The sequence below is a fragment of the Yaniella soli genome (genome assembly GCF_054782375.1).
This window is the reverse complement of the sequence record NZ_BAAGSP010000003.1, coordinates 1-57379: the sequence shown is the minus strand read 5'-3', so window position 1 is coordinate 57379 and position 57379 is coordinate 1. Positions and strand designations below refer to the sequence as shown.

Annotated in this window: 58 protein-coding genes, 3 tRNA genes and 1 pseudogene (1 of these 62 cut by a window edge); 38 read left to right on the top strand and 24 right to left on the bottom strand. The window is 54.8% G+C overall.

What is annotated here, in order from left to right:
- A protein-coding gene (locus ACYVJT_RS02260) for an NCS2 family permease (protein ID WP_343958055.1) crosses the window boundary here: on the bottom strand, positions 1-104 show its 5' end (the start). It extends 1378 nt beyond the left edge of the window; the window shows 104 of its 1482 coding nt (coding positions 1-104); the start codon lies at positions 102-104; the stop codon falls past the left edge of the window.
- A 33-nt stretch (positions 105-137) separates the two neighbouring features.
- A complete protein-coding gene (locus ACYVJT_RS02255; protein ID WP_343958053.1) occupies positions 138-1115 on the bottom strand; it encodes a phosphatase PAP2 family protein in 978 nt (325 codons plus the stop codon).
- Positions 1116-1134: 19 nt separating this feature from the next.
- Here ACYVJT_RS02255 and ACYVJT_RS02250 point away from each other — a divergent pair, with 19 nt between their 5' ends.
- The 7 genes from ACYVJT_RS02250 to ACYVJT_RS02220 all read left to right on the top strand — a co-directional run bounded on the left by ACYVJT_RS02250 (position 1135) and on the right by ACYVJT_RS02220 (position 7863).
- Positions 1135-2145 carry an o-succinylbenzoate synthase gene (locus ACYVJT_RS02250; RefSeq protein ID WP_343958051.1) on the top strand — a complete coding sequence of 337 codons (1011 nt, stop codon included), beginning with the start codon at positions 1135-1137 and terminating at the stop codon, positions 2143-2145.
- Between the two features lie 10 nt (positions 2146-2155).
- A complete protein-coding gene (gene menD / locus ACYVJT_RS02245; protein ID WP_343958049.1) occupies positions 2156-3922 on the top strand; it encodes a 2-succinyl-5-enolpyruvyl-6-hydroxy-3-cyclohexene-1-carboxylic-acid synthase in 1767 nt (588 codons plus the stop codon).
- Between the two features lie 45 nt (positions 3923-3967).
- Complete coding sequence (locus ACYVJT_RS02240) at positions 3968-4837, top strand: SDR family oxidoreductase (protein WP_343958047.1); 870 nt, start codon at positions 3968-3970, stop codon at positions 4835-4837.
- A 62-nt stretch (positions 4838-4899) separates the two neighbouring features.
- On the top strand, positions 4900-5859 hold the full coding sequence (locus ACYVJT_RS02235; protein ID WP_343958045.1) for a hypothetical protein: 960 nt from the start codon (positions 4900-4902) through the stop codon (positions 5857-5859).
- A 177-nt stretch (positions 5860-6036) separates the two neighbouring features.
- Complete coding sequence (locus ACYVJT_RS02230; protein WP_343958043.1) at positions 6037-6399, top strand: GntR family transcriptional regulator; 363 nt, start codon at positions 6037-6039, stop codon at positions 6397-6399.
- Positions 6392-7081 carry an ABC transporter ATP-binding protein gene (locus tag ACYVJT_RS02225; protein WP_343958041.1) on the top strand — a complete coding sequence of 230 codons (690 nt, stop codon included), beginning with the start codon at positions 6392-6394 and terminating at the stop codon, positions 7079-7081. The genes ACYVJT_RS02230 and ACYVJT_RS02225 overlap by 8 nt, the downstream gene beginning before the upstream one ends.
- Complete coding sequence (locus ACYVJT_RS02220; RefSeq protein WP_343958039.1) at positions 7078-7863, top strand: hypothetical protein; 786 nt, start codon at positions 7078-7080, stop codon at positions 7861-7863. Before ACYVJT_RS02225 ends, ACYVJT_RS02220 begins: the two co-directional genes overlap by 4 nt.
- An 11-nt stretch (positions 7864-7874) precedes the next feature.
- On the opposite strand, the gene ACYVJT_RS02215 is transcribed toward ACYVJT_RS02220, so the two are convergent.
- Positions 7875-9158: an isochorismate synthase gene (locus ACYVJT_RS02215; protein ID WP_343958037.1), complete on the bottom strand. Its 1284-nt coding sequence runs from the start codon at positions 9156-9158 to the stop codon at positions 7875-7877.
- Between the two features lie 174 nt (positions 9159-9332).
- On the opposite strand from ACYVJT_RS02215, the gene ACYVJT_RS02210 reads away from it, so the two are divergent.
- Positions 9333-10379, top strand: coding sequence for a polyprenyl synthetase family protein (locus ACYVJT_RS02210; RefSeq protein WP_343958035.1), 1047 nt, complete (start codon positions 9333-9335; stop codon positions 10377-10379).
- On the opposite strand, the gene ACYVJT_RS02205 is transcribed toward ACYVJT_RS02210, so the two are convergent.
- Together ACYVJT_RS02205 and ACYVJT_RS02200 are read right to left on the bottom strand one after the other, a co-directional pair.
- Entirely contained in the window at positions 10376-10909 is a 534-nt protein-coding gene (locus ACYVJT_RS02205; protein WP_343958032.1) for an HIT family protein, read from the bottom strand. The genes ACYVJT_RS02210 and ACYVJT_RS02205 overlap by 4 nt on opposite strands.
- Positions 10902-11399 (bottom strand): hypothetical protein, encoded by a 498-nt coding sequence (locus ACYVJT_RS02200; RefSeq protein ID WP_343958030.1) that lies wholly within the window; start codon positions 11397-11399, stop codon positions 10902-10904. The genes ACYVJT_RS02205 and ACYVJT_RS02200 overlap by 8 nt, the downstream gene beginning before the upstream one ends.
- Positions 11400-11554: 155 nt before the next feature.
- On the opposite strand from ACYVJT_RS02200, the gene ACYVJT_RS02195 reads away from it, so the two are divergent.
- A complete protein-coding gene (locus ACYVJT_RS02195) occupies positions 11555-12964 on the top strand; it encodes an FAD-dependent oxidoreductase (RefSeq protein ID WP_343958284.1) in 1410 nt (469 codons plus the stop codon).
- Between the two features lie 15 nt (positions 12965-12979).
- Positions 12980-13849: a M48 family metalloprotease gene (locus ACYVJT_RS02190; RefSeq protein WP_343958027.1), complete on the top strand. Its 870-nt coding sequence runs from the start codon at positions 12980-12982 to the stop codon at positions 13847-13849.
- Here ACYVJT_RS02190 and ACYVJT_RS02185 read toward each other — a convergent pair.
- Positions 13846-14313: a hypothetical protein gene (locus ACYVJT_RS02185; RefSeq protein ID WP_343958025.1), complete on the bottom strand. Its 468-nt coding sequence runs from the start codon at positions 14311-14313 to the stop codon at positions 13846-13848. The genes ACYVJT_RS02190 and ACYVJT_RS02185 overlap by 4 nt on opposite strands.
- Before the next feature lie 18 nt (positions 14314-14331).
- The gene (locus ACYVJT_RS02180) at positions 14332-14820 is read right to left on the bottom strand and encodes a YajQ family cyclic di-GMP-binding protein (RefSeq protein ID WP_343958023.1); all 489 of its coding nucleotides are present in this window, start codon (positions 14818-14820) and stop codon (positions 14332-14334) included.
- 184 nt (positions 14821-15004) lie between these two features.
- On the opposite strand from ACYVJT_RS02180, the gene ACYVJT_RS02175 reads away from it, so the two are divergent.
- Positions 15005-15089: transfer RNA gene (locus tag ACYVJT_RS02175), tRNA-Tyr, on the top strand.
- A gap of 94 nt (positions 15090-15183) precedes the next feature.
- Here the strand turns inward: ACYVJT_RS02175 and ACYVJT_RS02170 are convergent.
- Positions 15184-15930: an IclR family transcriptional regulator gene (locus ACYVJT_RS02170; protein WP_343958021.1), complete on the bottom strand. Its 747-nt coding sequence runs from the start codon at positions 15928-15930 to the stop codon at positions 15184-15186.
- 137 nt (positions 15931-16067) lie between these two features.
- On the opposite strand from ACYVJT_RS02170, the gene ACYVJT_RS02165 reads away from it, so the two are divergent.
- Entirely contained in the window at positions 16068-18572 is a 2505-nt protein-coding gene (locus tag ACYVJT_RS02165; protein WP_343958282.1) for a GcvT family protein, read from the top strand.
- A gap of 9 nt (positions 18573-18581) precedes the next feature.
- On the opposite strand, the gene fmdA is transcribed toward ACYVJT_RS02165, so the two are convergent.
- Complete coding sequence (gene fmdA / locus ACYVJT_RS02160; RefSeq protein ID WP_343958019.1) at positions 18582-19844, bottom strand: formamidase; 1263 nt, start codon at positions 19842-19844, stop codon at positions 18582-18584.
- Between the two features lie 58 nt (positions 19845-19902).
- A complete protein-coding gene (locus ACYVJT_RS02155; protein WP_343958017.1) occupies positions 19903-20196 on the bottom strand; it encodes an FmdB family zinc ribbon protein in 294 nt (97 codons plus the stop codon).
- 237 nt (positions 20197-20433) lie between these two features.
- On the opposite strand from ACYVJT_RS02155, the gene ACYVJT_RS02150 reads away from it, so the two are divergent.
- From ACYVJT_RS02150 to ACYVJT_RS02135, 4 genes are all read left to right on the top strand, one after another.
- Positions 20434-20820, top strand: coding sequence for a DUF488 domain-containing protein (locus ACYVJT_RS02150; RefSeq protein ID WP_343958015.1), 387 nt, complete (start codon positions 20434-20436; stop codon positions 20818-20820).
- A 432-nt stretch (positions 20821-21252) separates the two neighbouring features.
- A complete protein-coding gene (locus ACYVJT_RS02145) occupies positions 21253-22047 on the top strand; it encodes a creatininase (RefSeq protein WP_343958013.1) in 795 nt (264 codons plus the stop codon).
- Between the two features lies 1 nt (position 22048).
- Positions 22049-23833, top strand: a complete 1785-nt coding sequence (locus ACYVJT_RS02140; protein WP_343958011.1) for a BCCT family transporter — start codon at positions 22049-22051, stop codon at positions 23831-23833.
- Between the two features lie 192 nt (positions 23834-24025).
- Positions 24026-25267: an aminopeptidase P family protein gene (locus tag ACYVJT_RS02135; RefSeq protein ID WP_343958009.1), complete on the top strand. Its 1242-nt coding sequence runs from the start codon at positions 24026-24028 to the stop codon at positions 25265-25267.
- 98 nt (positions 25268-25365) lie between these two features.
- Here ACYVJT_RS02135 and ACYVJT_RS02130 read toward each other — a convergent pair whose 3' ends face one another.
- From ACYVJT_RS02130 to ACYVJT_RS02095, 8 genes are all read right to left on the bottom strand, one after another.
- Positions 25366-26982 carry an ATP-binding cassette domain-containing protein gene (locus ACYVJT_RS02130; protein ID WP_343958007.1) on the bottom strand — a complete coding sequence of 539 codons (1617 nt, stop codon included), beginning with the start codon at positions 26980-26982 and terminating at the stop codon, positions 25366-25368.
- Positions 26979-27770: an ABC transporter permease gene (locus tag ACYVJT_RS02125; protein ID WP_343958005.1), complete on the bottom strand. Its 792-nt coding sequence runs from the start codon at positions 27768-27770 to the stop codon at positions 26979-26981. Before ACYVJT_RS02125 ends, ACYVJT_RS02130 begins: the two co-directional genes overlap by 4 nt.
- Positions 27767-28708 (bottom strand): ABC transporter permease, encoded by a 942-nt coding sequence (locus ACYVJT_RS02120; protein WP_343958003.1) that lies wholly within the window; start codon positions 28706-28708, stop codon positions 27767-27769. Before ACYVJT_RS02120 ends, ACYVJT_RS02125 begins: the two co-directional genes overlap by 4 nt.
- 7 nt (positions 28709-28715) lie before the next feature.
- A complete protein-coding gene (locus ACYVJT_RS02115; RefSeq protein ID WP_343958001.1) occupies positions 28716-30365 on the bottom strand; it encodes an ABC transporter substrate-binding protein in 1650 nt (549 codons plus the stop codon).
- Between the two features lie 91 nt (positions 30366-30456).
- Positions 30457-31206 carry a cytochrome P450 gene (locus ACYVJT_RS02110; RefSeq protein WP_343957999.1) on the bottom strand — a complete coding sequence of 250 codons (750 nt, stop codon included), beginning with the start codon at positions 31204-31206 and terminating at the stop codon, positions 30457-30459.
- 51 nt (positions 31207-31257) lie between these two features.
- Entirely contained in the window at positions 31258-31812 is a 555-nt protein-coding gene (locus ACYVJT_RS02105; RefSeq protein ID WP_343957997.1) for a cytochrome P450 family protein, read from the bottom strand.
- A 61-nt stretch (positions 31813-31873) separates the two neighbouring features.
- A complete protein-coding gene (locus ACYVJT_RS02100; protein ID WP_343957995.1) occupies positions 31874-32182 on the bottom strand; it encodes a transcriptional regulator in 309 nt (102 codons plus the stop codon).
- Positions 32179-32643, bottom strand: a complete 465-nt coding sequence (locus tag ACYVJT_RS02095) for a hypothetical protein (protein WP_343957993.1) — start codon at positions 32641-32643, stop codon at positions 32179-32181. Before ACYVJT_RS02095 ends, ACYVJT_RS02100 begins: the two co-directional genes overlap by 4 nt.
- A gap of 375 nt (positions 32644-33018) precedes the next feature.
- On the opposite strand from ACYVJT_RS02095, the gene ACYVJT_RS02090 reads away from it, so the two are divergent.
- From ACYVJT_RS02090 to ACYVJT_RS02080, 3 genes are all read left to right on the top strand, one after another.
- Complete coding sequence (locus ACYVJT_RS02090; RefSeq protein ID WP_343957991.1) at positions 33019-33369, top strand: hypothetical protein; 351 nt, start codon at positions 33019-33021, stop codon at positions 33367-33369.
- A gap of 122 nt (positions 33370-33491) precedes the next feature.
- On the top strand, positions 33492-33788 hold the full coding sequence (locus ACYVJT_RS02085) for a hypothetical protein (protein WP_343957989.1): 297 nt from the start codon (positions 33492-33494) through the stop codon (positions 33786-33788).
- A gap of 46 nt (positions 33789-33834) precedes the next feature.
- Positions 33835-34176 (top strand): SdpI family protein, encoded by a 342-nt coding sequence (locus ACYVJT_RS02080; RefSeq protein WP_343957987.1) that lies wholly within the window; start codon positions 33835-33837, stop codon positions 34174-34176.
- 40 nt (positions 34177-34216) lie between these two features.
- Here the strand turns inward: ACYVJT_RS02080 and ACYVJT_RS02075 are convergent, their stop codons facing one another.
- Positions 34217-35113, bottom strand: a complete 897-nt coding sequence (locus tag ACYVJT_RS02075; RefSeq protein ID WP_499418077.1) for a serine hydrolase — start codon at positions 35111-35113, stop codon at positions 34217-34219.
- Positions 35114-35128: 15 nt separating this feature from the next.
- The gene (locus ACYVJT_RS02070; protein WP_343957985.1) at positions 35129-35614 is read right to left on the bottom strand and encodes a Cpe/LpqF family protein; all 486 of its coding nucleotides are present in this window, start codon (positions 35612-35614) and stop codon (positions 35129-35131) included.
- Between the two features lie 393 nt (positions 35615-36007).
- Here ACYVJT_RS02070 and ACYVJT_RS02065 point away from each other — a divergent pair, with 393 nt between their 5' ends.
- Positions 36008-36484 carry an AAA family ATPase gene (locus ACYVJT_RS02065; protein WP_343957982.1) on the top strand — a complete coding sequence of 159 codons (477 nt, stop codon included), beginning with the start codon at positions 36008-36010 and terminating at the stop codon, positions 36482-36484.
- An 80-nt stretch (positions 36485-36564) separates the two neighbouring features.
- The gene (gene trxA, locus ACYVJT_RS02060) at positions 36565-36948 is read left to right on the top strand and encodes a thioredoxin (protein ID WP_343957980.1); all 384 of its coding nucleotides are present in this window, start codon (positions 36565-36567) and stop codon (positions 36946-36948) included.
- Here trxA and ACYVJT_RS02055 read toward each other — a convergent pair.
- A complete protein-coding gene (locus ACYVJT_RS02055; protein WP_343957978.1) occupies positions 36945-37928 on the bottom strand; it encodes a DNA-3-methyladenine glycosylase family protein in 984 nt (327 codons plus the stop codon). The genes trxA and ACYVJT_RS02055 overlap by 4 nt on opposite strands.
- Before the next feature lie 57 nt (positions 37929-37985).
- Between ACYVJT_RS02055 and ACYVJT_RS02050 the strand changes: the two genes are divergently transcribed.
- From ACYVJT_RS02050 to ACYVJT_RS02030, 5 genes are all read left to right on the top strand, one after another.
- Positions 37986-39509: a pyridoxal-phosphate dependent enzyme gene (locus ACYVJT_RS02050; RefSeq protein WP_343957976.1), complete on the top strand. Its 1524-nt coding sequence runs from the start codon at positions 37986-37988 to the stop codon at positions 39507-39509.
- Positions 39510-39528: 19 nt separating this feature from the next.
- Positions 39529-40707: a cystathionine gamma-synthase gene (locus tag ACYVJT_RS02045; RefSeq protein ID WP_343957974.1), complete on the top strand. Its 1179-nt coding sequence runs from the start codon at positions 39529-39531 to the stop codon at positions 40705-40707.
- A 177-nt stretch (positions 40708-40884) separates the two neighbouring features.
- A complete protein-coding gene (locus ACYVJT_RS02040; protein WP_425579873.1) occupies positions 40885-42684 on the top strand; it encodes a DEAD/DEAH box helicase in 1800 nt (599 codons plus the stop codon).
- An 82-nt stretch (positions 42685-42766) separates the two neighbouring features.
- Positions 42767-42838 (top strand) — tRNA-Thr (locus tag ACYVJT_RS02035).
- 63 nt (positions 42839-42901) lie between these two features.
- Positions 42902-42975: transfer RNA gene (locus tag ACYVJT_RS02030), tRNA-Met, on the top strand.
- A gap of 117 nt (positions 42976-43092) precedes the next feature.
- Here the strand turns inward: ACYVJT_RS02030 and ACYVJT_RS02025 are convergent.
- Complete coding sequence (locus tag ACYVJT_RS02025; protein ID WP_499418049.1) at positions 43093-43239, bottom strand: hypothetical protein; 147 nt, start codon at positions 43237-43239, stop codon at positions 43093-43095.
- A gap of 194 nt (positions 43240-43433) precedes the next feature.
- Here ACYVJT_RS02025 and ACYVJT_RS02020 point away from each other — a divergent pair, with 194 nt between their 5' ends.
- The 3 genes from ACYVJT_RS02020 to ACYVJT_RS02010 all read left to right on the top strand — a co-directional run bounded on the left by ACYVJT_RS02020 (position 43434) and on the right by ACYVJT_RS02010 (position 46149).
- Entirely contained in the window at positions 43434-43649 is a 216-nt protein-coding gene (locus ACYVJT_RS02020) for a hypothetical protein (protein WP_343959747.1), read from the top strand.
- A 260-nt stretch (positions 43650-43909) separates the two neighbouring features.
- Entirely contained in the window at positions 43910-45148 is a 1239-nt protein-coding gene (locus tag ACYVJT_RS02015) for a putative type IV secretion/conjugal transfer ATPase (RefSeq protein WP_343959745.1), read from the top strand.
- A 41-nt stretch (positions 45149-45189) separates the two neighbouring features.
- Entirely contained in the window at positions 45190-46149 is a 960-nt protein-coding gene (locus ACYVJT_RS02010; RefSeq protein WP_499418047.1) for a hypothetical protein, read from the top strand.
- 68 nt (positions 46150-46217) lie between these two features.
- On the opposite strand, the pseudogene ACYVJT_RS02005 reads toward ACYVJT_RS02010, so the two are convergent.
- Positions 46218-46671: pseudogene (locus tag ACYVJT_RS02005) on the bottom strand (transposase); the annotation flags it as partial.
- Positions 46672-47081: 410 nt separating this feature from the next.
- On the opposite strand from ACYVJT_RS02005, the gene ACYVJT_RS02000 reads away from it, so the two are divergent.
- From ACYVJT_RS02000 to ACYVJT_RS01960, 9 genes are all read left to right on the top strand, one after another.
- Positions 47082-48524: an aldehyde dehydrogenase family protein gene (locus ACYVJT_RS02000; protein ID WP_343959741.1), complete on the top strand. Its 1443-nt coding sequence runs from the start codon at positions 47082-47084 to the stop codon at positions 48522-48524.
- A gap of 49 nt (positions 48525-48573) precedes the next feature.
- On the top strand, positions 48574-49590 hold the full coding sequence (locus tag ACYVJT_RS01995; protein WP_343959739.1) for an ABC transporter substrate-binding protein: 1017 nt from the start codon (positions 48574-48576) through the stop codon (positions 49588-49590).
- 12 nt (positions 49591-49602) lie between these two features.
- The gene (locus ACYVJT_RS01990) at positions 49603-50415 is read left to right on the top strand and encodes an ABC transporter ATP-binding protein (protein ID WP_343959737.1); all 813 of its coding nucleotides are present in this window, start codon (positions 49603-49605) and stop codon (positions 50413-50415) included.
- On the top strand, positions 50412-51275 hold the full coding sequence (locus tag ACYVJT_RS01985) for an ABC transporter permease (RefSeq protein ID WP_343959735.1): 864 nt from the start codon (positions 50412-50414) through the stop codon (positions 51273-51275). Before ACYVJT_RS01990 ends, ACYVJT_RS01985 begins: the two co-directional genes overlap by 4 nt.
- Positions 51276-51337: 62 nt before the next feature.
- Positions 51338-52354, top strand: coding sequence for a membrane dipeptidase (locus ACYVJT_RS01980; protein ID WP_343959733.1), 1017 nt, complete (start codon positions 51338-51340; stop codon positions 52352-52354).
- Positions 52351-53946 (top strand): phytoene desaturase family protein, encoded by a 1596-nt coding sequence (locus ACYVJT_RS01975; RefSeq protein WP_343959730.1) that lies wholly within the window; start codon positions 52351-52353, stop codon positions 53944-53946. Before ACYVJT_RS01980 ends, ACYVJT_RS01975 begins: the two co-directional genes overlap by 4 nt.
- Positions 53927-54208 carry a muconolactone Delta-isomerase gene (locus tag ACYVJT_RS01970; RefSeq protein WP_343959728.1) on the top strand — a complete coding sequence of 94 codons (282 nt, stop codon included), beginning with the start codon at positions 53927-53929 and terminating at the stop codon, positions 54206-54208. Before ACYVJT_RS01975 ends, ACYVJT_RS01970 begins: the two co-directional genes overlap by 20 nt.
- Positions 54209-54617: 409 nt before the next feature.
- Positions 54618-55496: a LysR family transcriptional regulator gene (locus ACYVJT_RS01965; RefSeq protein WP_343959726.1), complete on the top strand. Its 879-nt coding sequence runs from the start codon at positions 54618-54620 to the stop codon at positions 55494-55496.
- A 441-nt stretch (positions 55497-55937) separates the two neighbouring features.
- Positions 55938-57001 (top strand): IS3 family transposase gene (locus ACYVJT_RS01960; RefSeq protein WP_343959724.1). Its coding sequence is split into 2 segments (ribosomal slippage): positions 55938-56208 and positions 56208-57001, totalling 1065 coding nucleotides; the frame shifts between segments, so codons are not numbered across the junction.
- A gap of 138 nt (positions 57002-57139) precedes the next feature.
- On the opposite strand, the gene ACYVJT_RS01955 is transcribed toward ACYVJT_RS01960, so the two are convergent.
- The coding region (locus tag ACYVJT_RS01955; RefSeq protein WP_499418045.1) for an ATP-binding protein at positions 57140-57379 on the bottom strand (240 nt) is incomplete at its 5' end.

The following is a 57379-nucleotide window of genomic DNA, read 5'->3' as shown; positions in this document are numbered from 1 at the left end:
ATCTCGGCTCCCAGGGTCGAACCACGTCGGGTGATCTTGAAGAATTTGTCGAGCTTATTCTTGGGTTCGAGATCCAGGTGATTCACGGTGCGCAACGAAGACATGGGAATATCCTAGAACGAATTTTCCCTGAGAGGTTAACGCACACCTGACGGCTGCGCGTCGAGTGCTTCCCGACCGGCTTCCCAACGGAAGAAGCTGGCCAGCAGCGCAAAGATCAGTGCCGCGGAACCACCAATGAGTAAGGCCCCAAACACGAACCAGCGTGGTGATGGTCCAAAACCGTCCAGCGTGGTGGGGAGCCCGTCGAAGCCACCGGAGAGGATAAAGACGGCAATGGCTCCGCCCAGTGCGACAATGCCCAGCAACCACAGCGTGATTTCTGCCATGCCGGCGTGTTGAGCTCGTGAGTGCGGGGAAACCACGTTCCAATCCGAGGACAGGCGATAGATGGTGAACCCGCCGATCAGCGTCCACATGGCGACCACGAGGTAGGCGGCCACAATATCCGAGGGGCGATGCCAGCCGTCTAAAAAGGTTGCCACGCCCACCGTGGCTGAAAAAATCACGCCGATGAGCGCTACCGACGAACGCCAGCGCGGGGCGACCAGCAAAAAGACTGCCGCAAACGCTGCGGTGGCGAAGGTGGCATGACCTGATGGCAACGAATTGCCGGTGTAATAGGGTACGCCGTTTGCTAGCTCTGGACGCTCGAGGATGACCTTGAGGACCTGGGTGGTGAAATTTGCCGCAGCAAACGTGAGCGCGACAATCAGTGACGCGGCCCAGCGGCGTCGCCACAGCGTCAAGACGAGGAAACCGACGGCGGCAATACTGGCAACCACGATGGGCAGGTCGGCCAGTAAACTCACGGACGCTTCATGCAGCGTTTCCAGCCGCACTGTGGCCGAATCGAGTCCGGCCTGATCCAACACCTGACCGCGCGACGCGAGGACAAAAAATCTGTGAGTTGCCCAAATACCGGCGGCCATCGCGATGACGAAGAGCAGCCACGCCCAGATCCGTGATCCGGGCGCACGAATGACCCGACGCGCACGCCGGGTCGCCGGAAGGTTATCCTCTGGTAAGTGGTGAGCAGGAACGGGGTGCATCATTGGGGCCTAGACTAACTCCATGGTCGCTAACTCACATATCTTACCGCTAGAGACTGATATTGCCCTGGATGACCTTGCCGCACACGCGGTCGCTGTGGGCTTGCCGATGAACACCCCGTTCCGCAACACGACACTGCGTGAGGTCATGCTGCTCAAGGGCCCCGCCGGTTGGGCAGAGTTCTCCCCGTTTCCTGAATATGGCCCCGATGAAGCTGCCCGCTGGCTCTCGGCAACGATCGAGGCAGGTTGGTACGGCTGGCCTGAACCGGTTCGCGAGGTCGTCCCCGTCAATGCGACGGTCCCAGCGGTAGCGCCAAACCAGGTCGAGACTGTCCTCGCACGGTTCGGACCTGTGAGTGCGGTCAAAGTCAAGGTCGCCGAGGACGATGTGGCCACCGATATCGCCCGCGTGACCCGTGTTCGTCGGCTCCTGCCCCACGCCGATATCCGGATCGATGCCAATGCGAAATACACACATGATGAAGCCTTCGACGTGATTACCGCACTGCCGTTTCTCGAATATGCAGAACAGCCGGTACCCGGCATCGAGCCACTGGCCCAGCTTCGCGCGGCCTTACGCGATGCCGGTAGCGAGGTGCTGATCGCCGCTGATGAAGCGGTGCGCAAAGAAACCGATCCGCTGGCCGTCGCGCAAGCTCAGGCGGCAGATCTCATCGTCGTCAAGGTCCAACCGCTAGGTGGGGTTCGTCGTGCACTATCGGTCGTCAAGCAAGCCGGCTTAGATGCCGTGGTCTCTTCCGCCCTGGACTCTTCGGTGGGTATTGCCGGTGGTGTTGCACTGGCTGCGGCATTGCCCCGTCTGAACCACGCATGCGGGTTGGCCACCGCAGCACTGTTTTCTGCTGAACCTGCGACCCCGGCCATTGCCAACAACGGATACCTCACCCCGGGACCCGCCCCGGCACCGGATCCGCAGCTCATCGAGCAACTGAAACTGCCCCGTGATCGTCAACTGTGGTGGCAACAGCGTCTGGCAGAAACGCACAGTCAACTCACAGAGAAAGCGTAGGATGGGGCCCATGGATTCCATGGAAACCGCACGAGCCATCGTAACCGCACTGCGCGACGCCGGCGTCCGCCACGTCGTCATTGGACCCGGCTCACGATCAGCGCCTCTCGTCTACGCTCTGGCCGAGGCCGCCGACGTCACCAGACTGCGTCTTCATGTTCGCATCGATGAGCGATCCGCAGCGTTCACCGCACTTGGCATCTCGCTGGCATCGGGCCGGCCAGCAGCCGTGGTGACCACATCGGGCACTGCCACCGGCAACCTCATGCCGGCCATGATGGAAGCATCCCACGCTGATGTACGCCTGGTAGCCGTTACCGCCGACCGGCCGTCGGAAGTGCAATTCACCGGTGCCAACCAAACCACCGATCAGCGAGAAATGTTTGGTGTCCATGCCCGATCGGCGATCACCGTCACCGGTGATATCGCAGATTATGCCAAAACCCATGCTTCGGTCATGGGCGCGCTCGCAGTCGGGGCAGGCACTGACACCTCACCAACCGGGCCGGTGCACATTAATGCTCGCTTCCGTGAGCCGCTCATCCCACAGCCCGACGCACTCGCGGTGGTGCCAGATGCTGAAACCGGTGTGTTACCCGTTATCGCACCGTCGCAAGGCCAACCGCGATTCACCACGGATAAACGTTGGCACGACCGCGGACGCTCCTTCCAAGAAGAACTCGTGGAAGCCACCGATTTGCGCGAACGCCACACGGTGGTCGTCGCCGGACACGGTGCCGGCCCCGCAGCCCACGACTTCGCGCTCGCACTGGGACTGCCACTGTTTGCTGAGCCGTCGTCGAATGCACGGTTTTCCCGCAACGCGATTGCCGCCTACCCGTATCTCCTAGGCCCTGACGGAGGGCTCGGCGAATCCGCGCACCGGCTGGGCAAACACATCCGTCGCATCGTGCTGTTCGGCCGCCCCACACTGTCCCGGCAACTCCAGGCATTGTTGAAACGCGACGATGTGAAATCCGCGATGTATTATCCGGAACCGGTCGGTTGGTTTTCGCCGGGGGCACGCAAAGAACAACTCATCGCAGATCTGCAAGAGCTCGCCGAATTTGCCGGTAGTGGCCCACCCGGATGGTTGGGATCCTGGCAGTCTGCCGCCCAACGGGCCCAGCGTGCGCTCGAGCAAACACTGACCCAACGTCAAGAAACCACCGGCAAGCCAGGCGCCATGCGGACGGCGCAACTGGTCTCATCAACCGCGTTGGGACAGCTCGTGCTGGGCTCATCATCCGTGATTCGCGATGTCGATTTGGCCTGGCGGCCACCCGCAGAACCCACCTCGACGGTCTTTGCTCACCGTGGGCTGGCAGGTATCGACGGTACGGTCTCGACGGCCACCGGTATCAGTTTGGCGACGGGGGAGCGGACCACGCTGATGGTGGGAGACCTGACCTTCCTCTATGACACCAATGGATTACTGCTCGGGCCCATGGAACAGGAACCCCACCTTGACATCGTGGTGATCAATGACTCCGGGGGTGCGATCTTCCACGGACTGGAACACGGCGAAGTTGCCGAGCGGCCCGGCATGTCATCGGTGGTGGAACGGTTCTTCGGCACGCCACACACCGTCGATATCGGTGCGCTGTGTGCGGCCCACGGCATCAAACATGAACGTCTCACGTCAGAGCAACAACTCATTCACGTGCTGGGTGATCCCGCGGAAGGACGCCGAGTGCTAGAAGTTGTCTCGGACAGGAGTCGACGCCCCGACGTACATGCCGCCGTCCAGGCTGCCGTTCGTGCCACGTTTGTCTAGCGAATCTGCACAGCCACCCATATTCGCCCGAATCAGGAGGCCATAGTGCCATCATTACAGCATAGTGAGCACGCTCAAGACGCCTCGTCCTTGCCCCAGAGTGTACTGCTCGTAGGCTGCGGAAAAGTTGGTACACGCTTGGGTCAGCAGTTGGTTCAAACTGGCGCCGATGTTTTCGCCCTGCGTCGCGACACCGACTCGTTGCCTTCAACATTCACCACGCTTGCCATAGACCTGTTGGAACCGATTCAACAAACACTGCCGTATGTGGATGCCATGGTCATCACGCTGACTCCCGGTATGCAAGATGCTGCGGGAAACAGTGGCTATCTCACGGCGCTACAGCATGTCGCCCAAGCGCTTTCGTCGATTCCACCCCGGGTCGTATTCGTCTCGTCGACACGCGTATTTGAGGGATATGCGGTGGATCATATTGTCACGGAAGATGATCCTCCGGCGCCAGGTAGCCAGCGAGGTGAAACGCTGGTCGAAGGTGAACAGCTCGCTACAGAACTGTTTGATGCCCATATCGTTCGTCCAGCTGGCATATACGGCCCGGGTAGACAGATGCTGTTACGCAAAGTACAGCAGCATGAGCCGGTGCAATACGCTCGGCGTACCAACCGTATTCATGAGACAGACTTGGTCAACGCACTGCACTACATGCTCACCGCGGATACTCCGCCTACCGTGCTGCATGCCGTGGATCAAGCACCGGCAACTGTGCTGGGTGATATTGTGACGCATTTAGCTGATCGGCTCGGGGTCGAACCGCCACCCGCGATTGAACCAGCTGAGACGAGTGGAAAAACCCTGAGCGGAGCATTGCTGACCAATCTGTTGGGCACACTGGAGTACCCGACATTTGTCGAAGGATACGACCAGATGCTGGAGCGCGTGACACATCTGGAGTAACTTTTCAGCCGCGCCATATACACTAGACCGAGTCCTGGCCACTTACTTGAGATATGGTGTTCATGCGTCGCGTTTCCAGCGTCATCGCAAGTGTTTTGACCGCTGCGTTATTCTTGGCAGGTTGTACATCTGACCCATCCGCGCAGTCCCCTGACCAGCAGCCTACGAATTCGGCAAACAGTCCGACCAACAGTCCATCGCCATCGCCGACGCCCACCGAGGAACCACCAGAACTCGTTGGTGGCGGGACCGAACTGTTTCCAGACAAACGCTTTGTGGCGCTCTACGGTCACCCGAATCAACCTGCGTTTGGAGCCCTCGGGGAACAGGGTCCAGAAGAATCGGCGGAACGAGCGATTGAGCTTGCTGAAATGTATGAGGCGCACAGTGAAGAAGAAGTGCACCCAGCTTTCGAAATTATCGTGACCGTGGCTTCCGAGAGCGCAGGGGCCGACGGCAACTATTCGTCTGTGACTGCACCGGAAGATATTGAGCCGTTCATTGACGTTGCTGAAGAACACGATGTGTATGTGGTGCTAGATTTGCAGCCCGGTCATGCCGATTTTCTCAGCCAAGCGAAAATCTATGAAGACCTACTGAAGCGCCCGAATGTTGGCCTTGCCCTGGATCCTGAATGGCGGTTGGCCGAAGGCCAAGTACATATGCAGCAGATCGGGTCGGTCAGTGCGGCCGAGATTAACGAGACCACCGAGTGGTTAGCGGAACTCACCGCAGAGAACGATCTGCCACAAAAAATGGTGATCCTGCATCAGTTCAGACACTCGATGATTCGTGACCGCGAACAGGTCAATACGGACCATGATGAACTTGCCGTGGTGCTCCATGCTGACGGTCACGGCACCCCAGAGGATAAATTGGAAACCTGGGAGTCATTGCAGGATGGTTTACCCGAGGATATGCATATGGCGTGGAAGAATTTCTTCCGCCAAGATGAGCCGATGTTCTCACCGAAACAGACCTTTGAAGTTGAGCCAAAACCCTGGTTTGTGTCCTATCAGTAGGCTAACGCTCGCTCCTAGATGAGTTGAGCATGTTCGCCACTTCGACGTCCAGTCCATCTCTTTGGATGCGGGCGTCGACGGCTTTAAAACCCAGTTATATTCAGTGCCGATTACCTGCACTCGATTGTTGTGCTACTGTATTAACCACCTAATACAGTAATACAGTCGAGGGGTGAAATGAATTTTGATTCTGCACAACCAATCTGGCGGCAGCTTGTTGTGGATTTCACACGCCGCATCATTATTGGTGAATGGAAGCCCGGAATGAAAATCCCATCTACGCGAGAGCTGGCTCTTGAATACCAGGTCAATCCAAATACAGTACAGCGAGCTCTTGCTGAGCTCGACCGCACGGGAACCACACAGAGCGAGCGCACATCGGGACGTTTTGTATCCGAAGATGGCGAATCGCTTGAAGCGCTGCGTGGTGAGTCAGCCCAGGAAATCATCGACGACGCCATCACCCGACTCAACAGTATCCGGGTCCAGCGAGACGACGCCGTCAAGCTACTGAACCAGCGTTGGAGGACACATGATTAATATTCAACATCTGACGAAACGTTTTGGTCATATCACGGCTCTGGATGATGTCTCATTGCAGCTTGAAGGCAACCGGATCGTTGGCCTGCTCGGTGAAAACGGGTGTGGCAAAACGACGCTCATGAACATTCTGGCAGGCATGAACCAGCCAAGCGATGGGCATGTAGAGATCGCGGGTCATGCACCGGGTGAATATACCAAGAGCATCGTGAGCTACTTGCCGGATACTTCGAACTTGCCACCCCGGGCACACGTGAAGTCTTTGATCCAGTACTTTGACGATTTCTTCACAGATTTTAAACCTGAGACCTGTCGAAATCTTCTGGAGCAATTTGGAATTTCCGTCGATGCTCGTCTGAATGAAATGAGTAAGGGGCAACGCGAAAAAGTGTATGTCGCGCTCACGATGTCACGAGAAGCATCGGTATATCTACTCGATGAACCCATCAGCGGTGTGGATCCAGCGGCTCGTGACCACACCTTGAAAGCTATTTTGTCTGCGGTACGGCCCGACGCAGTGATGATCATCGCAACCCATCTCGTCGCGGACATCGAATTCATCCTCGACGATGCGATCTTCATGCGCCACGGCAAAGTGCTCCGCACCGGAGCTGTTGAGGACCTGCGAGCAGAGAGCCACCAGTCGCTCAACGAGTACTTCAAGGAGGTATACGCATCATGACCGCTACAATTCTGCGACACGAATTTACCCGTACCATTCGACCGATACTGGTCATCCTTGGACTGGCAGTGTTAGTGATGCTGCTCGGCGATCTTCTAGGCTTATTCTTTGGAATTCTTGGAGTGGTGTTCGCTGGACTGGTGGTGACTCTGATGCTGCCGGTCATCCAATTTTTTCTTGCCATCGATTTTTATCGCAGTAGTTACGGGCAAGGTGCCAGACTCACGCACTCACTGCCCGTCACTGGCCGGCGGTTGTTCTGGACGAAGACGCTATATGCTCTGTTGATGTCGGCTCTCGTTGGACTATTGTCGTTGTTGCTGCTCTTCGCGCACATCATTTTCGGGCTGAACCTTGTAGGCGTAGACTTGGCAGACGCCTATGCAGACGTTCAGCTCTTCTTCTATTACGTACCGGGCGCGTGGCCAGCCATCATCTTGGGAATGGCTCTGGCGCTGTTTGTGCCTATTTTGTCGATGTTTCCCAGCGTGGTCATCGGTAGTGGCGGTTGGGCCCGCCGGTTGGGTTTCGGCGGCCCGGTGATTGTATTCGTGGCCTACTACCTGACCACACAGGTATTGGGCGCGGCCTCATTCTTTATCCCGCCGGTCTATGACTTCGTCACAGCAGACGTGCAGATGGTCAGTTTGTGGCACAACGTCACCAATAATGTTGACGAGCCCGTTATGCCTCTGAGCGCGGTCGTGATTCAACTTATTGTCCTGGCGATCCTGACGGTCTGGGCCAGCAGAGATATGCACTCAAAAGTCGAATTGCGGTAGTGGGGTCGCGCTTAGGCGTTGATTCTCAGTGCTTTTTTCATCGGCCGCAGCTTGGCGTGAGTTTCGGCGAGTTCTTCTTCGGCGTCGGATCCGTCGACGATACCGCCGCCGGCGTAGAGGCGCACGTGGTGTTCATCCTCAATGACGCTGCCGCGCAGGGCGATACCGAACTCACCTTGACCGCTGGAGTCGAACCAGCCAACGGCTCCAGCGTAGAGTCCGCGGTCCATGCCGTGGGCCACGGACTCTAGTTGCCAAATGGCTTCCAACGCAGACTCGCGAGGTGTGCCGCCGACGGCAGCGGTTGGATTGATCTCCGCCACCAGGTCCAAGATTGACGTCGAGGATGTCAGCTCAGCGGACACATCGGTTGCAAGGTGATAGACGTTTGGCAGTGTCAGGACAAACGGTGTGTTAGAGACCCGCATATCGGTGGCAAATGGTGCAAGTTTTTCGACTAATGAGTCAACGGCAGCCTGGTGTTCAAAAATCTGTTTCGGACTTTCGGACAGCTGCTCTGCAATGAGATGGTCGTTGATTGCCACATCGCGATCCACGGTGCCCGCAAGCACTCGAGCTTTCGCTGCATTGTTTTGACGCGCGATGAGTAATTCAGGCGTCGAACCAAGAAGCTGTCCGACTTTATAGGTCCAGGCAGTTGGATTATCGGATGCCAGTGCTCGCATTGTCGCAGGCAGATGAAAACCCGTTGGTGCGTGTACAAGCTCATCGCGTGCTAGTACGACTTTATGCAACGCATCGTTGGCGATCATGTCCACCGCGTCGTGAACTGCCTGGCGGAAATCATCTTGAGACATGTACGCCGAGAGAACATCAACCTCACCTGGAGCAGTCCCGGGTGTCTCTGACTGAGTCGATACCTCATCTAAGAACGCGGTGAAGAGTTCCGCAGGTGCTGGCACTGTTTCGTCGATACCGTAGATATAGTGCAACCAGCTGGAGTTATGTGAGACGTCAAGAACGAACTTTGGCACTGTGAGCACAGAAGCTTGGGATGAGCGTGCATCAAAGGCGAAAGCCGCGAAACAGATGGGGGCGCTCGCCGCGAGCCCGTCAGGCAGGCCCACTACCGCAGGAGCGGTCAGTTCTGTCCAGTGGTCGCGAGCGTGTGTGAAACGCTGCGCGCCGCTGGTGGTAAAGCAGTATCGTTCACCGAAGCCGAGTTTGCCGCGACGGTCGCGAGAAAACGCACTGGTGGCTTGGCTGATGAGTTCATCAGGAAGTTGTGCTCGTTGTGCGTTCGTCAGTCGAAAGGCTGCAGCGGTAAAAGACATGATAGGCAATAATGTACCCGCTTTTTGCAGCCAGCCCGAACTTCCGGCAGCGCCCGAGGGTAATCTCGAACTGCGCCCATTCGGTGGCGGGTAAGTTAGTTGACCATACCAATGTACGTTCTCAAGTCTGTGATTCCAGCTGCCCAAACGGGCCGCTAGTGTAGGGTTATACGGGTGGATATTTCTATTTCGCTGCCTCCGGGGTTTGATGCGCTCCAAAAGCATGAGAAACTTTTCGACGCGCTGTTGACGAGCCTGGCCAAGATTGAAGAAGATCTTGCAGACGCACTGGTGTATGCGGACGATCTGGCACAAGCCACAACCCGTCATCTCTTGGATGCGGGCGGCAAACGCGTTCGCCCGATCGTCACCGTATTGTCTTCGATGCTGGCAGATGAAAACGTAGGCACCGGTGAGGTAGAAGAACCCAGCGTCTATATCCGCAAAGTCGCTGTCGCGATGGAACTGACCCATCTGGCAACGCTGTACCATGACGATGTCATGGATGAAGCAGATCAGCGCCGCGGCGTGACCGCAACCCATCAACAGTGGTCAAATTCCATTGCGATTCTGGCTGGTGACCTGATTTTTGCTAAGGCCTCCGGCGAACTTGCCGAGCTTGGCACCCGTGCGGTTAAAGAGCATTCGGTGACCTTTGAAAAACTGGTCATGGGGCAACTCTGGGAGACCATCGGACCGGAAGAACAGGATGATCCGCTAGAACACTATCTTCGGGTCATTGACGGCAAGACAGCATCTCTACTCGCATCCAGTGCGTTGTTGGGCGCTTTGCTCGCCGGTGGTTCTGAAGAGTTGATCCAGATTGCGTCTGCTTACGGAAGCAACGTCGGGATGGCCTTCCAACTGGCCGATGACATCATCGATGTGACGAGCTCGTCAGATACGTCAGGCAAAGTGCAGGGCACGGATTTGAAAGAACGCGTGCCAACCCTGCCCATTCTGTTGCTTCGTCAGGCAGCCAACGAGGCCGATGCCCAGGCAACGTCGATTCTGGAACTCGTGGATGGTCCGCTCGAGACAGATGAACAAGTTGATGCCGCGGTCAAGGCCGTTGCATCCCATCCCGTGATTGATCAGGCATGGGAACTCACGGGCCAGTGGGCTGATAAAGCCGTTCGGGCGCTAGATGGTCTTGAAGATTCACCCGTGAAGACGGCTCTGACGCAGTTTGCTCAGTACGTCGTGTCTCGCGAACACTAGTCGTTCGGCAAAAACGTCGAGGCAGGGTCCAACGTGGCTTTAATGTCTTGGGCAATCTGGGCCCGGTATTCCTCGTCCATGGGCTGGCGAAGCTGGCGGTAGAGCATATCGCCCGCATAGCGTGGAAACACGTGCAGATGATAGTGCCACACATGCTGATTGCCAGATGGTTCATTGTGCTGACGCGACGAAGTGCCTTCTGGATTCCAAGCGCGTTTCATCGCAAACGCAACCTCACGTTCCATTAGAGCAATGCGCATCAGCACGCGATCGGGTACATGATAGAGCGCCTCGTAATGCTCGGTCGGGCTGATCATCACATGTCCTGCACGAGGACCAAAACCGTCGGCCGCAGCAAAGACGATCAGATCGTCGTCTTGATAGATCACATCGGACACTGCGCACCGGTTATTCGGATCGGCTACGTCGCCGTCGACGAGACCACAAAATGGACACACGTACCCATCCGGTGCATGCGACTGGATCTGTGGGGGAGTAGGCTGCGGGCCGTGGCCAGTCGGTTCAGTCAAGATCTTCCTCCGAGTAGTTCCAGGTTAAAATATCCGCGATTAATTCCGAAACGGTCTCGTCGGTGGACTCCCACTGACCGGTGTCATCGGGTTCATCAGCAGCAACGGTTCGGCGGTACACGATCGGATCCGGTAGGGAGACCTGATCCATGGGGACGGCCCAGGCGATGGTCTCATCGGCGTCTTCTACGAACATGACCATATCGTCGCGGATTTCTAACTCATCCGGATCGAAAAAGAAGTGATTTGTTTCCATCATTTCGGAAACGCCAAGAGCCAAATAGAATTCTTGGAGGGCCAGCGGTGCAATATCGCGCATGGTGGGAGTGTGGCCTGTTTGCTGCAGCTGGTCGGCAGCCACCGAAGCTTGCACTTGTTGTGACAGTTCGTCAGCCCCCATGCCATCAGCTGAAGTCCATGGTCGGTCTAACAGTTTGGAAGCCAAACCCTGATACGAGGGATAAAATACTTGTGCATTGCGTCGAGCCATAGCCACTAGTCTAACCGTCGTTTTGAGCACAGCTACTGTTGCTTACCGCTGAATTCATAGCTGACAGCCAGGATTAGGCGATACGGTGTTTACGTAATTAACATTGGAACCACTCGTATGTCTTCAACAACAAAGGGAAGTTAGTGTCCGAAACTATGCATCGTCCACTGCGGATTGCCATCATCGGTGCCGGTCCGGCCGGTGTGTACACCGCCGATTCTCTGCAAAAAGCAGATATCGACTTCGAGGTTTCGATTGATCTCTTCGATCGCTACCCGGCGCCCTTCGGTTTGATCCGATACGGCGTGGCACCGGACCACCCGCGTATTAAAGGCATCATTAAGGCCTTGCACCGTGTCATGGACCGCGGTGATATTCGGTTCATTGGAAACGTTGAATACGGGACAGATATCCATCTCGAAGAATTACAGACGTTCTACGATGTGGTTGTGTTCGCAACCGGTGCTATCAAAGACGCTCGCCTGAACATTCCTGGAGTCGAGGCAGAAGGTTCATTCGGGGCCTCCGACTTCGTCTCCTGGTACGACGGCCACCCGGATGTCGACCGCCACTGGGACCTATCCGCACGAGAAGTAGCCGTGATTGGGAACGGCAACGTCGCCTTGGACGTTGCCCGTGTGCTGGCAAAACCAGCAAGCCAAATGTTGGCCACCGAAATCCCAGACAACGTTTATGCGGGCTTGAAATCGTCACAGGTGACTGATGTGCATATCTTTGGCCGGCGTGGTCCAGCACAAGTAAAATTCACCCCGCTGGAGTTACGCGAATTGAAATCCGCTGAGGACGTGGACATCGTCTTATACGAAGACGATTTCGAGTTCGACGAAGCCTCGGAGAAGGCAGCCGAAGAAGTCAACCAGGTCCGCAATATGGTCAATACGTTGACCAACTGGTTGTTGGAACAAGATGAAAACCCAGAGGGCACCGGAGCATCGCGTCGTCTGCACCTACACTTCTTAGAAGCGCCCGAAGAGATCTTGACGGAAAACGGGAAAGTCGCCGGCCTTCGTATGGAACGGATGGCCCTGGATGGTACCGGAAACGTAAAGGGTACCGGTGAAAAGAAAATGTATCCGGTCCAAGCCGTCTACCGGGCAATCGGCTACTTTGGTTCAGCGGTGCCAGACATTCATTTTGACGAGGAGCGCGGCATTATTAGAAATGCTGAGGGCCGTGTCCTCGACGCAGAGGGGAACCCGGTTCGGGGGCTCTATACATCCGGATGGATTAAACGCGGTCCCGTTGGTCTCATCGGACACACCAAGGGTGACGCGCTTGAGACGATTGGTCATATTATTGAAGATGTTGACCATCTCTACACCGCTCAAATCCCGGACGAAGACGCGATTCTTGAACTGCTCGACCAGCGTGGCGTTGAATACAGTGACTGGCAGGGTTGGCAGGAACTCGATAATCACGAAATCAGCCTGGGTGATCAAGAAAGCCAGACCGGTCCCGTCGAACGCGAACGCGTCAAAGTCGTGGACCGTGATGAACAGGTACGAATCTCTCGTGCCAAAGCACGACAGACAGCACAACGCTAGAGGAATGAGACCAACATGCAGCAACGCGTGATGCGAAACCGGACCAAGACGTGGTTTCTATTTGCCCTCATGTTGGGCATTTTGGTTGCCATCGGTGGTGCTATTTCTGCTTCCAGTGGCAGCGCTATTTGGATCATCCTGTTTACCGGTGGTGGTCTCGTGATGACCGCGGTGACGTATTGGAACTCAGATAAGCTCGCGTTGCGTAGCATGCAAGCCTATGCGGCTGACCCGCAACACTTCAAGGGGCTGTATGACATGGTGCACGACCTGGCACAACGTGCGGGAGAACCTGCACCGCGCATCTATATCGCTCCGTCACAGCAGCCCAACGCGTTTGCGACGGGCCGTAATCCGGAGCATGCCGCGATCTGTTTTACCGAGGGCATTATGCACATGCTCAGCCCTCGCGAACTACGAGCTGTAACCGGCCATGAGCTGATGCACGTCTACAACCGTGACATCTTGACGTCATCGGTGGCAGCGGCCATTGGGACAGTCATTCAGGGTGCCGCCTACATGCTGATGTTCAACCGCAATAACAACAACATTATCTTTGGCCTGTTGGGCGCGATCCTTGCTCCATTGGCCGCCGGGCTGGTCCAAGCAGGTATTTCGCGTGATCGTGAGACCTCGGCTGACCATGATGGTGCACACTTGACGGGTGATCCGCTCGCACTAGCCTCGGCTCTGGAAAAGATTTCTGGTGGAGTGCAGCGTCACCCGATACCCGAAGACAATCACCGGGTGAAATCTGCCGCGCATATGATGATCGCGAGTCCATTTGCCGGCAAAATCCGCAACTGGTTCTCCACCCACCCGGCCATGGAAGACCGGGTGGAGCAGTTGACGCAGCTCGCCCGAGATATGGGCCAGCAGCCCTAAACGCCGTGGGTGTCCCAGTGCTTTCTGAGCTGTTCTTGGATCGTACGCTCTAGCAGGTCACGCCGTGCCGTGTTCGCCCAGTTGAGTGCCTCAGAATGATCCATACGAGCATCACGGGCAATCTGATCCTGTTCACGCTCGAATGAGGCATCTTCAACAGATGTTGGGCCGGACTCGAGCTCATCCAGTTGCGCTTCTAACGCCAGTTGCGAAGCTGACGCCTGTTCGAGATGGCGTGGTTTATTCATAATGTCGACCAGGCTTGCATCAACAAGCAACCCTTCAGGGTGTTCGAAACCGTTGCGTAACGCTACCTGTAGGACGTCGTCAGGTTTGATCGGATCCTCGACCGGGAAAAACGTCATGAGGTCGAAGGATTCACCATCTTGGCGATGGACGAGAAACTCACCGACAGTCAGTGATGTGTAGTACAGCTCGTCGTCGAAAGTAATCAGATACAACATCTACAGCCTCCTGGAATGTTATTTGAAATTGATGAATTGCAGTGGGGCATCCTCGAAGTCGCGAAGTAACGCGATGACAGACTGCAGATCGTCACGGGATTTCGATGACACACGCAGCTGATCGCCTTGAATATTAGCTTTGACCGACTTGGGTGCGTCGTCGCGGATGATCTTGGAGATTTTCTTGGCAGTGGGCTGGTCGATGCCTTCTTTGATGGTCGCGGCGATTTTAAAGAGCTTGCCGGACGCCACTGGCTCGCCAGCATCCAGGGCTTTCAGTGAGATGCCACGGCGGACCAACTTAGATTGCAGCACATCGAGTGCAGCCTTGACTCGTTCCTCCGCATTGGCGCTGAGGTTGATGGTGTTTTCGGAGTGTTCGACCGACGCGCCAGTATCTTTAAAGTCGTAGCGCTGCTGGATTTCCTTGGACGCCTGGTTGACGGCGTTTGCCACTTCCTGCGTGTCCACCTCGGATACGATGTCAAAAGTTGATTCCTTAGCCATTCGGCTCCTTACAGTTCCTCGTGACGATGTTCTGTCCCGAGTTTAGCTTGAAACCCGTGGTGACCGCAGAACGAAAATGCGCGCGAGAGTATCTTCTGAGGCGTCAAAGACAAGGAATCAGCCGATTCGCAAAAACAAAATAGGGCTGGTAATGTAGTCAGTCGTGCACGGAAGCCGTGCACATGGCAGATTACCCAAGCGGCCAACGGGGGCTGACTGTAAATCAGCTGGCATTGCCTTCACAGGTTCGAATCCTGTATCTGCCACCAAGTACATATGGAAACACAAGAACCTCGGTCATGAACCGAGGTTTTCTGTTTCCCGACTCGCAATATCGGAGTGAGTGTTTCGGGCGCAGCTGCTTCACTCGAGTAGCCGTCCGTGGCGCTGGACGAGGGTGGAAAGCTTGTCCGCTTGTGGTGCAAAACTTTCTGGAGGCAGATCATGGGTAAAACCGGTAATGGTTACTGTCGCGATCACCTGACTGTTCACGCCTAAAAGCGGGACGGCAACGGCTGTCATATCGTTATCCCACTCGTTGTCCGAAACGGCCCAACCGCGCTCACGAACCATTGTCAGCTCATCTCTGAACTGCGCGGGTTCCAGAATTGTGCGATCCGTAAATTGCTCGAGTGGTTGCGTGAGGAGACGTTGTTGAACGGATTCCTCCGCTGCGGCAATGAGCACTTTGCCGCTCGAAGTCGCATGCCCCGGGGTGCGTCGACCGACATATTGACGCGGTGTGAAGAATCGTTCTGATGGCGCGGATTGGGCAATGTTGACCGCGTAGATGTCATCCAGGATGGCCACATTTGCCGTGAGTTTGAACTCGCGCGCGACGTGTTCCACCAATATTTGTGCGGATTTCGTGAGATCGTTTTGCGCATTCACTGAGCCAGCCAATTGCAAGATCCCATGACTAAGTTCGTAGGCCTGTGATGTTGGCTGGCGCATCACCAGTTGCTGCCGCTCGAGTGCGGTCAATAGGCGCGACGCGGTGGATTTGTGAACCTCGAGTTCGGCGGCGACCTCTGTCACGGTGGCACGTTGCATGCCGTTGAGGATCCACAAAATACTCAACGCTCGATCAACGGATTGGTTGGCAGTCATGTATCAGCCACCTTTCAAAATTTTCTTCCTGCAATGTCTTGTATATCACTACGCCACATGACTACAATCTGTGCTACAGATCATAGTTGCACTCTATGCATTAGTTGCAACATATGCAACCCGCGGAAGGTTGAAACATAGCACCCTCGTATACTTCAGAATCCAAAATACTCATCATTGGTTCAGGCGTGGTTGGCGCAGCACTAGCCGACGAACTCACGCAACGCGGTGCGAAGCACGTGACCGTAGTGGATCAGGGGCCTCTCTACGAAACAGGCGGGTCGTCGTCGCACGCACCTGGATTTGTGTTTCAAATTAACCCGTCGAAGGCGATGTCAGAACTCGCCCAACGTACGCTGGACAAGCTAGATCAGCTGGACCCCGGGGGAGAAGACGACTGGCTACTCAAACGAGTCGGCGGGATCGAGCTGGCCTTTACCGATGATCAAATGCGGGAGCTTAAGCGACGCCACGGTTTCGCCCAGTCGTGGGGTGTCGAATCCGAACTTATCGACGCTGAGCGTGTTGAAGAACTCTGGCCCGCGATCGACACCACGGACCTCATTGGTGCGCTGCACACGCCACACGATGCTGTCGTGCATTCCGTTCGATCCGTGACCGCCCAGGCCCAACGCGCGATCGAACACGGAGCAACATTTCACGGCCACACCCAGGTGGTTGACCTCGTGACAGACAGTGGCGCAGTGACAGGGGCCAAAGTCATTGACGCGCTCACCGGGGAACATGAGCGCATCCTCGACGCCGATATCGTGGTTGCTGCCGGAGGTATCTGGGGGCCAACTATCGGTACATGGTTGGGCAAGAATATGCCGATGCAACCGATCGAACACGGTTTTGGTTTCTCACATCCCATGGACGAATTTCAGGATGCCGCCACCGATGAGGCATGCAACTTCCCCATGATCCGTCACCAAGGTGCCGGCATATACTTCAGACAGCAGGGCAAAGCCCTAGCCATTGGTGCTTATGAACATCGCCCGCTGGAGGTGCGTCAGGATGAGCTCGCCTCTGCGGCCGCTGCCGATCAAACTGGTCGGCAGCCCTCGGTGCACGACTTTACCTGGGACGAGTTCTCTCCAACGTGGGACGAGATCCAGCGAGTCTATCCAAGCGTGGCCGAAGCTGGACTCGACGAGGCTCGGTCGTTCAACGGCATCTTCTCGTTTACCCCAGACGGCGGGCCACTGCTCGGTCCCTCCAACACAGTTGACGGTGTATGGATCGCCCAGGCCGTGTGGGTCACGGCGTCGGCTGGTGTCGCGCAGGTGGTGGCTGATTGGATCACTACCGGAGAGCCCGGTATTGATACCGCTGCCTTGGACATCGCGCGGTTCGACACGCGTTTGCTCTCGCCAGAGTTCAGTAGGCAAAAAGGTCTGGAATCCTACGATGAGGTCTACGATATTCGGCACCCGCGTGCTGCGTCCGCAAAGCTGAGGCGCTTAAGGACCTCACCGTTCTACTTTCATCAGCAGCTTGCGGGAGCGCACTTTGTGGAAGCCAGCGGCTGGGAGCGCCCCCTCTGGTTGGAAGAAAACCGGCGCGTGCTCGAGGAGGCGAATCTGACCTTCCCGAAAATTCCAGCGTGGGATACCTCAGAGTTTTCACCGATCGCGGTCGCCGAGGCATGGGCCACGCGAAACCGGGTGGCCATGTATGACATGACCTCATTGGCCAGGTACCGGGTCGAAGGCCCAGACGCTTCGGCGCTGTTGGAACGTTTGACCACAAATAAGGTATCGAAGGCACCCGGCGCGGTTACCTTTTCACTCATGCTGGATGCAGCCGGGGGCATTTTCTCAGATATCACGGTCACCAGGGTCAGCGAGGACGAATACTTGATCGGTGCCAATAGCCATCGAGATCTCATCCACTTGAAAAATCATGTGCGGAAAGATGAGCACGTGTCCATCTCGGATATTTCGCCGGGCACCTGTTGTATTGGGCTCTGGGGTCCCCACGCTCGGGAGCTGTTGGGGCAGCTGACTGATGAGGACATCTCTCATGAGGGCTTCGGCTATTTCAAGGCCAAGCACCTCTACATCGCGGCGGTCCCCGTCCTTGCCCTGCGGGTGTCCTATGTTGGTGAACTCGGCTGGGAACTGTATACGACCGCGGATCACGGCGCACGACTCTGGGAAGAGATCTATGCGGCCGGCACGCAGTACGGTCTGGTGATCGGCGGACGGCTGGCCTTCAATGCCCTCCGGCTCGAAAAAGGGTTTCGCTCATATGGTGCCGACATGACCAGTGAACATCGACCACACCAAGCCGGGCTTGGTTTTGCGGTGTCCAAGACGAAGACGGGCTATCTGGGCTACGAGAGGGTGGCAGAGCAATCAGCGAACGACAAGCGCATGGTCTCGTTGACGTCTGATTTCCCGTTCGGTGCACCTAACCCCGGGTCGCCGGTACTCAACGCGGCAGAGCAGCTGATTGGCTACACGGCTTCGTCTGATTTTGGGTACACGATCGGCAAGACCATCACCTTTGCGTGGGTGGATTCCGAATATGCTGCGCCCGAGACCGACGTGATCATCAAACATTTCGACCGGTCAGTACCGGCCACCGTGGCCCTGGACCCACTCTATGATCCCGAGGGCCACAAGATGCGGCGCTAAAGCATCCTGTTAACCAAATGTCGGGTCGGCCGCTTTTGGTGCGCCCATCCCGGGATCAATTTGGTGCGGTCCCTCCGCAGAGGGGCGCACGTCGAAATCGAAAATGGCGGTTGGGATATAGACGGTAGAACACGAGTTGGGTATATCAACGACTGACGAGAGTCTGCCTTCGATCGGTGCGGCACCCAGCAAGAGGTAGGCCTGTTCTTTGGAATAGCCAAACTTTGATAAGTACTCGATCGCGTGCAGAATGGCGCGCTGATAGGACAGGTGGGAATCGAGGTAGCGCTGGTCGCCGTCCAGAGTGACCGAGGTGCCTGAGAATGAAATCCACTCGCTAAATTGTGGATCCTGCCGACCCGGCATAAAGATTGCGTTTTCGGATACACCATAGGTTTCCATGCCGCCTTTGATGAGATCGACGTGGATATCCATGAAGCCACCCATCTCAATACCACCGCAGAACGTGATCTCGCCGTCGCCCTGAGAAAAGTGCAGGTCTCCAATGGAGAAGTTCGCACCTTCAACGAAGACTGGATAGAACGCTCGGGTGCCTTTCGTGAGGTTCTTGATGTCCTGATTTCCACCATTTTCACGCGGCGGGGCCGTCCGCGCAGCCTCGGCGCTAACGCGATCCCAATCGCTTTGGGGCAGACCGCCGAGCACTGCTTCTTGTGGTTCCGGTGGTAGTGCCAGCGGGGGTACCCGGTTCGGATCCGTAGCGATCAGGGCGCCTTCACGCTTATTCCACTTTGCGAGCAGTTCCGGGCTCGGTGCCGTCGCCATAATGCCTGGATGGGTCAGGCCCTCAAAGCGAACTTCTGGAATGTGCCGCGATGTCGCCCACGGTCCCTGGAAGTCCCAGACGGCTTTATACGCGTCAGGGAATTGGTCCACGAGGAAGCTTCCGCCGTTGGATTTGGCAAAAATCCCGGTGTATCCCCATCCTTGGCCCGCCAGCGGTCCCTCTTCTTGGGGAATGGGCCCGACATCAAGGATATCCACGATCAAGAGATCGCCTGGTTGAGCACCTTCGATCCTGAATGGACCGGTCAGCCCGTGGACCTTGTTCATCGGTGCGTTCAAAATATCATCGGCTGAGTCATCATTTTTGATCGCGCCATCAAACCATTCGCGTGAATCAACTCGAAAGCTGTCACCGGGTCTCACGGTTTCGACCGGTGGGATTTCTGGATGATAGCGGTTGTGACCAATTTTCTGCTGATCAGTAAATGGTTTGGACGAGTCGAGTGGAAAAATATTGCCAAGCATGGAAAAGGCTCCTACGTGAGGTGAAGAAGTCGGCTATAGAAAAAGAAAACCCCGGCCATCAGGGCCGGGGGAGTTTCTGGTGCAGCGGGTTGCGGGTTATTGCAGTGGGCTGGCGTTTGGTCGTGTGCCTACCCGCTATCGAGTTCACAACCCCAGGTTGGTCGGCGGTTGCTTTCGCCGCATCGACAATGCGCATGTTTGAAGAATTGCGTTGGGATGGACCAATGGCAGGGATCAGGTTGACAGCATCGCGACCGCAGTGCGGGCAGGTCACGGTGTCGGGTTTTTGTTGCATCGCAAAGAACGCTTCGACGACTTCGCCATCGGGACATCTAAAATCATAGAGCGGCATGAACATCTTCCTCTCAGTGACGACGTGCGTGTGATACCGCGAGTCAAACACACGCCGAATGTCGGCACAATAGGTCTGACCTTGGCAAAGTGTTGGGAGCGACGGTACTGCAGGGCATTCTCGTATGTATCCGCCACTTTGCGACACTAGGCGTGGACCGAGACGATCCAGTACTTCTTTGAACAAAGCGTCGTTCGACGCCCTCGATTACATAGAGTATTGACAGTCCAGTGTTCGATGAGCCAGTCTGCTGATATGAGTCAGCGCAAGATCCAAATCAAACGCATCTACGACGACGCCGCAGATACTGATGGCCAGCGTGTGCTGGTGGATAGGATGTGGCCGCGTGGCGTCAGTAAAGAAGCCGCCGACTTAGATCATTGGTTCAAAGACGTCGCACCGAGCCCGGATCTGCGTTCCTGGTGGGATCACGATGCAGATCGTATGGACGAATTCGCCAACCGTTATGAGCAAGAGCTTTCCGACGACGACCATGCAGCGGAAGTCGATCAGCTCATCGACATCATTCACAAACACGACCGGGTCACGCTGTTATTCGCAGCCAAAGATGAATCCGTGAATCATGCCAAAGTCCTGCAGGACTATCTTGGCAGGCACAGCTAATGGGCGACCCTGCGTGCTGGCTCGAACAATTATGCCCCGATTGTGGTGCCATGCTTGAAGCGCCAGCAACGGGCGAGCAGACTGTCACGTGCTGGCGCTGCGAAGCCGAAATTTACTTCGGCGATGACGGCCCGGAAGTCCGGCGTCGAAAGTAATCTCATTTTGGGCAGGTTCTCGGTACCCGGCCTACCCCGTATAGAGACGGCAGAGTTCTCCTAACGCTTCTCGCGCCCCACAGCGGATTCGCGCTCCGATTTTGGGGCGCGCTTTTGTGTTGTGCGGACGGAGTACTTGACTGTGATTACTGTCACTCGGTAAATTGACCTGCAACGCTGTTGCGTACATGGCAACTTGTTGAAGTTCAAAACATCCTGTTACCGGAGCTTTCTCTGGAAGTATTCGCCCTCGATATAGGGGAGTCAAGGAGCACACATGTCTTCAGTTTTTCTCGAAGACCTCGATGCGGAAACGTACGCCGAGTATCTTAGTCACCCAGGATCCACCGTGATCATTCCCACCGGTGCGACCGAACAGCACGGGCCACATATGCCACTGGGGGTAGATGCCATGCTGTCTAGTGACATCGCCGCAGCGGTTGCCCAGCAGATCGGTGCGCTCGTCGCCCCGGTTTTTGCTTACGGGTATAAGTCGCAACCTCGATCAGGCGGCGGGAACCATCGCGTAGGAACCACAAGCCTGAGCGCAACCACGCTGATACACCTCGTAGACGACGTGGTCTCCTCGTTCTTGGAGCAAGGGTTTCAACGCGTGGTGGTTCTCAATGGACACTTCGAGAATTACCAGTTCATTTATGAGGGCCTCGATAAGGCCGTGAAACAGGCGACGGATGCGGGTTCGGATGCCCGAGCGGTCCTGATGTCCTATTGGGACTTCGTCGATGAAGAAACTCTGGACGCCGTATTTCCTGAGGGGTTCTTCGGCTGGGACATCGAACACGGGGGAGTGCTAGAGACTTCGTTGATGCTGCTCCTGCATCCCGAAAAAGTTGAGATGGACCGCGTCATTGACCATTCACCGGCTGAACTCACCCCGTATGACATCTTCCCCGAAGATCCTGCCCGCACACCGGCAAGCGGATGTCTTTCATCGGCACAGGGCGCGACAGCAGCAAAAGGCCAGCAGCTCTTCGACGCGGTCCGCGGCGCGGTAGCCAAGGCGCTCATATCGGAATTCGGCCTGCCCGATTCCAAGCGAAAGGCAGATTAGCGTGGCCAACGGAAAAGAAGTCTCGATGGACCAGGAACCAGAAACACAGTACGCAGGTCAGCAACCCGTCGATGGTGATGAGAAGCCACCGGTAGAAGTTCCCCGGTTTATGGGACGACAGATCCCCTCGCTGGATCGTTTGCTCATTATGATCATCCCGCCCGTGCTGATTGTGGCAGCGGTTATCTGGGTGATTGTCGACTCCGGGGGTGCTGCCGAAGCAATCGCGACGATGCGTACCTTTGTGACGGGCGAATTTACCTGGCTGTTCGTGGTTTACTCATTGATCGCGCTCGGGGTGTGTATTTGGGCTGCCTTCAGTAAATTCGGCAAAGTGCGCTTGGGTGGACCAAAAGCCAAGCCACTCCACGGCCGGTTTGCCTGGTACTCCATGTTGTTTGCCTGTGGTCAGGGCATCGGTTTGATTTTCTGGTCGGTGGCCGAACCCATCATGCTGCGCGACGAGAATCCCGTCATCCCTCCCACGCCCACGGGTACTGGTGAAGAAGGTGCCATCGTGTGGACATACTTCCACTGGGGTCTGACCGCATGGGCCATGTACTGTGTGGTCGCGCTGTGTCTGGCATACTCCCACCACAACCTGGGCAAGACGCTGACCTTTCGCGAAGCGACCGTCGATATCCTCCCGAAGAAGACCCAGCGCCCAGCAGGCGTGGTGGTCGAGTTACTGGCGATTATCGCCACCGTGCTGGGGTTGGCGACGTCGTTTGGGTTCGCGGCCATGCAGTTCAGTTCGGGTGTCACGTCCTTTACCGGCATTGAATCTGGACCCGTCATGTGGCTCATTGTTATTGGCGCCTTCGCGGTAGTCACCGGAATCTCAGCGTATATCGGCATTAATAAAGGCATGGCACGGCTCTCAGGACTGAATTCGATTCTGAGTATCGTGCTCGTAGTGGCCGTCTTCATTTTCGGGCCGACCCTGTATTTAATCTCCACGACGACGCAGACGTTCGGCAGCTTTGGTCAAAACTTCTTGTCCATGAGCTTCTTTACCGATTTCCAGATCACTGCCGCTTCTCTCGATACTTGGCAGGATAGTTGGAATGGCTGGTGGACCGTTTTCATATGGTGCTGGGTCATCGCCTTCTCGCCATTCGTCGCAGGCTTCGTTGCGCGCATTTCCCGTGGCCGCACCATTCGCGAATTTGTCATTGGCGTCACCGTGATGCCCTCGATCATCGTCATGGTGTGGGTCGGTATTCTTGGTGCCGCAGCGATCTACTATGATGATCAGACGGATCGTTCGATTAGTGATCAAGTGGCAGCGGATACTTCCAGTGGATTATTTGCCATGTTGGAACAAGTCCCGATTATCGGCACGATCTTGCTGGTGATTGCCACGATCCTGGTGGCGACTTACTACATCACCTCGTTGGACTCTGGAACCTATGCGCTTGGTGAGTTTGTCACTGCACCGCGGAAATCTAGCCCATTCTTCCGTGTGATCTTAGTGATCAGTATCGGCACTGTGGCAACGGTGTTGCTGACTCTGGGTGGTGAAGCGGTTGTAGACACGGTTCAGACCGGCACGATTATCGGGGCATTCCCGTTCTCCTTTGTGATCCTGTTGATGATCGCAAACTTCATTCGACGGCTGCACAAGCGTAATAAGCAGATCCGGAAGATGGAGCGTGCCATCAATGACCCGGACCCTGAACGGGTGCTGATCCCGGATCCTGAGGGTGAGGGCTTTGTGGAGCCCTCTGCTGAGGGGGCCACGGTGGCTTCGAGGGCGCCAGGTCAGGGCGATACCGACTCTTGACTCCAAGGGTCTTGACAGTGAAGTAGCTCACACATATTCTTAATGCAACGACGTTGCGATAGTTGCAACACAGTGATTCCAACGTCATCCTTTTATTGGAGCGGCAGGATCCACACCTGCGGGGCTCAACCTACAATTCACCGCTATGTTTCAGTGCCCGCACGGGGCTGAGAGAACTCGAAGGAGACCACAATGGCTAATGTCACCAACGTCAGTGAACTTGAGCGTCTGAAGACCCTCCACAACGGCAATAAACTTCCACTCACGTTTTCTGACGCGGAGTTCGAACGTCGTTTGGGTGGGCTCCGTGCCATCATGAACGACAAAAGCCTGGATGCTGTCATACTCACGAGCTATCAGGGCATCAAATATTACTCGGACTTTTTGTTCACCTACTTTGGCCGTTCTTACGCGCTCGTGGTCACACAGAAAGAATCCATTTCGGTGACCGCCAATATTGATGCGGGCATGCCGTGGCGTACAAGTTATGGCGACAATATTGTCTACACAGACTGGAAGCGCGATAACTTTTACCATGGCCTGCAGGAAGCTCTGAACCGTCAAGGGATCAAAGCCCAGCGTATTGGCGTCGAAGACGATACCGTGCCCACACTGCAACGCCAGGCCATTCAGGACACGTTCCCTTCCGTCGAATTGGTTGATGTCTCCCAGGCTGCGATGCGCCAGCGCATGATCAAATCTGCCGAAGAGATCGAAGTTATCAAACATGGTGCCCGCATTGGTGACATCGGTGGCGAAGCCATTCACGCGGCCATCCGCGAAGGCATCACCGAATACGAGGTTGCGCTGATCGGCCAAGAAGCCATGGTGCATGAGATTGCCAAGACCTTCCCGGACCAGGAAGTTCGTGACACCTGGGTGTGGTTCCAGTCGGGCATTAACACCGACGGTGCACACAACTGGGCGACTACTCGCAAACTACAGCGCGGTGACCTGCTGTCCATGAACTGCTTCCCCATGACGTCCGGTTACTACACTGCCTTGGAACGCACCATGACCTTGGGACAGCCCGATGACCGTACCCTGGAACTGTGGAAAGCCAACGTTGAAGTCCATGAGGCCGGCATCGAACTCATCAAACCCGGCGCGGTCTGTAAAGACATCGCCCATGAGCTCAATGACATCTTCATCGGTCACGGGCTGCTGCCGAACCGCACCTTTGGTTACGGACACTCCTTCGGCGTGCTATCCCACTACTACGGTCGCGAAGCCGGTCTGGAGCTGCGCGAAGATATCGACACTGTTCTGGAGCCTGGCATGGTTGTGTCCATGGAACCCATGATCACCATCATGGACGGCGAGCCAGGTGCTGGTGGCTACCGTGAACACGACATCCTGGTGGTTGGTGAAGACGGCGCCGAGAACATCACCAAGTTCCCCTACGGTCCCGAACACAACATCATCGACGCCTAACTATATGAAGGAGAGTCCCCCAAGCAGTGCTGTTGCTTGGGGGACTCTTGGCTCTGTGCTATCCGTGAGTACTCGGTGTAATCGGCATTCCAGCCGGTTTAAACGCGCCAGTCTGGAGCAGCTGCCAGGAGCTCTTGGGAATATGGGTGTGCAGGCCGATTGATGATTTGGTCGGCGGACCCGGTCTCGACGAGCTGACCTTGGTGCATCACGGCGATATGGTCCGACATGTGTTCGACGACCGCCAGATCGTGGGTGATGAACAGATAGCTGGTACCGGTGTCGAGTTGCAACCGATCGAGCAGATCCAGCACGGTGGCTTGCACCGAGACATCGAGTGCGGAAACCGGCTCATCAAGAATCAGCACTTCGGGGGCCGGTGCCAGAGCGCGGGCAATTGCCAGTCGTTGCCGTTGGCCACCCGAGAGCTCCATGGGGTGTCGGGTGAGCACCGTGCTGTCGAGCTCAACCATGTCTAAGAGTTCGGTGACCCGGTGGCGATATTGACGTGACCGAGACGTCTGACCGCGCGATAGTGCGTTTGTCAGAACCTGTGACACTGTGTACCGCGGATCAAACGATGCCAGGGGATCCTGGTAAATGGCGCCGATTTTTTCACGGAGATCGGCGCGGTCTGATTCTCTCGCGGGGGCAAAGTGCTTCCCAAAGATGCTGACCCTGCCGGCATCTGGGGGCGTGAGCCCAAGAATCATCCGGGCTGTGGTGGTCTTACCCGAGCCGGATTCACCGACCAGCCCCAGGGTCGTGCCCTTGGGGACGTTTAACGACACATCGTTGACGGCGGCGTGATCACCAAAGTTTTTGGAGAGTCCGGTGACCTCGACCGCGAGTTCGCCGGTGAGGTTGCGTGTGTCCTCGGCGGTGCTTAGATTGTGGAACGATGCAACATCGTCGGTACTTCGCGTCAGTGGCGCGAAGCGTGGCACACCACTGGGGATGGCGGCCAGCAGTTGCTGGGTATAGGCGTGGGTGGGGTTAGACAACATCGCATCGGTTGGTCCAGATTCCACGATTTCGCCGTGGCGCATCACGATGATGTCATCGGCCACCTGGGCGATTTGTGCCAGATCGTGAGAAATCATCGCTAATGCAATGCCTTGTGCGGCAAGGTCCGCAAGCTGATCCAACACCAGCCGCGTGAGTCGGGTGTCCAGGGCGGTGGTGGCTTCATCGGCGATCACGACGGCCGGGTTGGAGATCATGGCCTGGGCAATCAGTGCCCGTTGACGCATTCCGCCGGATAATTGTGGGCTCCGCTGATCTGCTCGAAGCGTGGGGTCCGGCATATCTACCTGTTCCAACGCCTCGATAGCGGCGTGCCTTCGTTGGTTTTTATTCAACGGTAACGAGTCAGCGATTTCGCGGTGAATCGGGCGGAGTGGATCCAGACTGTTCAGCGCATCCTGCAGAATCATGGCGACTTGGGAACCGCGGATCTCGCGCCACTGTTTGTCGGTCAGGTGCCGTGCGTCCGCGCCCAAAATATTGAGTGTATCCGCGGTGACCCGCCCGCCGGTCAGCCCCAACAGACTGCGAGCGGTCACAGATTTTCCTGACCCGGATTCACCCACGATGCCCAACACTCGGCCTGCAGTGAGCGTCAGCGATACATTTTTGACGGCCTCAATCGCGGTCTTTTTCGGCCCGGGAAAGGATACCGAGAGGTTCGTGATTTCAACAGCGGGTTGGGTCATGATGTACTCCGGGTTGCGGATCGGCCCAGCAGGGTGGCACCGGCGGCAATGGTCACGATAGCCAGACCGGGGAACACGGTCAGCCACCAGGCTAAGTGCAGATAGGTGCGCCCGTTGGCTAACATCGCACCCCATTCTGGTGCCGGTGGCGGGGTGCCCAGGCCAAGGAAAGACAGCGCAGAGGCCCAGATGACGGCTTGACCGATCCCTAAGGTAATCAGCGCCAACAACGTGGATAGGGTATTGGGTATCAGATGGTTACGCACCTTATGCCAGGTCGAATGGCCTAACACGGTGACTGCATCGAACATCTCAGAGTTCACCAGGGTGCGCAGATGCGTCCGAATGAGTCGTGAATACCCGGGCGCAGTCGACAGCCCGACAGCGATGATGGCGGGCATGGTACCGGGTCCGGTGAAGGCAATAATGATCAGTGCCATCAGCAGAGTCGGGATGGCGTAGAGCACTTCGAGCACACGCAACACAACCGAGTCGATCCAGCGCGGTGCAAATGCTGTGATGACACCCAGTACAATAGCAATACCCATGCCCAGCGCGGTGGCAGCCAGGCCGATGGTCAGTGAATCGCGGGTACCGTGGATGACGCGGGTGTACACGTCGCGGCCGGATTCATCGGTACCAAATGGGTGGTGTAACGATGGCGACTGGAAGGCCTCGGCAGGATTGACGGCCAGGGGATCACCCGGGGCTAACAAGGATGGAAACAGTCCGGCAATCACGACGACGCCGATAAAGAGTGCGGCAAGAATTTTCACGGTGCGTTTCATTGGTCATCACCCCGTGCAGCTGCGGGATTAATGATGGCTTCGACGGCCTCGACAATCAGCATGACCACCATGTAAATCAAAGCGGAAAACAACGCGATACCGGTAACCATCGGCATATCACGCGACAGCACCGCACCGAGCAAGGAGCGCCCCAAACCGGGGCGGGCAAAGACTTCTTCCACCACCACGGCACCAGAAATGGAGGTGGCAACGGCCCAACCGGTGAGGTTGAGCGCAGGCAGTGCCGCGTGGCGGAAGCCGTGCCGGAAAAAGACTTGACCTTCGGAGGCACCGCGGGCGCGCGCAGCCAGTGCGAACGGCGAGTTCACGGCCGTCATGAGGCTATCGCGCATGAGCTGGGCCAAAAAGCCGGACAGCGGTATGGCAAGGGTAAAGGCTGGCAGGATGATGCCTTGCACCGTACCGGTATCGACGGCGGGTAACCAGCCAAGCCAGGTGGAGAAGATGATGATCAACATGGCACCCAACCAGAAGTGGGGTACGGCTGCGGCGATCACTTCAATAATGGTGCCCATGACCTGGCCGATACGATTAGACCGCGCGGCAATCGCCGCCATGACAAACGCGATCAACCAGGCGAGTACCAAAGCAATCAGCGTCAGCTGCAGCGTGGCGGGCAGCATCTCCGCCATGATCTGGGCAACCGGGCGCTGCTGCGCATATGAGGTACCGAGATCACCGGTGATCAACTGTCCCAGATAGATCCCGTATTGCACCAGGATTGGTTCGTTGAGGTGGTACTGCTCGCGGGCTGTTTCGAGTGCTTCTGCTGAAGCCTGGGAGCCGGGTCCTCCCATAATGGCTTCGGCTGGGTCACCCGGAATCATCCGGATGGCAATAAAAATCACGGTGGCCACGAGCCACAGCAAAATCGCTGCGGCACCGACCCGGCGGGCCAACCAACTGACAATGTGCATAGGTTACTTACTGATCCAACCAGACGTTGTAGTACTTCGGTGCCGCAATGGCAGAGGTCTCACCCATGCCTTGGACATCGGAGGCATAGAGGAAGTGGTTCTGCTGGTCATAGAGTGGCAGCACATAGTAGTCCTCGAGGATGCGCTGCTGAGCTTGCTCATACAGCTCGGCACGTTCTTCCTCGTCGGTGGTTTCTTGTGCGTCCACGAGCATCTGGTCAACTTCGGGGATATCGACTTGCGCATTATTGGCAAAGTAACCAGAGGGCGCCGGTTCGATCGAATCGGAATGGTACAGGGTACGCAGTGTCGACGGTCCAACCTTCGTGTAGGGGGCCGAAACCAGATCGTAGTTGTGCTCGGCCAGATCCGCATACCAGCTGGACAGATCCAACAGGTTGATCTGCATATCAAAGCCGACCTCGGACGCTTGGGCCTGGAACTGTTCAAACAGCGACTGTTCGGCAGGTACCGACTGGTTCGTTGACACTGGCATCACGATCTCGAGGCGCTCGCCGTCTTTCATCCGAACGTTGTCATCATCGCGTTCGGTCCAGCCGGCTTCATCGAGGAGCTCATTGGCTTCGTCGGCGCCCTGAGTGAACAGTGATTCATCGGAATAGCCCAGTGGCTCAACCGAGGACAGTAGTGAGTATGAGCGTGGTGCGGTATCAAAGAACAGGGCCTCGATACCACCGTTGACGTCGACGGCACGCATGAATGCTTCACGTACCAGCTGATCATCGAATGGTGCCTGGGACGAGTTGAGTTCTACACGGTTGGACGCTCCCGGACGCGGTGCATCCAGGTGGCCGATGTTGGCATCTTCGGCCGATTGGATCGTATCTGGCTGAGCGTTGTCGATGACGTGGACTTCACCGGATTGCAGTGCCGCATAGCGGGTGGCTGCTTCCGGGATCATGCGCCAAGTAATGCCGTCGAGGTAGGCCACTTCCTCTGCGCGGTCGTTTTCAACCGGCTGGACGTAGTCTTCGTTGCGCACCAGGTTGATCTGCTGTTCGCGTTCCCAGGAATCCACCTTGAACGGACCTGTGCCCACGGGGTCTGCACAGTTTTCTTGGACATCACGAGCCAGGGCATCGGGTGATTGGATAGCCGTCCAATGCATGGACAGCGATTCTTCTATCGCGTTATCCGGTGCGGAAAGATGCAGGTCCGCGGTGAGCTCATCGACGATTTCGACTTCTTCAACTCGCTCCACAGCCAAAAACCCGGTCGATGAGGCTGTCTCTGGATCCTGGAGGTGCTCGATATTGGCTTTGATGGCCTCCGACGTGAGCTCGGTACCATCGTGGAACGTAATGCCGTCGGTCACGCTGATGGTGTGGGTCAGCCCATCGTCGGATACCTCAGAGGTCTCAGCCAACCAGGGGATGGTCTCGCCGTTTTCGTCTTTGGTAAACAGCGTTTCGAGGTACTGAGTTGCGATGAGCCCCTGCGGGTAGTTGCCGCCGTAGTGGGGATCCAGGCAATCGGGTTCGGCGTCACCGGATGCATACATGAGTGTGCCACCGGATTGTGGCTCACCGGCTGGTTCACCGTCTGCCGAGTCTGTGTTGCCACAGCCTGCGAGCACGAGGCCGCTGATTGCAGCAGTGACCAGGATCTTCAAATGTGAGGATGAGAATTTTGCCATAGCGAATACTCTACGGCTTCGTACCTGCAGGCGCCGTCCAAAAGGTCACATCGTCACAGACGTTCGATACCAACGAAACCTGCGCCCTGGATCACCGACGGCGCGTCATAAAGCTCGAGGAGAACGGGCTGAGCGTGCCGGGTAGGTTATGCAGGTTCAGTGGTTCGGCAGAAGCTTCCGAGGTGTTGTTCGGGCTGAAGCGATGCTCGTCCAGCAGTTCTGCCAACACTGCCGAGGCGGTCAGTAAGACAACGTTACGCCCCGGGCACAGACCCGGCCCGCCACTGAATGGTACCAGCGGCCAATCGGTGTCGTCGCGGTCTGTCAGCCACAGTTTCGGGGTGAACCGGTGGGCTTCGGCAAGCGTTTCGTCATCCCTATGAAAGAAAGGTGCAAAGACCACCATCGACGTGCCGGCTGCCAAGCTACCGCTGCGCCAGGTCGTGGACTCCGTGGTGTCGCGCAGAATGAGCGGGGTAGTGGGCCATAACCGAAGTGATTCGAGCATCGTGGCACGCAACAGCGGTACATCTGGGAAGTGCGTGACGGCTTCGTTACGGGCCGCCTCAGTAGTCACAGGATCGGCGGCTAGCAGACTGAGTGCACGGAATGCGGCCCAAGATGCCGCGTCGAAAGCAAAGAGCCACTGCGGGAGCTGTTGCTCGGGCACAGTGTTTTCGGTGGCTGGGGTCTGAGCAGCCATGGCGGCCAGACTGCCGGGTTCTGCGCGATTGAGGTAGGCGCGCACGCTGTTCAAAAAACGCTTGCGTTGCTTGCGATGCTTGGGCGCCAGATACGCTAGGTTGCCGCGCGCTCGCAGCTGGTTCAGATCGTTGGTCACCTGCTCATCATCGCGGGCCGCATTGCCCAGGGTGATGCGACGGACAATCCGTCACGACATTGTGCTGAAGGCCTCCCAATCGAGCGTACCGGTGAAATCCAGGTGGCCACGCAGCGCTTCAACTTCCTCGCGGATCGCTTGCGTCATCGTCTCCGCGTGCGAATGTATGGTCTTGCCAGATTCCAAGGCCCGTTCATTAAACGGTCTGCGCTCTCGACGTGCACTGGGCGAAGAGACCAACGCCCCTGCTGGTTGGAAATGGTTCAGTGCACCCCGCTTCTCCAAGGAAGCCGGGCTGAATGGCTCCGGTGTTTCGTTGAGTACGCGGTGTACATCATCCGGGTTGAGTAGCAGCGCCACTCGGCGGCCTGGGGTGAGACGCACTTGCACGGGACCGTCACCGTATTTTGCCCGTAGCCGTTTCATTTCATCCACACCGGCGGCATCCGCATCGAACCGCTCGGCCAGGTTCACAGCATTGGGGCGACGGATGATCGGTCCTTTGATCACCGGGGAAGCTAGCACGCGAGCCAACACCCGAGCGTGCTCGACGGCATTGAGCATAGGCACTACATGGTCATGGGCCTTCGAACGGTGCTGCATCATAGTTCCACGGTAGCCGGTGAGCTGCAGCGCAGATACCTTCGAGGCACGCGCTAACGTGTGGTTAGGGCTGCGCGGTCAGGTGGCGAAGTGCCTCGAGGTGCTGCTCATAGGCGCGGGATCCTAGCTCCGTCAGAGAAACCCAGGTTCGTGGGCGGCCCAGACCACCGGATGCACCCGGCTGTTGCTGCAGGTAACCGGCGTCTACGAGTCGTTTGATGTGTTTACTCAACGCCGAGTCACTCAGATCGGTGATCTGCTTCAACGTTTGCGACTCCACGGCGTTCGTGGCAGCGAGAACCGCACAGATTCGCAAACGCGGCAGTTCGTGAATTAGCGGGTCCAGGTGTGGGCCATCTTGGGAATCCGTCATGGCATAGGCTCCCGCAGCTCGGCGCGTAGCGTGCGGTCGTAGGCTCGTCCCAGGATGCTAATGAGTACTACAGCGATGATCGCCAGGATCCAAGGAGCCCAGTTCAACCCCAGGAGGCTGCCTAGCACGGGTGAAGTAATGAGAATTATGCCCACAACAATTGCTAGTAGTCGCAGTAAACGCCGACCTTTCGCCCGTCCGGTCACCGCATATTCTCCTATCAGATCCACGCCAGACAACCGCCGATATGTGAAGGCAAGACCAACCATGCCAAGAACCGGCAAAGTTCCGAGAAAGATGCCAACGGTGCCGAAGGTTTTCCCTAACAGGAGCGCCGTCAGCCCCACAAGGACGCCTAATGTCGGGTGGTACCACCACGGTGTGTAAATTTTGTCTGCTAATTCACTGCGGGCCCCGGCGACGGCGGAGTCGTTCGGTTTGAGATAGCCGACCGTGAACACGGACCGGAGCGTTTCCTAGACGCGCTAGCCGCAAACTACATGTCTTTCACCGGCTGCGCCGCTGAGGACGTAGACGCCGTAATCGTTGAAACCGAAAGCGGGTCGCATTCTGTGACGCGGGATCACTGCGGTTAGATACAAAGGTCGAAACGAGACAGGCGTAACGGGGGAAGCCTCGGAGGAAGATTTCTAGGCCAGCACTGTGGCGCATTGTAAATTTTAGGACCTTGAAAGATGTGGCGGTTGATGTCACGGTGGAGAGACTACTCAACTCACTCACATCGACCTCGTAACAGGATACAACCTATGAATACGACCCCTCGCACATCTCGGCTCCGGCCTCTAGCTATAGGTGGGGTTATTACAGTGACTCTAATGGCCGTTACCACTGTGTTTCTCTCGTCAGGCGTGATACAACCTGATGAAAAAGTACACGAGCTGTCTTTGGAATCGTCGCCGTCGGCAGAAGGTACGCCACTCATGGCGGACCCCCTCACCGAACGACTATTGAAGCATCAACGTTTAGACAGTGAGACTGAGGAATCCTTTGCCCCCATTCCTCCGGACCAAGATCCGCCACGAGAACGGTATGTGGAGTCCTTTACCGAAGAAGAAAATGCACTACTGAACTCCGATGAACCAACCCTTGTTGAAGTAGATTCCTTTACCGGCGACATCATCAGCGTTGAAAAGCGCGACCATTCTATCCCTGTGGCCTTCAGGTGATGAGTACGCGAATAGACTTCTCAGGTTTAGCGTATTGAGACTTCCTCTCAGGCGAGGTTCCTGAGAGGCCTGCAAAGGACTATGAAGGCCCGGACTTTTCCACAGGACTACAGGAGATTTTGATGACAGCATTTCCCAAGCGCCTCCTATGGTGGGGCGTTGCCTTGATGATTCTGGGTGCCCTGGCTCACATCGTCTCTACCAGTGCTGCTTTGCAGTCGTCTATAATTTCCGAGCCAGTAGGCAACTCGTGGTATTTTTGGGCGTTCTCCCCAACCTTGATCATTATTCAAAATGCCGCGTTTCCTTTAGGAGCGGCATTAATTGGGGCCTCACTGGTGATTCGATACCTCAAGCAATCACAATCGGCACTGCCTCAGCAACAAACCGAACGCGACGAACCCTATAACAACTGCTAGGACGCGACGTCGATACGGCACTTCGCTCCGCCGGGCGGGTCGTGCCATGAGAAATGTTTTGATCGGCCTTCGAACATGGGCCACGACCTTCTCAGATGAAGCCTGGCGAGCCGGTCATAGGGCAGGCATCATCTTCAGTTGGCTATTGGCTGCGGTAGCGGTTGTGTCATTCGGGATTGGCATATGGCTCATTCAGCGGGAGAATCCACCGACTGATCTTATCGTTTCGTTTTACACGCTAGGAACGTTAGTCACCACGCTCGTCGTGACTGGCCTTATGATTCTGTCCGCACATAAGGCGGCGAAAAAAGTCGCTGGTGAACAAGTATTGGCGGAGGAAGGCGATGAGATTGAGGCGTTCATCGCCGAACAGTATGAAAATGGCTGAAAACAGCACAGGAGGATCTGCCACAGTTGACCATGTCGCACTAGTCGCGTTGAGTCAGATCTAACGCTGATCTTGCAAGCTGGAAAAACAATGATTGTTCATCTGTGTTGATGCCAGCAGCGTCTTCGGTTGCGGCTTGAACTACGAGCACATAGCTTTCGCCAGACGAATCTTCTACGTACCAGCTACCTGCAAGGACCCCAGGGGAAGAACCACCTTTAAACCCTACGTAGTCCCACGAATGCTGCCCGATGCCAGGATTTTCACTGAGAATCTCACGTACCACGGCGTCGTCTTGTTCCTGCAGAGCGACGTGCACTTTTGCGATGTCGTGTGCCGAGGCAAACCATTCCACGCCGTCTGGCCAGAGCGGATCGCCGCCGACCGCAACATCATGTTGCCCGATCTCTTGATGTTGTAGCTCATCCAACAGCGCCCGTTGTTCTTCAGTGGAGCCTGTGGCCCACGATTCGAAGTATTCTGGCTCGCTCCAACCGATCTGAAATAGCTCTCGGGTTGTAAGAAATGGAAACATCATTTCCGGGTCGTGGTGACCTGCATGCTTCACCGCTGTTTCAACAGCGTCTCTACCGACTGCGTGGACCAGCATATCGGTCGCTGTGTTATCGCTGAGCTCAATCATTTTCGTTGCGGCCTCACGCACCGTCACCTCAGTACCATCGGGTTCATCCTGCAGTTCTCCCGAAGGCAGGCTTCGATTTTCTGCAGTCACTGTGAGGGCTGTATCCCAACTCAGGTCGCCCATTCCAATTGCATCGGATATTGCGAGAAGGACATACAGCTTAAACACGGAACCGAGCGGGGCTGGCTCGTCGGCGTTGCGATCCATCAGGGGAGCGGACGCATCGTCAGTAGATAAAATCAGTGCCCGAACCTGAGCAGGAAAATCACCAAAAGCTTCATTGAGTTCATCCAGTGACTCCGGTGCTCTTCAACCGTCGGAAGTGGTTTCACCAAAGAAGAGCCCAGTGATCATGCCATCAGCATCTAACGACAGGGTCATATCGACCGGTGCCGAAACGGGACTCGTCAGGGTTGTCACAGCTTGGCGGTCGCCCCCTTCATACCCGGTCACGGTGAAGGGCTGGGCGGGACGCACATTCTGATTCAAGAGCTCAACAAGTTCTTCGACGGGGACTTCGGCGGTAAAGCTGGAATGCAGGGCATCTTCCCATTCTTCAGCCGTAGTATCTGCGTCTGCGTTGAGTATCTCAACAATACGCTGAGTCTCTTGACCAACTGCAGTATCCTCGGGGATTTGGACGGCTTCATCGGCAGGAGCTTCCTGAGCGACGCTTGGTTCGTCAGAGGCTTCTGAGGGAGCATCTGACGACGAACATGAGGCCAAAGCAACGGCTGCGCTCGCGGCAAGCGCACTTATAAGCCCTGATCTGCAAAGTCGTTTCCTGAGTGTCAATGAATCCTCCTGCGGGGTGTGGTGTGAGTCTCTCAGCGGACGATACTACATGGCCAGCGTAGGGAGAAGTGGCACTTGACTTGCGTGGAAACAGGTCGTTCCACGAAAAGTCCAATACACAGAACGATCCTTCCAAGCCCAGCCGCTAGGCTGGCCGCATGCAGCAGTTCAATACGTTACCTGTGCGGCGACTTGAGGAGGATCCACGTGCTCCTCTGGAACGGAGCACGTGGCCTGCGACGCTTGCATCGGTCCAACAGATTTTAGATCACGGTCTAGATCTGGGTTCCATAACGATCTTTGTCGGCGACAACGGAACGGGAAAATCCACGATCGTTGAGGCACTGGCCCGCCGCTTTTGGTTTGAACCCCGAGGGTGGGACTCATTCTGCCGTGCACTCCACTCGGCCAACGGAGTCAGACCTCGTCAAGCATCTACAACTGGTGCGTGGGTTGGGAGCGTCGAAACGGGGTGTGTTCCTTCGGGCAGAAACCATGCACGGACACTTTAGCTATCTCGAAACTCTTGGTCCAAGCTCGCTGCACGACCAAAGCCACGGTGAAGCGTTCCTCGACTTTGTTTCCTCCCGTTCGGGTATTTCTGGTCTATGGGTCCTGGATGAACCGGAATCGGCGCTATCTTTTGCAGGGTGCCTAACACTAATCAATATGCTGCGAGCGCTAAAAACAGAAGGTTCGCAGATCGTGTTAGCGACACATTCTCCAATTCTGGCAGCACTTCCAGAAGCTGAACTGTACGAAGTGGGCGCGTGGGGTCTGCATCGATCCGCGTACGACGATCTTGAGGTCGTTCAGAACTGGCGGCTCTTTCTCAATGCGCCTGAACGGTACCTACGCCACCTCGAATGACGCGGTTCTTATACTGTGCTCGGTTTCGGCCGTGACGAAAAGGCCTTTGCAGGTTGTACCCCGGTGGGTATGCTTGCCGCATGGCAACTACAGACCTAACCCAAGAATCTTTTGAAAAAACTATCCAGGACAATGACATTGTGCTCGTAGACTGGTGGGCCGACTGGTGCGGCCCATGCAAGATGTTTGCACCGGTCTATGAGGAAGTCTCTCAGGAACACGATGACATCGTCTTCGGCAAAATTGATACCGAAGATCAGCAGCAGCTGGCCGCAGCAGCAGGTATTTCTTCGATTCCAACCCTGATGGCCTTCCGTGAAAACGTCCTGGTCTTTTCCCAGCCAGGCGCAATTAACCAGCAGCAGCTCGGCCAGCTCATTGAGCAGGTTCGTGGCCTCGACATGGAAGATGTGCACAAGCAGGTTGAAGAGGCTCGTGCGCAGTCCGAGCAGAGCGCCAACTAACGACCCCGAAAATCGGTGGCCGCCATGCGCGGCCCGAAACGCGAAAAGCGGATCCCCGAGGCATAGATCAGTCTGACGAGACGCTGCCGGTGACCGGACCAGGGCTCAAGGAGCTCTAACATCCCGTCATCATCGGTGCGTCGACCCGTCAGTGCTTCGCCGACGTGGTGAGCCAGGTGGAAATCTCCCACCGCCACCAAATCGGCGGCCCCGTGGGTCCGCTGAAGTGCTTCTGCGACTGTCCACGGACCAATCCCGTGCAAGCTATTGAGACCTTTTTCAATCGCATCGATTCGCTGACTCGACAGCCGGTTCAATGCAGAAGCGCGCGAGGCAACAGTCTTTAACGTGCGCGCTAAAAAGGGTTGTACCCACCCCGCATGCCACTGCCACGACTGAATCTGCATGACCGACTCGGGATGTGGCGCAAGTTTTGGTGCCGGCTCACCAGCAGGAGATTCCTCGCCAAACGTATCGGCCAACCATCGCCATGTCGCGCGTGCCTGCTGTTGCGTCACCTTTTGCTCCAACACCACAGTGAACAGCTCATCGAGTAATTGTCCGGTCGCCATCAGGCGCATGCCAGGGTTTCTTCTCCTGGCTTCGACCACCTGATGGGGGAGCAGATGCGCGGTGTCAGTTAACAGTGCATCAAAAGCAGCCCAACCTTCCAGCGCCTCGTCATCAACACCCAGCAAAACTGGCATGCGCTGCACCACCGCATCGATCGCATCGTGATCACCATGCGCCCAGACGTGATAGCGAATATCTGCCGGGACAACGACCGATGACGGGTGCGCAATTGCCACGGTCACAGGGCCTGTAGAAGCGGGACGGAAGGACAACCAGCTGACACCATTGCCACTGGCTGCCGTTGGATCACCGGCGCCGCGCACCAGAGGTGCCATATTGGCCGCAACATCCACGGGAACATGAGGTGTCAGCACAGCAGAATAATCTGGTTGCTGAGTAAACTTCATGGCGATTTATAACCTCTTTCTCACCGTGCAATGGCCACACAAGGTACCGTGGTGGTCATGAGCCAAAATCAGCCTACGCCAGTCACGCCCAAGTACGCAGATACCATCCTGGATTTGATCGGCAATACGCCGTTAGTCAAACTCAATTCCATTGGATCAGAAGTAAAACCTACCATTCTGGTCAAGTGTGAGTTCATGAATCCGGGCGGTTCTATTAAAGACCGTATTGCGCTGAAGATGATCGAACGAGCCGAAGCCGAAGGCAAACTGTCGGCAGGTGGCACCGTTGTGGAACCAACCTCCGGCAACACCGGGGTCGGCCTGGCCATGGTGGCACAGCAGAAAGGTTATCGTTCCGTCTTCATCACCCCGGATAAGGTCGCCCAAGAAAAACGCGATGTGCTCAAAGCCTACGGCGCCGACGTCGTCGTCTCGGAAAGCTCCGTCCCGCCGGAATCAGACAACTCGTACTACGGCATTACCAACCAGCTGGAAGAATCCATTGAAGGTGCCTACCAGCCAAACCAGTTCTTCAACTCGGCTGCCCCAGAATCCCACTACGAGACGACCGGCCCAGAAATTTGGGAAGATACCGCGGGTCAGCTGACACACGTGGTGATCGGTGCGGGCACCGGTGGGACGATGACCGGCACAGGCCGCTACCTACATGAGGTTTCAGCAGACCGTCAGGACGGCCCGGTACAAGTCGTTGTGGCCGACCCCTCGGGCTCCGTCTACTCCGGTGGGCAGGGCCGCCCATACTTTGTTGAAGGTGTTGGCGAAGACATGTGGCCGGGTAACTACGATCCCGAGGTTCCAGACGCCATCCACGCGATTACGGATGCTGAAGCATTCCACTATTCGCGCCGCCTGGCAGCAGAGGAAGGCATTCTGGCCGGTGGGTCATCGGGCATGGCGATCGCCGCTGCGCTCAAAGAAGCCGAAAATCTGACCGAAGATGATCTCATGGTCGTCATTCTGCCGGATTCGGGACGTGGTTACCTGGGCAAGATTTTCTCCGAAACCTGGATGCAATCCCACGGTTTCGACATTGCGGCGCCCGCACCGGTCGCGCCAGCACGCATCGGTACCGCCTACTTGGATGGCACTGATCCCGACACGGCACAACAACAGCAACCATCCGCCGATGTGGCCGGTATGTCCACCCAGGTGGGAGAGCTGTTGGCCAAGAAAGCTGCCTGGCTCCCCGGGTCGCTGCCCGAAGTCGTGGTCGCCGTCTTAGACGCCCCGGTTGCAGACGCAATCTCGACCATGAATCGCTACGGCATCGACGCCATCCCCGTGGTCGGAGGAGTCCAAGACCAATACCGCATCGGTGAAGTCCGCGGTGCCGTCACGGTGCGTGACCTCATGAACCAACTGGCCACCGGCGTGATTACCGCCGAAACCACACTGGCCGATGTCGAACTTGCCGCCCTGCCAAAGGTCGGTGCCGTCACCCCGGTCGCAGACGTGAAAACCGTCCTGGATGACACACCAGCGGCGCTGGTCACCCGCGACGGCAACATTGCCGGCATCGTCTCTGCCCATGACATTTTGATGCACCTGATCGAACAATAAACAGCCCAGGAGAATCCCCATGTCTTTCATCGATAAACACAACTCCGGGTTCAACACCCGGGCCGTGCACACAGGTCAAGAACTCGATCCCGTCTACGGTGCAGTCGTGCCACCGATTCACCTGTCATCTACGTACGCGCCAGAAGCCATCGGCAAACTGCGCAAAGGCTATGACTACGGCCGTGGCACCAACCCGACCCGTGACGCGTTGCAAGACCAAATCGCTGGATTAGAAACCGGACACTCTGATACTGGTTTCGCCTACACCTTCTCATCGGGTTTGGCCGCAGAAACAGCGCTGCTCATGGCAGCTTGCCAGCCCGGCGACCGCGTTGTCGTCGGCAATGATGTCTATGGTGGCACGTATCGTTTACTCGAAAAAGTGTTGGGTCCGTGGAACCTGCAGCACCAGGTTGTCGACATGTCCGACCTGGATCAGGTGCGCAATGCGCTCGCGACCGGCAAGACTCGGGTGTTGTGGGTCGAAACCCCAACCAATCCGATGATGAAAATTGCCGATATCGCAGCCCTGGCGCAACTGGCACACGAATACGACACCCTGTTGGTCGTCGACAACACGTTTGCCACTCCGTACTTGCAGTTGCCGCTGAAACTCGGAGCCGACGTGGTGGTGCACTCGACCACCAAGTATATGGGCGGGCACTCCGATACCATCGGCGGGGCAGTCGTGACCGAGAACGAAGCGCTCGCACAGGCCATCAACTTCCAGCAGTTTGCTGCCGGCGCCTCGAATTCGCCGATGGACTCCTACCTGGTCACCCGCGGCCTGAAGACCCTGGGTGTCCGCATGGATCGTCACGTGCAAAACGCTCAAGCCATCAGCCAGTGGTTGGTCGAACACCCCGGCGTGGAAAAAGTTCACTACCCTGGTCTCGAGGACCACCCCGGCTACGAGATCGCCAAAAAACAGATGACGGGCTTTGGCGGCATGGTCTCCGTGCAGTTCAAAGCAGGCGTCGAAGCAACCCGCAAAGTGGCAGAGTCCACGCACGTGTTCCGACTGGCAGAATCCCTTGGCGGCGTAGAGTCCCTGTTGAACTATCCAACGGCTATGACACACGCCTCAGTTGAAGGCACGGAACTTGCTGTACCCGGCAATTTGATTCGGTTATCTGTAGGAATTGAAGACATAGATGATCTAATCGGTGACCTCGACCAAGCGTTGAAGGGCCTTTAAGCTCACACCGATTATACGTTTCGCCGGATTTGGCTTAGACTAGAACAGCTCAGCCAGATCCGGCTTCTTCCTTTTAACCTTCAACTCCAGTCAATGGGACTGTTGAGTGGTACGTAGCGTGTATTGCAAGGAACATACCCGGATCCTTCAACACCTTACGAAACCTAGGAAGTCTTTTTGACCGAACAATCTTCGCTGCCCGAAACCGAAACTACATTCGATTCACTCAACCTTGCCGATCCAGTCACTAAAGCACTGGGGACTCTCGGCTATGAAACACCATCACCAATCCAGGCTCGCACTATTCCGCTGCTGCTCGAAGGCCGCGACGTTGTCGGACTGGCACAAACCGGTACGGGTAAAACTGCAGCATTTGCGCTGCCTGTCCTTTCCAAATTGGCCGAAGCCGACCAGACATATAAGTCACCACAGGTACTGGTCCTGGCCCCAACTCGTGAACTCGCACTGCAAGTAGCCGAGGCGTTTAGCTCATATGCCGAGCATGTCCCGTCAGCATCCGTTGTTCCCGTCTACGGCGGTTCTTCCTACGGTCCACAGCTGGCCGGTCTTCGCCGCGGTGCAGCCATCGTGGTGGGTACGCCAGGCCGTGTTATCGACCACCTGGAGAAAGGCTCGCTTGATCTAAGCGACCTGAAATACCTTGTACTCGACGAAGCAGACGAAATGCTGCGCATGGGCTTTGCCGAGGATGTTGACCGCATCCTGTCATCGGCTCCGGAAGACAAGCAGACAGCACTCTTCTCTGCCACCATGCCCAAGGCCATTCAGCGCATCACCGGTGACTACCTCAAAGACCCGGTTCAGGTGCACGTTGATGGTCAGTCCAAACCGGCACAAAACATCCGTCAGCGGTACCTTCAGGTCACCCAGCCGTGGAAGCTCGAAGCGATGACCCGTCTTCTTGAGACGGAAAACACCGACGGTATTATCGCATTCGTGCGCACTCGAAACATGACCGAGGAACTCACCTCCAAGTTGGTAGCACGCGGTTTCACCGCAGCGGCCATCTCGGGTGACATTCCCCAGAACATTCGTGAAAAGACCGTCGAAGACCTCCGAAAAGGTCGCATCGACATTTTGGTTGCTACTGATGTGGCAGCACGCGGACTCGACGTTGAACGCATCAGCCACGTGGTCAACTACGACATCCCACACGACACTTCCTCATATGTGCACCGCATTGGGCGTACGGGACGCGCCGGCCGTCAGGGCGACGCCATCCTGCTGATGACCCCACGCGAACGCTACTTGCTGCGTTCGATAGAAAAAGCAACCAAGCAGTCCGTTGAAGAGATGCAGCTGCCAACACTGGATGAGGTCAACGCCTCCCGCCGCGCAGCATTTTCTGAAGACATCACCAAGACCATTGCTGCGCATGCCGAAGACGAAGAACTGTCGGTCTACCGCGATTTGGTCTCCAACTACATTGAACAACACGATATCGCCGCGGTTGATATCGCAGCTGCATTGGCGTTGATGGCTCAGGGCGGCCGCCCACTGGAAGCTGATGAACCAGATCTGCCACCGTTGAACCTGCGAGGACGTCGCAAAGAGCAACAGGGTGCTGAACGCGGCAGCCGTCCAAAGCGTGCGACCAAAGAAGGCCACGCAACCTATTGGATCGCCGTTGGACACAAGGACCGGGTCGGGCCAGGCAACATCGTGGGCGCTATTGCCAACGAAGGAAACTTAGATATTTCCGATATTGGTGACATCACTATCCGCCCGACCTTCTCACTGGTTGAACTGCCAGAAAACCTGTCACATAAACAGGAGAATGCGCTGAAGAATGCCACCGTTGCAGGTCGTAAACTCAATCTGCGCTTGGACCGCGGCGCGCCTTCAGGAGGGTTCTCTCCGCGCGGCTCGCAGGGCGGCGGATCCGACTCGTCACGTGGTCAAAAGAAGAAACAGCGCTGGTCCAAAGCCAAAAAACGCCAAGAACAAAACTACTAAAATATTGCCAACGTGATGTTGCGCATAAACGAGTATAGTGATTTTGCCTTTTGATCATTTGTTGGTAAAGTCTTATCTCGTTGCCCCGATAGCTCAGTGGTAGAGCGCCATCTTGGTAAGATGGAGGTCCCGGGATCGATTCCCGGTCGGGGCTCTGATGTGAATAGCCTGCGTGGTTCGCAGGCTATTTTTATCTAAGGCCAGTTCACGCTGGTATGGCTGTGTAGCTCAGTTGGTGAGAGCGCACGACTCATAATCGTGAGGTCGACGGTTCAAGTCCGTCCACAGCTACAGAAAAAACGACTCCCGACTTGGCGTTATGCTAAGTCGGGAGTCGTTTTTGCTTAACCTAAACTGTTGGAATGCACATCGGGTTAATGGACAAAACGTGTGCTTTTTTACGGCGTGTCAGCGTGTTCGTCCGCCCCATCCTTGTTGGATTCCGTTGCCGTCTTGGGTGCTGAATGCGGTGTCGTAGAGTGCTGGTCCGATACGTTCGGGTGGCGGCTGTTTGGTCTTAGGTTTTGTGGTGGTGTCCCAGTGCTGGGCAGTCACGAAACTCCATGGATCTGTTCTGAGCGTGTATTTAGTAACAGCTGTCTGGGCTTCGGGAAACAGCGGTCTGACGACCGGGTAACACCCGGATGACCATCCAGTAACAGTGACGCGTGGTTAATCATCCGGGTGCTGGATTCAGCAATTAGTCATGCTGTTGTTGGTAGTGGCGCATATTGGGTCCGTTGAGCTGGATGAACTCTGCTGAACTCGTGGCCGGCAATGCACCAATTGATTTTGTTGTCCTCATCACCGTGACGGGACGTGATGAGTTGGATTTGGAAGCAAATTGTGCAGATATGTTGTCCAAAGCAGTGCAAGCAAATTGTGAGTTGCGACCGGTATTTGCAGAACAGGATGCTGGGTTTCTAGCCTCAGCGTTGCCGTTTGGAAGGGTGGATATGTCATGAGTGAGCCGACTGTTGAGCTGTTTGACGTATATGAGGAAGACCGGAAAACACGTCGCCAAGCCAAAGCTGTTCGACGCAAGCAACACAAGATTCATAAGCAAAGGGTCAGGGCCAGCCGTCGAACGGAAATTGAGCCCATGCCCTCCCCAACCTGGGGAAGTGGCGGTCAGAACCGTCCTCAGTCACTACGCGGAGCTGTGCGACTCAAAGTGCGAGGAATCCCAACGACCACGCACACAGCGGCGACAGCGTATCCATATGTGGCAGGCCCGTCCTTAGGCCCAGGGGGTATCTACCTAGGCTATGACCTGAATGGTGGCGGCGCGTTTTGTTTCGATCCATGGGATCTTTACAAACGTGGCATTATCTCGGGCATGGCAATGCTGTTGTTTGGACAAGTTGGAACAGGTAAATCGTCGCTTGCAAAATCATTTGCCTGTCGTCAGGTGAAGGCAGGACGTAAGCTTTCGGTTGCCTCAGACAAAAAAGGCGAATGGACGCCTGTTGTCCATGCTCTCGGCGGCGAGGTCATCCAGGTCGGCCCAGGCCTTTCGACACGACTCAACCCACTTGATCCAGGAACAAGACCATCGGTGAATCCACGCGGGGAACCAATGCGTGAAGATGAATGGGAAATGATCGTCCGCACGAGACGAATGGCTACGTTGGAGACGCTGGTTAAGATCCTCATCAATAGAGATTTGAGTCCAGCAGAACACAGTGTCGTAGCAAAAGGCTTGCATGACGGTGTGCGCGCCAGAGCTCAGTATGAACAAGCGGTGGTAATCCCTGATGTCATCAATCAACTATGGGATCAAAAACACAAGGCCCAAGATCAGTTGATCATCGATGCAGCTATGGAGATGGCTATGACCCTGCAACGTGTGACCAGTGGTGATCTAGCTGGCATGTTCGATGGTGAAACGAGCGTGAATTTTGACGCTGATGCACCAGCAGTATCTGTTGATACGTCCGCCCTACGAGGAGCGTCACCGGACGCGATCCGCGTCGTAAATGCATGTGCTGGAGCTTGGACAGAAGCCATGGTCACGACCTCCGACGGCGGACAACGCGTCGTGGTGTATGAGGAAGGCTGGGACAATATTTCCTCGGAAGCCGATCTGCAACGGATGATGGAATCGTGGAAAATGGCACGCGCCTACGGCATTTTCAATATCTTGGTATTACACAAAATCGCTGACCTTGATATGGCTGGCGACAAGGGCTCCCGTATGACAGCTATGGCAAAGTCCTTGTCGGCCGATGCAGACGTGAAAGTCATTTATCGGCAAGACCAATCGGCGCTGAAAATCACGTTAGAAGAACTGGACCTATCCTCACTTGAGCGCAGCATCTTAAAATCGCTGGATGATGGCGTTGGACTGTGGCGATTAGGTCAATCATCATTTCAAATCAAAAATGAGCTCACCAATGCTGAGAAACCCTTATTTGATACTGATGAGCGCATGGGCATCAAAAGCGGCGAGGAGGGTGCTTGATGTTACGGGAGACGCAAAGTACATCAAGTGTAAATCAGTGGTTGCCTTTGGCAGTTCTGGGGGTTGCAGCCGCATATGTAGGGTATGTAGTCACTGGCCAGACGGCCAACCGTATAGCGTGTGGCAGTTGGGCTAACCCAGAAAATATTGTTGATCCACTCCTCTTTAGCGTGACATCTGACCCATCAGTTTTTGGTCAAGCACAACAGTGTTCCGCTGAAGCATCCGGCACATGGATTGCAATGTCGTTGTACTTGGTGGCGTTGATCGTCACAGTGTCGCTGGCAGTCTTCGGTTGGTTGCGGTACCAGCATTCAGACAAGGCGTTCATCAAGGAATTGCGCCGTCGTGATGGTTTTGCTCGGGGTCCGGAAATTAGGCAGGCTGTCGGGCCAGGAGCAGCCCGGAAGCGGACCAAAAAAGTGCGACTTACGATGAGTCGCCCGAAAGCGAAAGACGGGGCGCTGCGTTTAGGAGAAGCAGAAGGTGTCCCGGTATGGGCATCGTTGGAAGAATCGTTAGCCTTGCTTGGCCCTCCACGGTCAGGGAAAGGTTTGCACCTACTCATTGGCGCAATTGTGGATGCTCCTGGACCGGTTATTACGACCTCATCGAGAGCTGATAATTTAGCAGCTACGTGGCAGCTACGTGCCGAAAAAGGTCCCGTTGCGCTCTTTGATCCACAAGGCTTAACCGGTCTGCCAACAACATTGAAGTGGTCATCGATTACTGGCTGCGACCACCCACGAGTAGCCAACCAGCGAGCCACCAGTTTGATTACTGCGTCAGGGCTAGGGGCATCGTCATCAAATCAAGAATGGAAAGCCCCAGCAGTCACCATTATGGAATGCTTGCTGCACGCAGCAGCGTTGGATAATAAAACCGTGGATGAGCTCATGCGGTGGGGCAATAATCCAGCAGAAGCAATAGAAGCCGTCTTGGATTCAAATCGTCAAGGCAACACCGTGGGCTTCGGCTTCGAGTGGGGTTCGGTAGCCTAGGCCTTTGCGGGGTCGGGTGTTGAGTTCATGGGCGATGTGGTCCAGATCGGTTTGTGAATACCGGCGCAGGCCGGGGCTGCGACCACACCGATGGGGATGCCTGCCCAGTCGGTCATCACCGAGCGTTTGGTGCCTTGCTTGCCACGATCCACCGGGGATCGACCAGCGATTTCCCCACCACATGGTGCTTTGACGATGCACCCATCCACGCACACATCATCCAACTCAAGCCCCACGATGCGGTCGTAGCTATCCAAACAGATTTGCTCCAAAGTAGTGAAGATTCCGGCGGCGATCCATTCGTCGCGGCGGCGTCGGATGGTGGTCTCCGAACAGGTAGTATCGCTGGTCTTCTCATACGAGGCACCCAGCACGAGCACTTGAACCAGCTTGTCGAATACGACTCGGTCTGAGATCCGTGGTCGGTGGGCATCCCAGCGGATGCTCATCAACAATTGGAGGGACCAATGCTTGATATTGGCTCCACAGTGGGTCGATGATGAATAATGGAACAGCAGGCATAGGGACTCCTGGGAAACGATGAATTCTGAACAAATCCATGTTTAACAGGCCCCTATGCCTGCCCTCGCTTAATGACCATTAATGACGCGTTGACTAGCACCTATTGGCGCAAATTCTAAGTATCTTTCGCAGCAATCGTGCTGGATAAGACGTCATCACATTGACCTGGCTCAGCGATACTGCCACCTCCGCATCACGAGATGATTCACCCATAACGACCGTCAGCCCATTAACGCATGTGAATCACAAGATTGAAGCAGCGAACTGAACTGTCAAATAAGTAAAACTGATTGACACTTAAGTTATTTGAACTTTTTCTTCACTACAACTCAGGTTAGTGTGTTCTTGAACACATACTAGAAGTCGTTCCGCAAAAAGGAACAACGACTCGGAGGGAGCTCAGCAAGCACATGTCAGCTAAAGGTAGTAGCCACCAGAAACATCTTTTTGCAACAGCATCAGCGGAGGTGAAGACATACAACCCATCAAAACCCCGTCAAGTTGTCACTCAGTTACAGGAGTCAACTAATTCCGATGTTTCCAGAGCAACAGACCGCGCGCATCTAGCACAGGTTGAGTGGAAAGAGTCGAGTCCAGCAGTTCGCTCTGACTTACTAATGAATATCGGAAATACGCTCAACGCCAATGAAGAGCAGCTCGCTGACCTGATGGTTGATGAGGTTGGGAAGACACGACAAGACGCGCTTGGCGAAGTCAAAAACGCGGCAGCTGTCTTTCGCTTTTATGCAGGTCGTGTGTGGAACCCAACTGGGAAGAAAATCCCTTCATTCCGCCCTGGCGTTAGCCTGAGTACAGAGCGATTTCCTCTTGGAGTAGTCGGCTTGATTACTCCATGGAACTTCCCAGTCAATATGCTCAGTGTCAAACTCGCGCCGGCATTAGCATGGGGTAATGGAGCAGTCGTCAAACCTGCATCTGCAGGCCTAGGAAGCTCCCTCTTCCTGATCGACCTACTTTATGAAGCTGGCCTGCCAGAAGGTCTAGTAACATCCGTGATCGGGCCCGGAGACCGCGTTGGCGGGGCATTAATTGCCTCCCAAGTCATCTCAGGGGTTTCGTTTACAGGTTCCACAGATGTAGGAACTCAAATTGCCCAAAAAATGGCCGCTACAGGCCGTCCATTCCTCGGAGAAATGGGCGGAAAGAATGCCTCTGTCGTGCTAGAGAGTGCGGATCTGGACAACGCTGTTGACACGATTGTGCAATCCGCATTCGGCTTCAGCGGCCAGAAATGTACAGCTACAAGTCGCGTTATTGTCCAAGAAAACGTTGAGAAAGAATTCACTGATCGCCTCCTGCAGGCAGTTCAGCAAATTACTTTTGGGGACCCACAAGAGCAAACCAGCTACGCTGGGCCAATTGCGACCCGTGGCCAATACGAAAAAATCGCTGGCTCTGTAAATAGCGCAGTGAAAAAAGGTCAGGATGTCCTACCTCGCTGGAAGCTGCCTGAAGAGCCAGACGTAGATGGATTTTATATCCAACCTGCAGTTTTGACTGATGTCTCCGCAGACGACGAAGTTTTCCAGGAAGAGATTTTTGGTCCGGTTGTTTCTGTCACCACAGCAAAAGATATTAACGAAGCGATTTCCTTTGTTAACAATTCTCGATTCGGCCTAAGCGCTTCTTTATTCACTCAAGATCCACTGGAAGCACAACAATTTCAGCAAGAAGCAGAGGTTGGCGTTGTAAATATCAATTTGCCAACTACAGGACTCGAGTATCAAGCCCCATACGGTGGATGGAAAATGTCTGGCACATCACACCAAGAGCTAGGCGATGAAGCGATGCTTTTTTACACTCAAGCAAAGTCCTTTGCCACCAAATGGTAATCATCAACGAACCAGTCGGCGTTTTCAAGAAAAAGACTTGAGGCTTTATATGAAACACTCAAAAACGAAGAACATCTTAAAATTGGCAGGTGCAGGTCTCGCAGCAACCATGTTCATAACAGCTTGCGGCAGCGACTCTTCCCCTGAATCTGGTGACACAGAAACCATAAATATGTCACTGGACTGGAACGCCTATATGGCTTACCACGCGCCTATTCTCTTAGGACTTGAAGAAGGGATCTTTGAAGAGAACGGTGTAGCTATCGGCGAGCTCACGTTACCGGGTGGATCAGGTGATGCCGTTTCCGAAATTGGTGCAGGAAGAACAGATATGGGGTGGGTTGATCTATCCACCGCTTCCGCAGGGATGCTGCAAGATGTTCCAATCACTTCAGTCGCACACACTATGGACGTAAACGCGACTGGTCTTACCGCACTAGATAATACTTCCCTCGAAGGGATCGAAGACCTCAAAGGAATGAGCATTGGCTCCACGCCAGGCGGATCTGATTCAACACTAATTGACGCCTTCCTGAACGCGAATGATCTCACAAAAAATGACGTGGACATCGTAAATCTCCCAGGTGATGGAAAATTTCCAGCACTTATGACTGGCGATGTCGATGCAATTAGCGGTCAAGAATATTATTATTCAAGCCTCATCCAACAAGAGGGACAGGAAGCTAACGGCATTCTATATGGAGAACTGGGGCTTGAAGGATTGCTAGATCATGGCTTTGTGGCAAACAACCAGTTCATGGAAGATCATCCAGAAACTGTTACTAACTTCCTGGCAAGTTACCGAGAGGCTCTAGAGATTACAATCAACGACACTGCAGCAGCTTGCGAGTATGTCGTAGAAGCTTCTGAAGGAACAATGACCCAAGATCTGTGTGAAGCACAATTAAATCTATGGTTACCCCTCACGCAAAGCCCTGATGAAGATGACTGGGGAGTAAATACTCAAGAAGACTGGGAAACAACAGTTCATATCCTTACCGAATACGGTGATGCTGAAGGTGAACGTTCGGTTAGTTCCATGTTCTCTAACGACTTTCTTCAATAAGGGGCCTTACCGATGAAACCAATTGAGATTTCTTGCAAAAATGTTGGCAAAGTCTTCACCGTCGCGAAAGGAACAGAAACGGTCACCGCGCTTGAAGGCGCTGATTTATATATAAAGCCCGGGGAGTTCGTCTCCTTGTTGGGGCCCAGCGGCTGCGGTAAGACAACACTGTTGAGACTCATTTCTGGCTTGGAGGAAGCAACTTCAGGAGAAGTTCTTGTTGACGGGGCACCTGTTCATGAACCCCACCCAGAGATTGGCGTAGTGTTCCAGAATGACCTTCTGATGCCCTGGCGCACTGTTTTAGACAACGTACTCCTCCAAGCTGATATCCGAAAAAATCGAAATCCAGAAACACGCCAGCGCGCCCTGGAATTACTAGAGTATGTGGGTCTTGAAGATTTCTCACACAACTATCCACACCAACTCTCAGGCGGAATGCGACAACGAGTTGGCATCTGTCGGGCCTTACTCCACAGGCCGCGCCTGCTGTTAATGGACGAACCTTTTGCAGCGTTAGACGCGATGACACGTGATCAAATGTCGGTGGATCTATCAGCCGTCGCCAAGCAATCCGGAACAACCATCGTATTCGTGACTCATTCGATTACAGAAGCGGTCTTTTTATCAGACCAAATTTATGTCATGTCCGCGAGACCAGGACGCATAGTGGCAGATTTCGAAATCGATGCCCCAAAACCTCGCGAACTACGACATCGACAGGACCCCAGCTTCGCAAACAAAGTTACCCAAGTTACCGAAGTTTTCGAATCCTTGGGTGTCTTTAAAGGAGCTGCGGCTCAAAGTGAAGGCGGGATTCTATGAGCGCTAATGTAATGAAATCAGAACCACACAATAGACAAGATGTATCAGGCCAGAAACAAACTCACTCAAACAAAAAAACAGGTAGAACTTCAAAACAGAAACGAAGCAAAGTACTTCTAACTCGATATCCGTGGATAGCGCCTGTCTCTGCCTTACTTCTTGCAGTAGTCGTCTGGGAAATCCTTGTCAGAATACTCGAGGTCCCGGAGTTCCTTTTACCGGCACCGTCAGCTGTATTGGCATCACTATGGGAGAACAGTGGACTCCTCGCAGAACACGCGGTTATCACGCTAAGCAGCACTCTCGTCGGCTTTATCCTAAGCGCAGTTCTTGGTGTGCTTTTGGCTGTGATTATAGTTCTGTGGCCAACAATCGGGGCCGCCATCCTGCCGATCGTTATTGCCTCACAAGTCATTCCTAAGGTTGCGGTTGCACCCTTAATGGTGGTCTGGATAGGCACAGGAATGACCACTTCCATTTTAATCGCTTTCATCACTGCTTTTTTCCCAGTAGTGGTCAACGCCACTTTAGGAATGAAATCAGTCGATCAAATGTCCATCGACCTTTTGAGATCAATGAGAGCGACTAAATGGCAAATCTTTGGCAATCTGCGTTTCCCAAACGCGTTGCCATATATTGTTACTGGCCTTCAGCTCGCGGTGGCGTTCGCCATTGTTGGGACCATTGTAGGTGAATTTGTAGGGAGCAAGGCCGGTCTCGGTTACTTACTTATAATCGCTCAAGGCAATCTAAGAACTGATCTTTTGTTCGCTGGGCTAGTTGTTCTAACCATCATGGGGCTAGTTCTTTACTACGGCGTTGAAGCCATCGGAAAAGTATTGCTACGAAACCGACAGTGAATCAAACACCGCAAATATTACCTCTTATAAAGAAGTCTGAAAGAAAACTCAAAGGAGATTAAATGTCAAACAAACAGAATAATCAATCTATTACAGTTGACTGTTTGCAGTATAGCAACCCAACTAGAGAACGCTTTCTAGAATGGCAGAAAGGCAATGTTGGCTGCGTACACGTGACGGTGGCAGTTTGGGAAACCGCACGCGAGACCCTGAGCGTTCTGGGCAAATGGAATGATCTACTTGAAGAAAACAAGGATCTAATTGCTAAAGCAACAACCCACGATGAAATCGAGAAGGTAGTACAGTCAGGCCGGACCGCTGTTATTTTTGGGTTTCAGAATACAGCCCCCTTCGAAGATGATATTCGCCTAATCCGAGTATTCCATGAACTTGGTATCCGCATCGTCCAGCTGACATATAACACGCAGAACTCCATCGCATCCGGTTGTTGGGAAGATAACGACTCTGGTCTTTCTACACATGTAGGCAGGCAGTTTGTAAAAGAACTCAATGACGTTGGCATGCTCATTGATCTTTCACACTGCTCCGAAAAAACAAGTCTCGACACAATTCACGAGAGCCGTGCTCCTGTTGCAGTCACGCACGCCAATCCTTTGGAGTACGTCGGCGAAGAAGTCGCTCTCGGCCGTAGACCGAAATCAAGCAAGGTCCTATCTGAACTCGTCTCTCGTGGGGGCATTGTAGGACTCAGCCCTTATGTTCGTATGCTTCGCAATGGCGTTCGAACCACTGAATCTGAATTCGTAGATATGATTGCCTGGACAGCGGAGAAATTCGGTGTCGATCACGTAGCACTCGGCACCGACTTTTACACAGGATACGGCATCGACATGGTCAAGTGGTGGCGCATGGGTCGTTGGGCCCGAGTCAACCCAGTCCCTATCGATGAGAACGCACCGGTAGTCGAATGGCCCACTTGGTTCCAATCACCAGCCGCTTTCCCAGATCTCGCCCAAGCAATGCTTGACAAGGGATTCACGGATCATGAAGTGCAAAAAATCTTTGGGGGGAACTGGATGAATCTGTTCCGCACAATTTTCGACGGTCAAACCGTATGAAGCAACGTCCGCATGTATTGGTTGCTGGCGGGGGGCACAATGGCTTGGTAGCGGCTAATTATCTTGCTCGAAATGGATTTCGTGTCACGCTTGTAGAAGCTCGCGAAACATTAGGAGGAGTCGTTGGCCCAACTGAGTTTATGCCCGGCTACAAAGCCTCTGTTACGAACTCACCGGGTTCTTTTGAAGGAAGAATCCTCGAGGAACTTGATCTAAGGTCATACGGTCTTAGATTTCATGCTCCAGACATCACATTACTACAACATGCCCAGAACAGACTCTTTGTCGGATGGCGTGATCGTGATCGTGTGGCAGAACAAATGAATGCAGCAAGTTCAGGCGAAGCTACTCGTCATCGGCAAATGGTTGACTACCTCAACGATCTTGGAAGTGCGTCGGGGCTGTCACTGTGGGATCCCCCTATCTCGCTTGATGAAGTGTTGGCGAACATGGAGCCAAGCAAACGACGGGATTTCAAACGTACTTTTGTCGACGGTACGCTTTCCGACTTACTTGACTCCTCGCTAGAGAGCGATCTAGCGAAGAGTTTGATGATGATGGTCGCGTTAAACGGCAATCTAATCTCGCCGGATGAACCCGGTTCTGCGATTGGGTTGCTGCTGCGGCCCATCTCCCGAGCTTCCTCACGAGTCGATACTCTAGGCATTGGTGACTCCCCACTGCGCGGATCGGTTGGCCTGCCTATTGGCTCAATGAGCGCGATTATCGACGCGTTAGAGAAGTCTGCCATTGACCATGGCGTTGAAGTAGTCACTAAAGATCCCGTAGAAAGTTTAATCGTTGACGATGAAGGCGTAGTGCGCTCTGCAGCGCTAGCATCCGGGAAAACAATCGGGCCCCTAGATCATTCAGTACTCACTATGGAACCCAGCTTAATCCAGAACTTGCTCCCCAATCAGTTGGCGCCTGCCCCTCTATACCCAGATAAGCCGACTGGATCAGCGTTTAAGGCGGTGGTAGCACTAAATGGTCTACCAGATGTGTCGGGTGCCCCGGGAGATGTGCCACTCAACAAACTCCTGGAAGCGCAGTTTAGGGTTGGGCCAGATCCTGAGTACATTAGGCGCGCGGTTCATGACGGGATCAGCGGAATGCCCTCGATGAATCCCATCATTTGGGGGCTAATACATAGTTTGTCCTCACCAGAAGTCGCGCCCGATGGAAAACATCTATTGAGCCTAAACGTCTGGCATGCCCCTTACTCTTTAGGGGCCGAATATTGGAAAGCTAATAAGAGTCATTATCTGGGCCACGTTTTGGAAACATTAGAGGAGTATTTTCCCGGCCTCAATTCGCGAATCGATGACGTGGTTTCTTATACCCCTCATGACCTTGAAGCTGAGTTCAACTTAAGCGGAAGCAATATAACTCATGGTGATATGACTGTCCGGGCCCTCCTGGACGGACGACCAAGCACGGCATTAGTGAATACATTATCCCATCATGGAATTACGCTCGGCGGTGCAGGATCATGGCCTGGGGGATACGTCTCCGGTGTTCCAGGAAGAAACGCAGCAAGTAAAGTTATACAGACACAGAAAGAAAAGAATAATGCAAGAATATCTCGTTAACATTCAGATCACCTGGCCCGATGACATGACCGATAAGCAACTCGAACAGATCACTGTAGAAGAACGTGAAATGGCGAAAACGAGAACCAAAGAAGGCCACCTAGTCCGCATGTGGAGAGTGCCCGGCAGGCGAGAAAATTGGGGACTCTGGCGGGCTAAAAATACCTCTGAACTCCATGAGATTATTGCTAAATTGCCTGTATGGCCGTACATGGATGTTAAAGTCCATTCCTTAGCTGAACACCCAGTAGACCCACAATAAAGCACAGGGTGCCTACAGGTTTGCCGAGTCTCTAAGCACTCCTAGAAAACTTTGCAAACCTGTAGGAGCACTTCTACTGAACTGACCTACTCTATGAATCATTAGTCACAATCTTATATCTCGTAATACACGCAGTGAACGTTGACTACTCATGTTCGATACCTGAGCCATATCACCGCTGTTATCGGGCGTGATTTCCCCCTAAAAACAATGATGCTACGTAAATTCGGATTCTGCATGAGCGCTGGCCGACCAATCGCACACCACAGAACGCTTGCAACAGCACTAGAGTTGAATCAGTCGTCACTTCAACATAATCGCATTAGATGAAAAACTGACTGCACTACGGGAATGTCGTGTCTGTCTGTATGCGACTTCAAATCGTCCGCAAACTGAGATAGCGATTTATATGGAAATAAGGTCCCTAAAATATTTCGTTGCAGTTGCCACACAGGAGAGTTTCCGTAAAGCTGCTGCTAATCTGCATATTTCGCAATCTGCGCTAAGCCAACAGATAGCCAAATTAGAGAAACGAGCAGGAGGCCAACTACTTCTTCGGAATGCAAAACAAACTACCGTAACCGACTTAGGCAAAATGCTGCTGCCACAAGCAAAAAAAATCATTGCCGAAGCGAATTATACCCACCAAATTATTCAACAGGCGGCCGTTGGTCAAGCAGGAAGTCTACGGCTGTCGTTTGTGTATTCAGCAGCCTTTAGTGTTTTGCCTAGTGTTGTGGCGTCCATACAGGAAATACTGCCTGACGTTGAGTTAGATTTTGTGGAAGCAATAACAGACACTCAGATTAAGAAAATCCACGAAGGCGAGTTTGATCTAGCCATAGTCAGAGAAAACTTCCCCAGTAGTGACCTTTTACACATCCCACTACTGATGGAACCTTTAATGCTTGTGATTCATAAGGACAATCCATTGGCTGACAAAAGTTCAGTGTACATGTCTGACTTAGCGCAAGAATCGATCATGATCTCTCCGAGAGAGTCAGCAATGGGTCTTTACGACCAGGTTAGTAGTTTGTGCCACAGAGGAGGATTCCAGCTGCGCCCTTCCCTAACTGCTGTGCAATTTCCGACGCTCGTAGGCCTCGTAGCAGCGCAACGAGGGGTGACTATTCTGCCTTCTTCAATGAGCGTTCTGCAGGTTCCAAAAGTAGAATATATACCAATCGAAGATGAAGGAACGATATCAACACTATCTCTAATAGTAAGACGGGATCGCATCAATCGACCAGGACTTCAGGGCATTATAGCAAAGTTATCAAACACGTAATCCCCACGCCCTAGCTTTACTATAGTGCTCACCAGACAGTGTTTGTTAGCGTTGGTGTGGACTGACCCCATTTTTAGGCCTCTCAGGTCAAGACACAGCGTAACGCCCAGCCAGCCACGTTGCTGGTCATCGGCACTAAGGCTTCCGGAACCTTGCGGATCTCACAAGCTCGTTATTACAGAAGCCTTACTATACTTCGAGAACTGCAAAGAGCAGGTGCTCGAACGGATTTGAAAGCCCCATCACGATACGACCGGGCCTGCTGCATGAATAGGTGACATTCGATCTGGCTAGCTGACTGCTGGTCTGGAAGGATGATCACTATGCCTACCCCATTTCCCCAAGAGTCCGCGATGACGTTGTGGCCTGACCCCATTTTTTTAGGTCCGTTCGTTATGTGAGTCCGTAAACCCCGTGTTTTCGGGGAGAATGGATCACACGATGAGTAAACAGAAAAAGCGCCACACGCCGGAACAGATTGTTCGGAAGCTTGGCCAAGTAGATCGCCTTCTTGGGGAAGGCAAAACCGTGGCTGATGTGTGTCGCGAGCTCGAGGTTGCTGAGCAAACCTATTATCGGTGGCGCAATCAGTATGGCGGTATGAAAGCTGATGACGCTAAACGACTCAAAGAGCTGGAGAAACAAAACGCCACACTGAAACGACTCCTGGCCGAAGCAGGGCTAGAGAAGGCTGCGTTGAAAGAGCTTGCAGAGGGAAACTTCTAGGCCCAGGCAGACGACGTGCCGCGATTGCTCACCTACTTCGATCGTTTGCGATCAGTGAGCGTATGGCATGCTGTCTGGCTGGGCTATCCCGATCTGCATGGCGCAGACCGCTCAACCACGACACCGTGGCTGAGCCTGATCAGCCGTTACGTGTCTGGTTGTGCCAGTACGCCAAAGATCATCCACGTTGGGGCTACCGTCGCGCCTATCATGATGCCCGAGGCCAAGGCTGGCCTGTCAATCACAAGAAGATCCAGCGTTTGTGGCGTGACGAAGGACTTCGGGTGCCCCAGCGACGCCGACGCAAACGAGTCGGCACTTCCACGATCGATGCCCAGACCGCGGATGCCCCGAATGTGGTGTGGGCCGTGGATTTCCAGTTCGATGTTTGTGAGCAGGGCAAAGCATTCAAGATTTGTTCGATCGTGGATGAACACACCTGTGAATGCTTGGGTGGATTAGTCGAACGGTCTATTACGGCAGACCGTTTTATCGACCACCTAGAGGAACTGATTGCTCAACGGGGCGTGCCTGCGGTGTTGCGCGGTGACAACGGGCCCGAGTTTATTGCCCACGCGGTCACTGATTGGGCGGCCGACCGGACGGCGTTGTCGTATATTCCATCAGGCCAGCCCTGGCACAACGGTTACGTCGAATCATTTAATGCGCGTCTGCGTGATGAATGTCTCAATATCAATAGCTTCTACTCGCTGCTGCATGCACAGGTCGTCATTGGTGACTGGAAGCACCAATATAACCATGACCGTCGGCATTCATAGCTGGGACCTGTTCTGAGCGTGTATTTAGTAACAGCTGTCTGGGCTTCGGGAAACAGCGGTCTGACGACCGGGTAACACCCGGATGACCATCCAGTAACAGTGACGCGTGGTTAATCATCCGGGTGCTGGATTCAGCAATTAGTCATGCTGTTGTTGGTAGTGGCGCATATTGGGTCCGTTGAGCTGGATGAACTCTGCTGAGCTCACGATGCGATTGAGAATGGATTCCGCAATCACCGCATCGTGCAGCGTTTTATACCAGTCCTGTGGGTCAAATTGCGAGGTCACCAACGTGGAGCCTCGACCATCGCGGGCCGCTAAAATATTCAACAGCTCCGACGCGATTTCCTGAGGAATCGGCGTAGTCAAGAAATCGTC

Excerpts from the sequence above, each read along its gene's own strand:
- ACYVJT_RS02105 (WP_343957997.1), bottom strand. The coding sequence starts at position 31,812 with ATGATGCAGCACCGTTCGAAGGCCCATGACCATGTAGTGCCTATGCTC.
- ACYVJT_RS02100 (WP_343957995.1), bottom strand. The coding sequence starts at position 32,182 with ATGACGGATTCCCAAGATGGCCCACACCTGGACCCGCTAATTCACGAA.
- ACYVJT_RS02255 (WP_343958053.1), bottom strand. The coding sequence starts at position 1,115 with ATGATGCACCCCGTTCCTGCTCACCACTTACCAGAGGATAACCTTCCG.
- ACYVJT_RS02225 (WP_343958041.1), top strand. The coding sequence starts at position 6,392 with ATGATTAATATTCAACATCTGACGAAACGTTTTGGTCATATCACGGCT.
- ACYVJT_RS02195 (WP_343958284.1), top strand. The coding sequence starts at position 11,555 with ATGCATCGTCCACTGCGGATTGCCATCATCGGTGCCGGTCCGGCCGGT.
- ACYVJT_RS02230 (WP_343958043.1), top strand. The coding sequence starts at position 6,037 with ATGAATTTTGATTCTGCACAACCAATCTGGCGGCAGCTTGTTGTGGAT.
- ACYVJT_RS02080 (WP_343957987.1), top strand. The coding sequence starts at position 33,835 with ATGAGAAATGTTTTGATCGGCCTTCGAACATGGGCCACGACCTTCTCA.
- menD (WP_343958049.1), top strand. The coding sequence starts at position 2,156 with ATGGATTCCATGGAAACCGCACGAGCCATCGTAACCGCACTGCGCGAC.
- fmdA (WP_343958019.1), bottom strand. The coding sequence starts at position 19,844 with ATGCTTGGCAATATTTTTCCACTCGACTCGTCCAAACCATTTACTGAT.
- ACYVJT_RS01980 (WP_343959733.1), top strand. The coding sequence starts at position 51,338 with ATGTCAAACAAACAGAATAATCAATCTATTACAGTTGACTGTTTGCAG.
- ACYVJT_RS02050 (WP_343957976.1), top strand. The coding sequence starts at position 37,986 with ATGAGCCAAAATCAGCCTACGCCAGTCACGCCCAAGTACGCAGATACC.
- ACYVJT_RS02155 (WP_343958017.1), bottom strand. The coding sequence starts at position 20,196 with ATGCCGCTCTATGATTTTAGATGTCCCGATGGCGAAGTCGTCGAAGCG.
- ACYVJT_RS01970 (WP_343959728.1), top strand. The coding sequence starts at position 53,927 with ATGCAAGAATATCTCGTTAACATTCAGATCACCTGGCCCGATGACATG.
- ACYVJT_RS02090 (WP_343957991.1), top strand. The coding sequence starts at position 33,019 with ATGGCCGTTACCACTGTGTTTCTCTCGTCAGGCGTGATACAACCTGAT.
- trxA (WP_343957980.1), top strand. The coding sequence starts at position 36,565 with ATGGCAACTACAGACCTAACCCAAGAATCTTTTGAAAAAACTATCCAG.
- ACYVJT_RS02150 (WP_343958015.1), top strand. The coding sequence starts at position 20,434 with ATGAGCCAGTCTGCTGATATGAGTCAGCGCAAGATCCAAATCAAACGC.
- ACYVJT_RS02115 (WP_343958001.1), bottom strand. The coding sequence starts at position 30,365 with ATGGCAAAATTCTCATCCTCACATTTGAAGATCCTGGTCACTGCTGCA.
- ACYVJT_RS02130 (WP_343958007.1), bottom strand. The coding sequence starts at position 26,982 with ATGACCCAACCCGCTGTTGAAATCACGAACCTCTCGGTATCCTTTCCC.
- ACYVJT_RS01990 (WP_343959737.1), top strand. The coding sequence starts at position 49,603 with ATGAAACCAATTGAGATTTCTTGCAAAAATGTTGGCAAAGTCTTCACC.
- ACYVJT_RS02170 (WP_343958021.1), bottom strand. The coding sequence starts at position 15,930 with ATGACTGCCAACCAATCCGTTGATCGAGCGTTGAGTATTTTGTGGATC.
- ACYVJT_RS02180 (WP_343958023.1), bottom strand. The coding sequence starts at position 14,820 with ATGGCTAAGGAATCAACTTTTGACATCGTATCCGAGGTGGACACGCAG.
- ACYVJT_RS02235 (WP_343958045.1), top strand. The coding sequence starts at position 4,900 with ATGCGTCGCGTTTCCAGCGTCATCGCAAGTGTTTTGACCGCTGCGTTA.
- ACYVJT_RS02045 (WP_343957974.1), top strand. The coding sequence starts at position 39,529 with ATGTCTTTCATCGATAAACACAACTCCGGGTTCAACACCCGGGCCGTG.
- ACYVJT_RS01965 (WP_343959726.1), top strand. The coding sequence starts at position 54,618 with ATGGAAATAAGGTCCCTAAAATATTTCGTTGCAGTTGCCACACAGGAG.
- ACYVJT_RS01985 (WP_343959735.1), top strand. The coding sequence starts at position 50,412 with ATGAGCGCTAATGTAATGAAATCAGAACCACACAATAGACAAGATGTA.
- ACYVJT_RS02085 (WP_343957989.1), top strand. The coding sequence starts at position 33,492 with ATGACAGCATTTCCCAAGCGCCTCCTATGGTGGGGCGTTGCCTTGATG.
- ACYVJT_RS02185 (WP_343958025.1), bottom strand. The coding sequence starts at position 14,313 with ATGTTGTATCTGATTACTTTCGACGACGAGCTGTACTACACATCACTG.
- ACYVJT_RS02145 (WP_343958013.1), top strand. The coding sequence starts at position 21,253 with ATGTCTTCAGTTTTTCTCGAAGACCTCGATGCGGAAACGTACGCCGAG.
- ACYVJT_RS02200 (WP_343958030.1), bottom strand. The coding sequence starts at position 11,399 with ATGGCTCGACGCAATGCACAAGTATTTTATCCCTCGTATCAGGGTTTG.
- ACYVJT_RS02190 (WP_343958027.1), top strand. The coding sequence starts at position 12,980 with ATGCAGCAACGCGTGATGCGAAACCGGACCAAGACGTGGTTTCTATTT.
- ACYVJT_RS02055 (WP_343957978.1), bottom strand. The coding sequence starts at position 37,928 with ATGAAGTTTACTCAGCAACCAGATTATTCTGCTGTGCTGACACCTCAT.
- ACYVJT_RS01995 (WP_343959739.1), top strand. The coding sequence starts at position 48,574 with ATGAAACACTCAAAAACGAAGAACATCTTAAAATTGGCAGGTGCAGGT.
- ACYVJT_RS02125 (WP_343958005.1), bottom strand. The coding sequence starts at position 27,770 with ATGAAACGCACCGTGAAAATTCTTGCCGCACTCTTTATCGGCGTCGTC.
- ACYVJT_RS02135 (WP_343958009.1), top strand. The coding sequence starts at position 24,026 with ATGGCTAATGTCACCAACGTCAGTGAACTTGAGCGTCTGAAGACCCTC.
- ACYVJT_RS02250 (WP_343958051.1), top strand. The coding sequence starts at position 1,135 with ATGGTCGCTAACTCACATATCTTACCGCTAGAGACTGATATTGCCCTG.
- ACYVJT_RS02020 (WP_343959747.1), top strand. The coding sequence starts at position 43,434 with ATGAACTCTGCTGAACTCGTGGCCGGCAATGCACCAATTGATTTTGTT.
- ACYVJT_RS02000 (WP_343959741.1), top strand. The coding sequence starts at position 47,082 with ATGTCAGCTAAAGGTAGTAGCCACCAGAAACATCTTTTTGCAACAGCA.
- ACYVJT_RS02120 (WP_343958003.1), bottom strand. The coding sequence starts at position 28,708 with ATGCACATTGTCAGTTGGTTGGCCCGCCGGGTCGGTGCCGCAGCGATT.
- ACYVJT_RS01975 (WP_343959730.1), top strand. The coding sequence starts at position 52,351 with ATGAAGCAACGTCCGCATGTATTGGTTGCTGGCGGGGGGCACAATGGC.
- ACYVJT_RS02220 (WP_343958039.1), top strand. The coding sequence starts at position 7,078 with ATGACCGCTACAATTCTGCGACACGAATTTACCCGTACCATTCGACCG.
- ACYVJT_RS02215 (WP_343958037.1), bottom strand. The coding sequence starts at position 9,158 with ATGTCTTTTACCGCTGCAGCCTTTCGACTGACGAACGCACAACGAGCA.